Raw genomic sequence first — 57,671 nt, forward strand, 5'->3', positions numbered from 1 at the left:
CTCAAATAAACTTCGAGTCATTTCTACCATCAATCAATGAAAATAATTTCGATCGATCAACCAGTAAAAATCCACACAAGTTGTTCTTCATAAGTTCTTAATGATCTATCTCGCTCTTCGTCAGAGACAAGAAACAACAAGATAATCTCAACAACTCAGCGCTTCGCGCTTCGTTCGTCTCAACATATCTCGTTGGTATGCGGCGTATTCTATACAGTTTCACCATCCGCACAACCCCCTATCTATCAAAATACCTGAAAAATGGAACCGACTGTTCGTTTTTTAAACCAAAATGCTATTTTTCTCACTTTTTAAGTCTTTTCATACTTTTTTCTTATGTATAAATACAAATCCGACATCACCATCACCTCTATAAAAAACAAAAAACCAACTAAAGCCAGTTTTTTCTTTCAATGAATAAATCCATGAATTAGTTAGCTTGTTCAGTTAACCATGACATAAATTTTTGACGTTCGACCTTATTCGCACCCTTCCAAAGCTGAATCAGTTGCTGATCTGCTGTATTGGTAGAATAAATTGATACGCTCGAATTTAAGCTCGCTGGTGAAGCAACCCCTGAAATAACTGCTGCCTGTGTATAAACGGGTGCTGGCTGATTAGCTGGTGTAGATTTCTTTTGGGTTAAGTCTGTAGCTTTTGCAAAGACACCTTGTCCCAACCAAGGTTTTTGTTCTGTGTTTGCACCCGTTTGTTGCACCAGTAGTTGTTTATTTTTATCCACCAAAGCAATGATAGGTTGTTCAGCATATTTTTTTGCAGCTTCAAAACTTGCGGGTGCATTGACTAAATCTAATCGGTAATTTTCACCATCTTTTAGCGAGGGGGTTTTTAGCGTTACTACACCAGACTTAACAATGTCGTGCTCACCATTCAGATGTTCAAAATATTGGGTGTAACGCACACTAATACTACTTTCACCTGCATCGACTTTATATTGGTTATTTGCCGAACGAAACAATCCTGTATTAACTTCCTGATCATTTACCGCAACAATTTTGATTTCTTCAGGGGCTGTAATCGTGACTGCTGAAAATGCAACACCACTAATCATGAATGCAGCTGCTGCAAAAGTTAATCTTAAAGCCATTCTGCTTTCTCTTCTTTGATTGTTAAAATTGAGTTGCACTATGCAATGTATAAATGACGATTTTATGACAAACACATTTTCAATACACCAGCATTTTCAAGAGTTTGTTGAGATAAACTTTGCAACTTCGTAGATATAAATATTAAATTTTTTCGAGCCATAAAAAAGAGCGTTAAATAACGCTCTGCATAATTTTAAATTAACCACAATTTAGTCAAATTTCTTAAACCGCTCTTTATCATCCATAAATGTTTTTTCTCCCGCAGAGGCTTCAATTGAACCAAATACCAATTGAGCACGTAATTTCCAGTTTTTAGGAATATCAAAAGTCTTTGCAACTTCCTCATCAATTACCGGATGATAGTGCTGTAATGAAGCACCTATATGGTGTTCTGCCAATGCTGTCCATACCGCAAACTGGGCAATAGCCGTGGAATGTTCTGACCATGCGGGGAAATGATCAGCATATAAAGCAAATTGTTCTTGCAAAGACTTTACAACATCTTGATCTTCAAAAAATAAAACGGTGCCATAACCTGCTGCAAAACTATTAATTTTTGTATCGGTCTTTTCAAAAGCATCTACTGGCACCATTTTACGGAGTGTTTCACGCACAATATTCCAAAATTTGCTATGTGATCCACCGTATAGAGTAACAATACGTGATGTCTGCGAATTAAAAGCAGATGGACTATTGCGTACCGCATCTTTAATAATTTCTTCGATTTTATCTTGTGCCAAGGGAACATTTTTACCAATTGAGTAAATGCTACGGCGTTGTTTAATTTGCTCTAGAAATGACATGATTTAATTCCCTCTGATTTTTGTTAAACATTATTAGGATGGATTAATCTTAGTTTAATTCTAGTATGAGTACATGACTAAAAAGTGACATTGTGTTTTATTTATAGAACAATTTTATGAAATATTTGGAATTTCATGCTGACTTTAAAAATATAAAAGCACCGCTATTAGGTGCTTTTTTTGTACATAGTATCGATTAGACTAATATTCTAAATCGATCAGCTTCCTGCAAATCTATTTTGGGCTCGGCGTCTTGCTCAATTGACCCAAACACCAGTTGTGCTCGAAGCAACCACGATGCGTCTATATTAAAATAGTCTGTAACTGCTAAATCTATACTCGGATTATAGTGTTGCAGGCAAGCTCCGATCCCCGAATCAGCCAAGGCCGTCCATACTGCATATTGTGCCATGCCTGAAGTCTGTTCTGACCAGACTGGAAAATCACCCGCATTAAAAGGGATTTTCTTTTTTAATCGCTGAATGGTTTGCTGATCCTCATAAAAAAGAACCGTACCAAAACCTGCGGCACACTGATCAATCTTCATTTCTGTACCGGCAAAAACATGCGCTGCAACCAATTTGCGTTGTACTTCTTTGACAATGTCCCAAAATTTTTCATGAGAATCACCAAATAACACCACAATACGTGAACTTTGTGAATTCAAGGCAGATGGACAACTTCGTACCGCTTCCTGAATGAGTTCTGCCAAATAAGCTTGACTATAATGAACCTTTTTCCCGAGCACATAGATGCTACGACGTTTCTTCAAATGATCAACAAAAGTTAATTGGTGTATTTCTTCAGCAGCTCTTTTCTTAAGCTTAAAATCTTTGGTAATATCTGCCGTCAGGACATGACCAATTTTTTCTAACAATGCCACAGCAGTACTCCCCAATACAAATGCCCAAGCTTTTAATCTCCTTTTATTCTAATCGTTTCCACAGGACTCCTTTAAATAAGTTATTTTTATGTGTTGTTTTTTAAATCAAACAATTAGCCTAAAAACAACAAACTCCGCACTTGGCGGAGTTTATGTGAAATATCAAGCATTTTACTTTTCAGTTTCAAATAATGCTGCAACAAAAGATTTGGCCGAGAACGGACGTAAATCGTCGATTTTTTCACCCACCCCAATAAAACGAATGGGTACATGGGAACGGCTGGCAATATTAAACAGCACGCCACCCTTGGCCGTACCATCAAGCTTGGTAATGGTAAGTCCGGTTAGACCAACGGCTTCATCAAACATTTCGACTTGATTAATGGCATTTTGACCTGTACCCGCGTCCACCACCAACATAATTTCATGCGGTGCAGTGGCATCAATTTTTTGCATCACGCGCTTAACTTTGGTGAGTTCTTGCATCAAGTGGCTTTTATTATGTAAACGTCCCGCAGTATCTGCAATAAGAACATCCACACCTTTGGCACGCGCACTTTCAAAGGCATCAAAAATTACCGAGGCAGAATCTGCCCCATGACCTTGTGATACTACTGCAATATTATTACGATCACCCCAAATTTGAAGCTGTTCTGTTGCTGCAGCACGGAAGGTATCGCCTGCTGCCAACATCACTTTCTTGCCTTCACCTTGCAAGCGTTTTGCCAGTTTACCAATGGTTGTGGTTTTACCAACACCGTTGACGCCTACTACCAAAATAACGAACGGCGCTTTATTTGGGTCAATGTGTAAAGGTTTGACACGTGGAGCAAGGATCGCCACCAACTCTTCTTGCAAAGCTTTATACAAGGAATGCGAATAGATCAAATCACCACGTGTGGTACGCTCGGTTAAATTGGCAATAATGGTTTTCGTTGCCTCAACACCAATATCTGCAACCAGTAATTGCTCTTCCACTTCCTCTAATAATTCATCATCGATTTCTTTACCACCGATCAGAATATTTACCATGCCATCAGCAAGATTTTTACGGGTTTTGCTTAAGCCGACTTTCATGCGGCTAAAAAAACCGCTCCTTGATGCTTCATCTTGCTCAGTTTCTGTGGCTACAGGCGCAGAAACATTTGCTTGTTCTTGTTTTGGAGTTTCAACAATAGGTACATTTACCGCAGGTAAATTCGGTAAAGTGACATCGTCATCTCCGATATCAGCATCAATCAAAAATTTATTTTGCCCATTAGATTGCTGTTGCATGCCGAATCCTTGAAAAGCATTGCGTTGAAAAACAAGGATTCTAGCATAAATTTCCTTTGCAATCCCCAGTAGACGTACAACACACCAAAAACGAACAACTCCGCCTTGCTTTCAAACAGGAATTTCTTAAAAATAGTCATAAATACAATTAATCACTTTGGTAAATATTGTGCCCAAAAGTTACTTCTCACTGTTTCCAAAGCGGTCTTTTTTAAAAAAATACATTTTAGCCATGTGCTTTACCTTACTCTCAGTGCAAAGCGGATGGGTTCATGCAGAGACCCGCAGTGAATTAGCGCGTACTACCTTTGAAACCACGCTTAAAAATGGCTTAAAAGTGATTATTCGTGAAGACCATCGCTCGCCTATGGTGATGACTCAAATTTGGTATGGTGTGGGAAGCAGTGATGAATCAGGTAATTTTTTGGGAATTTCCCATGTTCTAGAACACATGATGTTTAAAGGAACCAATAAAGTTCCGAATGACGAGTTTACCCGCTTAAGTCGGATTTATGGTGGAAGCGTAAATGCCTCAACCTTTACCAATTACACCAACTACTATCAGCTTTACCCGAAAACCTATTTACCAATGTCTTTAGAGCTTGAAGCGGATCGCATGAGCAACCTGCTGTTACGGCAGCAAGATTACGATCCGGAAATCAAAGTAGTCATGGAAGAACGGCGCTTACGTACCGATGACAATCCCAGATCTCTGGCTTTCGAACGATTCAAATGGATTACCTATCCAACCAGCCATTACCGACAACCTGTCATTGGCTACATGAAAAATCTGCAAAATATTCAGCTTGAAGATGTCAAAAAATGGTATCGAGACTGGTATACCCCCAATAATGCCATATTGATTATTGTCGGTGATGTTGATTCTGAAAGTACTTTATTACAAGTCCAAAAATATTTTGCTGACATTCCAGCCAGAAAAACACCACCCAGAAATGACGTATTGGAGTTTGATCGGGTTGGTTATCGCCATATGGAACTCAACTTACCGGTACAAGTACCGAATTTATATATGGCATGGAATGTCCGCTCACTGGTGACCGCAAAGAATCCGCAAGATGCTTATGCACTCACTATTATTAAAAATGTATTAGATAGCGGTATTTCCTCACGACTCCAAGAACGACTGATCCGCAACAAGAAAATTTTGACCGCAATCAGTGTTTCGTATGACCCCTATAGTCGTGGAGACAGCTTACTCAGTATTTCCGCATTACCTGTCGACGGTGTGAGTTTACAAGAGGCTGAAAAAGCCATTCAAAGTGAAATTGATTTATTAAAGACTGAACTGATTAAACCCGAAGAGGTTGAACGTGTGACGGCTAAATTCGTGGCTAATTTAGTCTATAGCCAAGACGATATTGCGGGACAAACCAAAATGATTGGTAACTTGGAAATCAATGGTTTAAGTTTTCGCTTAATGGATGAACTGCCTAAACATTTTGAAACCGTAAGCCCTCAAGATATTCAGCGCGTGGCGAATATGTATTTTACCCGTGACAATCTCAGCACTTTATATCTTTCTCCCGAAAATAAAGCACAATAACGGAATTTTAAATGTTGAAGCTACGCCCTATCGTTTTACTCAGTTCAATGATCTGCGCTCAATATACAATTGCAGATGTAGATGTAGATTTAAATAACATAACTGATGACAATCCAACCCATTTAACCTCAATCCCGCTTCTACAAAGTTTAAAAATTGATAACAAACAACTTCAATTTAATGCCCCCTATGTTCATGAACTGAAAAATCGCTATAAAGTCCGCAGCCTATTTGTAGAATCAAAAGATTTGCCCATGGTTGATATCCAACTGACATTTAATGCAGGTGCAGCACGGGATGAAGAGATCGCTGCAGGTTTGTATGGGGTTGCCAATATGGCAGCAAAGCTGATTGATGAAGGTACAGAAAAATATAATGCCAACGAAATTGCCAGTGCTTTTGAAAGAGTGGGTGCTCAATTTAGTGCCCAGGCTTATCGGGATATGTTCGTTGTAAAATTAAGAGTGCTATCGGATCCGAAAAAATTTGAGCCGGCATTAGGCATGATGATGGAAGTTTTAAATCATTCCACTTTTAAAAAATCGAGTATTAATTTGGTGTTAAGCAATACCCAAGTCGGTCAAAAGCAGATTCAGGAAAGTCCGAGCCGGATGATGAATGTTCAGTTTTATCGTGCTTTGTATGGGAAGCATCCTTACGCAGAACCGATTACCGGAACACAACGCAGCATCAGTAAAATCACCCCAGTACAATTAAAACAATTTAGTGATCAATTTCTGGTGGCTCAAAATCTGAATATTGCCATTACCGGTCAACTTACTCCTAAAGAAGCACTACAGCTTTCTGAACGTATTGCAGGTAATTTAAAACAGGGGCAAAAAGCCAAGCCGCTGGCTCAGCCACTCGACAAATCAAGTTTTGATATTCGTCACCTTACTTTTAATTCTAGCCAAGCACATGTAACTATGGGGCATTTGGGCACCACACGTTTTGATCCAGACCGTTTAGCTTTAGAAGTTGCCAATCAAATGTTTGGTGGTAGTGGCTTCAATTCTGTATTGATGAAAGAGCTACGGGTTAAACGTGGATACACTTATGGAGCTTATAGCTCCTTTTCATTTAGCCAAGTTCCGGGTACTTTTAGTTTCAGTTATTCAACCCGACAAGACCAACTGCTCGACAGCATACAAGTTGCTCATCAGGCTTTAGTCAATTTTGTAAAATATCCGATTGATCAAAAACAGCTGGAAGAAACCAAAGCAGGCATGTTACGAGCTTTTCCAAATAATTATAGTAGCAATGCCAATATTAATGCCCAGTTAGGCTCAATAGGTTTTTATAATCAGGCATCTAGTTATCTAAATGATTATCCAAAATTATTAGAGAAAATGACCGCCCAAGATATCCAAGATGCAATCCGCAAGCATCTGCATCCCGAACGCTTGACCATCATTGTAGTCAATGAAAAACTCGATAAACCAGCCTTAGAAGCCGCCCTTAATCAAAATCTACTTCCAGATGCACCTAAGCTTTCAGCACCTTCCATCGAACAGATTCCTAACACAATTATTGCTCCAGCTGCAAAGGGGGTAATTGATGCGCCCGTGTCATTTCCAACTGATGCGCCTGCATCAATTTAAAGTATTGAGCATAAGGGACCTGGGGCTGCTGCATCAGGTGCAACGCCATTTCTTGGGTATCAGGATAATTGGCTTGGGAGGAAAGTTTCACAATATTTTCAAATTGTGAAACTGAAATTGGTCGATGCAGGGCAATAAAAGCCAGCGTTAATATAATGGCGATAATAGTAACAATGAGCACGTTATAAACATTTTCCAGCTTTATTTCAGATTTTAATTGAATAATTTTTTGTATAGCAATATGCATAACCTACCTCGAACTTCAGGTAGTGTATGGCGCAGTAAAAATAAGTACAAGCAGATTTGCTCAATTCCCAAGCACTTGTGGCAGAAATTGAGCAATCATCAATTGTTTATCCTATTACGTTTCTAATCACGGCAAAGTAAAGTACCAACGCAATAATCCCTAAAACAAGTGCAATAGCAAAAACCCCAACCCCTCTTTCCGAATCTGCTGGATGCAGTTCATCATCATCCGCAATGCGTATTAACTCACCATTATAAACGTCATAAAACTGTTCACGTTGTTGGGGATCCAACTGACGGGTAAAATCATAAACTCTTTTGCGCTGAGCTAAACAAAAGTCACCTAAGTGAATTTCTTGATGAAAAACGGCTTCATCTAAATTTTTGCGATGCTGATGTGCCAGCTCAACAATTTGATCGGCTGTAGGAGGCAAATCAAAATTCATACCATCTAATGTTTTTGTCATGTTATTCTCCTTATATTTACGAACTTCCGTATATCCATATTAATAAAAAATCATTTTGCGCATTGTTTAATCATGTAAACTTGAATTTATAACAACGACCCACATATATTGTTTGACAATTTAAGTTGAATGTAATATTACTTTAACAAAAGCTGGTTAAAGTAATATCAAGACAAACTTAAAAGTCTTAATCTTAGCAATCATAATTACAATAAGGAGTTTAATATGATTCAACAACTCTCTCATCAAGACTTAGAACATGCATATGCAGATGCAGTAAATACGATTCAATCACAAATGAATTTTGCAGACGCAGTTCAAAAATTGGAAGATGTCGCTCGTGCTGGGCATGGTAAAGCTGCATTATTTCTAGCAGAACTTTATTATCAAGGTTTCCGTGTAGAACGAGACTCGTTAAAAGCCCAATATTGGCAAAATTTAGCCACCATGCAAGCTTAATAAAACGTCACTAAGGTGGCGTTTTTTAATGCCTATTATTTTTAAATATATATTTTCTTACATTGTTTCTCAAAGCTTACACAGAACTTTCATTTAAATTTCCTACAATAGCGTCTTAAGTCACTTGATGCTTTTGGTATGAATCAAATTAAATCTTTACACCTTATTCCTAAAGACTTGTTCTTTAAAATTACACTTTTAAAGTCAATGATGTATTGCGGTGTACTTTGGGGTTTATATCACCAACAAGGCTGGGCAATGATGTCTGACCATGAAGACTATATATTTCCTTTTTGGCTTAACAATGTTCAAGCGCATAAATACGCTGAATTACATTGGCCCGACTATACACCGCGTAAAATTACACCTCAGGATTTTCAAGAATCATTGCTGCCGACATTAACGCGCTTAAAAGTCACCCCTGCTTTATGTAATTCTTCCAGTCGAAAATTTAAATTAACCACTCAACAAATGCGTCATTTGTTTTTTTCTGAATCTTTGCAACCTGCTTAAACAGTTGTGCAAAGAGTTAAAGCAAAAAACATAGAGATGTAAAATTTTATTTATGAACTGAAAAGTATTTGCATTTTTCTGATTTCGCGCTAAGTTTAATGTCAAATAACAAACAATAAAGGATGACAGTAAATGACCAATGTAGCACAAGTTATTCAGGACAAAATGGAACAAACCATCTTTACGATCAGTCCAGAAGCAACGGTATTTGAAGCAATTTCACTTATGGCAGAAAAAGGCATTGGGGCGGTTGTGGTCACTGACCAAGATAAGGTGGTCGGCATTCTTTCTGAGCGTGATTACACACGCAAGGTTATGTTGATGGAACGTACCTCTAAAGAAACTGCGGTCAGTGAAATTATGACTGCAAAAGTATTAACAGTGACCAAATCAACCAGTGTGGAAGCTTGCTTAGATCTTATGACAGACCGCCATTTGCGTCATCTTCCTGTGGTTGAAAATGACAAACTGATCGGCTTGATTTCAATTGGTGACCTGGTTAAAGCCGTCATGGATGATCAGCGCAAACTCATTGATCAGTTACAACAATATATTGCCAGTTAAGCTTTTCATTAAAGAAAGCGAATAAAAAACCTCTCATATTGAGAGGTTTTTTTAATCCATCTAAATCCCCCTTTTATCAAGGGAAATTTATCTTTAGTTCAACCCTAATTTTTCCGCAACATAATCAGCGTCTTTATCACCACGACCAGACAAGTTCACCACGATTTTTACATCTTTCGCCATTTTCGGTGATTCACGGATCGCCCATGCCACTGCATGTGAGCTTTCTAACGCAGGAACAATACCTTCTACACGCGACAAGGTCATAAATGCATCCAAGCATTCCTGATCTGTTGCCGTTGAATATTCCACACGACCCAAATCTTTCAAGAAGCTGTGCTGTGGACCTACACCCGGATAATCCAGACCCGACGCAATTGAATGTACCGGCAATGGCTCACCTTGCTCATCTTCAAGCACATAACAAGCCATCCCATGCAGTTGACTCGGTTTACCCAAAGTCAAGGTTGCTGAATGCATATCGGTATCCAGACCATGTCCTGCAGGTTCAACTCCTACAAGTTTTACATCAGATTCATTTAAGAAGGCTGTAAAAGCACCTATCGCATTTGAGCCACCACCGACACAGGCCACGATATAATCCGGATGTGAACCAAAACGATCTTGGGTTTGAACTTTAATTTCATCGCCAATAATGGACTGAAAGTCACGTACCATTTTCGGGAATGGATGGGGTCCGACGACTGAACCAATGGCATAGATAAAGTTTTTTGGATCTTTTAGATATTCATCAAATGCGCTGTCTACTGCATCTTTTAAGGTTGCAGTGCCGCGTGTGACTGAAATCAGGGTTGCACCCAAAATTTTCATTTTCACGACATTGGGATGTTCTTTTTCAATATCGACTTGGCCCATGTGAATTTCACAGGGAATACCGACCAAAGCACATGCTGTTGCGAGTGCCACACCATGCTGCCCTGCACCGGTTTCTGCAATGACTTTAGTTTTACCCATATATTTGGCAAGTAAAGCCTCGCCAAGGCAATGGTTAATTTTGTGCGCGCCCGTATGGTTTAAATCTTCACGTTTCAAGTAGATTTGTGCACCACCCAATTGATCCGACAAACGCTTGGCATGAAACAATGGACTTGGACGACCGACATAATTGGTAAATAAATCTGCCAGTTCATTTTGAAATTCTGCAGTATGGCGAATTTCTTCATACGCCACATTAATTTCATCCATCGCTTCTTTTAAATGAGGTGGAATAAACTGACCACCGTATTGTCCAAAGAAACCTTGTTCATTTGGCAATGGAATACCATTAATTTGATGAGTCATTTTCCAATTCCTTTATTTGAAAGCAACGCGTTAAGTTTTATTATGCTAGCGAGCTAAATATTTCGTCATATCTTCCACACCTTTCAAGGTCATTGGATACATATGATCTTCAAAAATCTGCTTAATTTGACCAATAGTATGCGTGTAATGCCAATACCGGTCTTCTTCAGGATTGAGCCATGCGGTCTTTTCAAAATGCTGACGTAAACGCTGCAACCACACATTGCCCGCTTCATCATTCATATATTCAACCGAACCACCGGCCGAGCTTAGCTCATAAGGTGCCATACTGGCATCGCCCACCACAATCACACGATAGTCCCGGCCATAGGTATTGAATAAATCCCAAGTATTCATGCGCGTGTTAGAGCGACGGATATTGTCCTTCCACACATAATCGTACAAACAGTTATGGAAATAAAAATACTCTAAAGTTTTAAATTCGGTTTTTGCAGCACTGAATAGTTTTTCACATTGCGCGATGTGTGAATCCATCGATCCGCCGACATCAAACAACATCAGCACTTTAATACGGTTACGACGTTCTGGCACAAGTTGCACATCTAAAATGCCCTGCTTGGCCGTTTCACGAATGGTGCTATTGATATCCAGTTCTTCAGCAGCACCTTGACGGGCAAATTTACGTAAACGGCGGAGTGCCATTTGCATCTGGCGTGTACCTAAAATCTGTTCGTCATCGAGATTTTGGTATTTACGCTGTTCCCAGACTTTGACCGCCGAGCGTTTACGCCCAGGCCCACCAATGCGCACACCTTCAGGATGATCGCCATACGCCCCGAAAGGCGATGTGCCACCCGTGCCGATCATTTTGTTGCCGCCCTGATGCTTCTTGTGCTGTTCACGCAGACGCTCTTCCAGCATCTTCATCAATTCTTCAAGGGAACCGGCTTTTTTAAGCTCTTCGCGCTGCTCTGGTGTCAGATGCTTTTCCAGCAACTCAAGATCAAACCAGTCTTTCGGCAATTTATGCACTTGATTGAGCAAATCATCCAAGTCAAACGTTGAGATACCATCAAAATAATCTTTCATGGCACGGTCAAACTTGTCAAAGAAACGTTCATCTTTAACCATGACAGTTTTTGCCAGTTGATAGAACTCGTCCTGATCTGCAAAAACCAGACCAGACGCAACCGCTTCATTCAGATCAATCAGTTCACGTGTTGAAACAGGTACGCCGTAACGTCGCAAAGTATAAAACAATCGCACAAACATGCGTGTTTCTCCCTTAACGACGTGACATAAAGGCTAAACGTTCAAGCAACTGGACATCTTGCTCGTTTTTAATCAACGCACCATAAAGTGGTGGAATCGCTTTGGATTTATCATGATTGCGCAGAACATCTTCAGGCATGTCATCGGCCATTAGCAGGCTTAACCAGTCAATCAGTTCAGAGGTCGACGGCGGTTTCTTTAATCCCGGAATTTGGCGCAGCTTAAAGAAAACTTGCAAAGCCTCGTTGACTAAGCTTGCTGATACTTGTGGGAAATGCACATCAATAATCTCGCGCATGGTCGCTTCATCAGGAAATTCAATATAATGGAAGAAACAACGGCGCAAGAATGCATCCGGTAATTCTTTCTCATTGTTTGAAGTAATGATCACAATCGGACGTTGGATCGCAGTGATGGTTTCCCCTGTTTCATAAACAAAGAACGACATTTTATCCAGTTCATGCAACAAGTCGTTTGGAAATTCGATGTCTGCTTTATCAATTTCATCAATCAATAACACACAGCGCTCTTCACGAGTGAATGCTTCCCACAATTTCCCAGGTTTAATATAGTTTTTAATATCATAAACACGATCATCGCCCAATTGGCTATCACGCAAGCGTGATACAGCATCGTATTCATATAAGCCTTGCTGTGCTTTGGTGGTTGACTTGATATGCCAGGTAATCAGTTCAAGTCCCAAACTTTCAGCGACTTGTTCTGCAAGTAAAGTTTTACCTGTACCCGGCTCGCCTTTAACCAAAAGCGGTTTTTGCAATGTGCGTGCCGCTTTGACAGCAAGTTTTAAACTATCAGTCGCAATGTACTGATCTGTACCAGAAAATTGTTGAGTATCCACAGACATAATTTAACCTTATTGTTTTACTTAAAGCGGTGAACTATTTTTATTGACTACAAATTTTGCTTTGTTGGCGGTGTATCTTGACCATAAATAGCCAACCACCAGACCAAGTCCCACAACAAATAAGATAAGGGAAGCATTTGACCAGACCAAAGCAGTTTCTTTGGTTAAAATGCCAAATAACAACCCAAAAATTGCCGGGGCGATGGACGCATTATTTCCTTCAGAAACCGTAGGCGTGAGTAAAATCGCAAACCCAATAATCCACGTGATTCCACCCAAAGGTTGAGGCAAGCGTTTTGCAATCGCATACCATGCCCAAAGAATAATCATACTTCCTAATACATAAACCGTGACAGCGATACTGTCTTCAGGAATTGAATCTAGGAGAGAAAGAAAACTATTCATCGTGCAACTCCTGAATCGATTTTAGGCACCGCGTAACCCTTCTGGGGCAGGTTGATTAGGATTAATTAAACCTTCTGGCGGCACTTGAATAAAGAAGCCTTTGGTTTTAATTGAATCAATCACATGCAATACATTTACACGTGCCAATTTACGGCTCTCAGAGATCTCTAAATCCATCACAAAAGTCGCACGACCAAATGCAATACGCATCGGTTCAGGCAAAACCTCAAGCGGACTTGCTGCTTCAGCTTCGTTTTCAGTTGGCTCAGGACGGGCAATGTAAATATACATTTCATCTTTTTTGCTGGATTTGAAAATTGAACAATGCATAGTGGAAACAGTACTCATAAAACTTGGCTTAAGCATACAGCAAAAAAAAGACCGATACATTAGTGATTATTAACGCATCAGTCTTGATTTTGTATAAACGATAATTCTTTAAGCAATCGGTTTAAAAATCACTCAACCACCTTCATTTGGGTGGACAGATATTGTTCATCCGCATGCAGAACATCAATTAGTGGTTTGGTTAACAGCTCATAGCGCCAACCCAAAAGATAGGCAGGCAAATCCTGTTCGTCATTATGAAAAACCACATGCTGATACAGGGCATTTAGCCATTTCTTACGCATCAATACTTCTTTCGGTACGGTAGTTTCTTCCACTATCGCCTGAATGACGTTATCGACTTTTTCACCAATATCCTTGGAGGAATGACGAATTGGTCGTGCCATACGAAGTGGCCATTCTGCCTGTTGGGGTAAGAAGTTCAATAAATCCAGAATGGTCTTACCATGATCACGCACGATATTTTGACGAATATCTTTAATGCTGGATAACTGGAAATGATTACGTGGATTTTTTTCCACCAAATCAATCATAGTTGAAGTTTTCAGAATAAAACTGCGTGGATAATTCAGCGCTTTCACCATCTGTTCACGCCACACTGCCAGTTGCTGTAACTGCATCAATTGACGGCGTGAATGTCGGTAATTTCCCACATCATGGTAAAGCAAATCCAATGGGGTTTCTTGCCCAATTTCATGAGTCAAATGACGGCAATCTTCAATTGCAAACTCAAGTAAATTTTTCTCGGTTAATTCATGCTGAATTTTATTGGATAAATTCATCAAATAAAGCACATCATTGGCAGCATACGTCAACTGTTCCGGACTAAGCGGACGTGCCAGCCAATCAGATCGTGTCTGATCTTTATCAATATCGACATCAAGTATTTGTTTCAACGCATTTTGATAACTAACTTGCAATCCATGTCCCAGAAAAGACAATCCCACTTGGGTATCAAAAACATTGCTTAGGCTTTTTTGCTGGGCATAGTGATAGATGAGATCGATATCTTCACTACAGGCATGAAAAATATTTTGCTGTGCTTGAAATAATTTTTGCCAAAATGCAGACAAATCCAGACTTGCCCCATCGAGCAAAAAGATTTGACCTGCAACATTAATCTGAAATAAACCTAATTTAGGCCATAAGGTGTCGACTTTAATAAATTCTGTGTCTAATCCATAAATGGAGGTCTGCCCCATCAAATGCAAAATATTATCTAAGTCTTTTTGTTGCTGAATGAAATGAAACATATTACCGAGTCTAAAATCAGATTCTCTTTAAAAGTATATTAACCGATATATAGCATTTAGATATAACAAAATTTATCTTTGTAGAATTTATTACTTTAATTTAAGCATTTCTTTTAAACGAAAATCATTTCTTATATGTTTTTTGTATAAGTTTATATTTCAATGAGCTAAAGGTTACTTAAGTCTGGGTTTACTCTTTAAATGATGAAATAAGCACCTAAGTACTTATTTCATACGCATACGATTATGAACGGCCTGACTTAAAGTATGACTATCGACATATTCAAGTTCTCCCCCTTGAGGAACACCTTGAGCAATTCGGGTCATTTGTACAGGCAAATGCTTGCTCGCTTCAACCAAGTAATGTGCAGTTGCCTGACCTTCTACAGTGGCATTGGTGGCGAGGATCACTTCAGAAACATTGCCTTGACTCAAGCGTTGTATCAGATATGGAATACCAATTTCTTCAGGGCCAATCCCATCCAGTGGCGATAAATGCCCACCCAGCACATGGTATTTACCACGAAAACTGCCACTTTGTTCAATCGCCATCACATCTGCAGGTGATTCCACCACACAGAGCAGCTGATCATCCCGTTCATGGGACAGGCAAATATCACACACTTCATTTTCAGTCAATGAATGACAAACGCTACATTCATGAATATAAGTAGTTGCTTCATTTAAAGCATGTGCCAAGCCCACTGCACCTTCCCGATTTTTCATGATCAGGTGTAATGCCATGCGCTGAGCCGATTTCGGCCCAACACTTGGCAAAATACGTAAAGCTTGCACCAGCTGATCAAATCGATCACTAAACACTCAACGTATTCCTTAGAATAAACCGGAAAGGCCTGGTGGCAAGCCCATACCGGAGTTAGCCGCTTTCATGCGTTCTTCAGAAACCGCTTCAGCTTGACGTGCAGCATCATTCATTGCAGCAGCAATCAAGTCTTCAATCATATCAGGATCGTCTTGAAGAAGTTCAGGACTGATTTCGATACGTTTTACCACGTTACGGCAAGTCATGGTGACTTTCACCAAACCACCGCCAGCCTCAGCATTCACTTCAGTCTGAGCAAGCTCTTCTTTGGCTTTTTTCATGTTGCTTTCAACATCTTTCTGCATGCGCTGGGCTTGCTGCATCAACATATTAATGTTCATAAAATTCTCCGAACAATTATTTTCTAAATCAGTGTTTATAAATTAGATTAAATCTAAACCACGACGAATGTCGCGAATAATATCATCAATATCTTCCAAACCCACAGATACTCGAATTAAACCTTCACGAATACCTGCCGCTTCTTTTGCTTCCGCTGAGAGTTTACCGTGAGTTGTGGTCGCTGGGTGAGTAATTGTCGATTTCGCATCCCCTAAATTACCGGTGATAGAAATAAATTGGGTATTGTCGATGACTTTCCAAGCCCCTTCACGACCACCTTTTACTTCAAACGAAACAATACCGCCAAAACCAGTTTGTTGTTTTGCTGCAAGTTCATGACCTACATGCGAAGTTAAACCAGCGTAATATACTTTTTCAACTTTTTCATGGTTGTTCAAGAATTCAGCCAGCTTTTGTGCACTTGCTGAATGTTCCCGCATACGTAAACGTAAAGTTTCCAGACCTTTCAAAAATATCCATGCATTGAATGGGCTCATTGATGGACCTGTTGTACGTACATAACCAAATACGTCTTCAAGCAGTTTGTGATTACCCACCACAGCACCGCCCAAAGCACGGCCTTGACCATCTAAGTATTTAGTTGCTGAGTAAACCACCAAGTCAGCACCCAATTTAATCGGTTGTTGCAACACGGGAGTACAGAAGCTGTTATCAATAGCCAGTAATGCACCATTGGCATGGGCAAGATCTGCCAAGGCTTGAACATCGGCAACTTCAGCAAGCGGATTGGAAGGTGATTCTACAAACAGTAACTTGGTTTCAGGCTTGATGGCATTTTTCCATGCCGCCAAATCTGTCAAGTCAACAAAATCGACAGTTACACCAAATTTGGCCACGTATTTTTCAAACAAGGATACGGTTGAACCAAACACTGCACGTGAACAGATGACATGATCGCCCAATTTTAAATAGGACATTGCCACAGCCATAATGGCTGCCATACCCGAACTGGTTGCCACAGCACGTTCAGCACCTTCCAGAGCAGCTAAACGTTTTTCGAACATCGCTACAGTCGGATTGGTAAAACGTGAATAAATATTTCCCGGTTCTTGACCCGAAAATTTCGCGGCTGCTTCTGCTGCATTTTCATAAACAAATGAAGATGTCAGAAAAATTGGCTCGCTGTGTTCACCTTCAAAACTGCGTGTATGACCTGTACGGATGGCTAAAGTATCTAATTGGTATTCAATGTCGTCTTGTTGGCTCATCTTTCCTACCCAGTCCTTAGACTGCCGTTGCTAATAATTGCCAACATTTTGAGCGCCTATGGTATTTAAGGTCAAGGTATAATGCACAAATATCGCCTACACTTCGATCAATCCCCTCATATGTTAGTACCTGCAGCAATGATTCAAGTTAAAAATAAAATTGCCAAACAGAAAAGCAAGCTTAAAAACCTGTCGACCAGTTTGTTTAATTCAAAGTCGCTGGTTTTATCGCAAACCACGCCTTATGAAGTCATTGCTGAATATAAACAAACTCGTGTGCGTTATTACGCTTCTCCAGACAAACAATATAAAGAACCGCTGGTCTTTATTGCACCTTTAGCCATCAACATGGCGATTTATGACTTGTACCCTTACCGCTCGCTGGTCAAACATTTTCAAAATAGTGGTTTTGATGTTTATTTAGTCGAATGGGGACAATACCACTATAAAGATCGCTTCCTCAATTTCATGTCATTTATTGATGATGCAATTCCACATTGTATTGAGCAAATTCGCCAACATTCAAACAGCGATGAAATTTCACTGCATGGCTGGAGTATGTCCGGTGTATTCGTCATGCTGTATTGCGCACTGCATAAACCGAATTACGTTAAGAATTTGATTGTACTGGGCAGTCCGGTAGACAGTTATGCCTCGGGCCGTACCGGCAAACTGTTTCAAAAGGTCAATCAACTGATTGCCAAAAATAGAGCTCTGCAAAACAAAATCTTTTCTGAATCTTTACCTAAATATCTGATCCATACTCCGGGATTGCTCAATGCCTTCGGGTTTAAAATTATAGACCCTATAGGATGGATTCAAAGTCAAAAGCAACTGCTGCTTAATCTGGATAACACGCAAATTTTGTATGAACACGCCACCATGGGACATTTCCTCAACCGCATGATTGATTATCCCGGTGGTATCAATCAGGACATGATTTTTAATGTCTGGCTACAAAATCCGCTCAAAAATGGCGTTATCCAATTGCAAGATAACAATATCGAATTAAAGAATATTGAGTGCGCTGTATTGGTGGGTGCGGGTCGTAGCGACCAAATCGTATCTGCCGAGGCGGTTAAGCCTTTAATTGAATTGACAAATAGTCAGGATGTCACGTTTACTCTTATTCCGGGTGGTCATTTAGGGTTGATGTCGAGTCAATCTAGTGCCAATGAATTCTGGCCATTTATGACCACATGGCTAAAACACAGATCAAGCAAAATATAAAGGACACATCATGATTCAGTCAGTTGCATTCATCGGCTTAGGGGCGATGGGTTACCGCATGGCGGCACATTTGCCTCAACATTTCGACACGGTCTATGTATGGAACCGTAATTTCGAAAAAGCTCAACAACATGCAACTGAGTTTGGTACGCAAGCAGTCGAACTGCAACAAGCGGTTCAAGCAGATATTATTTTCTCTTGCTTGCCGACCAGCAAAGAGGTCGAGGATCTGATTGCCAGTATCAAAATTAAATCTGGTGCTGTATGGGTGGATTGTACCAGTGGTGTTCCTGAATCGGCAAAAAAACTGGCAACACAATTAAAAGAACAAGATGTAGATTTCCTTGATGCACCAGTCAGTGGTCAAACCATTGGGGCTGAAAATGCGACCTTAACGGTGATGATTGGCGGAGAAGCGAGCGCTTTTGAAAAGGCGCTACCTGCAATTCAGGCCTTTGGCAAGCTTATTAAACATGTCGGTGGCCCGGGCGCAGGATTTGCAGTTAAAGCTGTAAACAATATGTTATTGGCTGTAAATCTTTGTTCAGTGGCCGAAGGTTTTACTGCCCTTAAAGCACATGGCGTCAACCTGAATGAAGCCTTAGATTGTATTAATGCTTCAAGTGGCAAAAGTGGTGTAACGGAAACTGTGTTGCCGCAGCGTATTTTAAATCGAAGTTTCCCTCTGACCTTTGCCCTGCCGTTATTGGCCAAAGATACCGGAATTGCTTTAGACCTGGTTCGTGAAGCCAGACTTTCTGCGCCAGTGATTGCGCTTACTCAAAGTTTAATTCAGGCTTCCAGTGATTTAGCAGAAAAAGACAGTGACTTTTCAAGCGCTGTAAAAATGTATGAATCATGGAGTAAAATCACCCTTGAGTAATAAATCGCCATTGAATAATGATAACGAAACCTAATATTGTGTTTATGTGTTATACACAATGTTCTTACAGAGGAAACTCTCATGACTAAGTTAAGTGTTGCAATCTTTGCCAGTGTTGCAACTTTTATTGGGGCAAGTGCTTTTGCAGCAACGCCAGAGCAAGAATGTCAAAAATTGAAGAATGACCATGATGTCATTTACGCATCTAAAGGTTTTTGCTTTAAAGACCCTGACGCCAAGGCGAAGTTTGGCAATGATAATTGCTATACAACTAAACCAAAATTTTCAGAAAAAGAGCAACAACGACTTGACGCCATCAAAGATCGTCAGAAAGAATTGAGCTGTAAATAATTACAGTTCAATTCACTTTTAAGGATTAGCCATGCTTTACGATGATCAAAATATTTTTGCACGAATTATTCGCAACGAAATTCCTGCAATTAAAGTCTATGAAGATGATCAAGTCCTCGCTTTTATGGACATCATGCCACAAGCTGAAGGTCACACGCTGGTTATCCCTAAAACCCCTGCGATCACATTACTCGATCTGCCGCCTGAAGCTGCTGCTTATACCATTCAGATTGTGCAAAAAATTGCGCAAGCAATGGAGAAAGCTCTCGAAGTCAAAGGGATTGTACTGATGCAACTTTCAGGCGCATCTGCGGGTCAAACTGTTCCGCATGTACATTTTCACCTTATTCCAAGTTCAGTTCATGAGTTAGGCAAACATGCTTTACACATGGGTGATCAAAAAAAAATCCAAGCCTTGGCTGAAAAAATTAAAGCTGCACTGTAATTTAAAATGAATTCAAAAAAAATGGAGCTTCGGCTCCATTTTTTTATAAATATAGAATAAAAAAGAAATATTTAGTTTAAAGACCCATCTAAACACGTCATCAAACTGTCATTTCTCATTCACTTTTTTGTCACAAAGATTACAGATACTGCATAGCAAGTTGGTGAGCTTCTGTAACTTTTTGTACTTAGGCAAACTAAAAAAAGTGTCAAGTCAGGCAAATGCCATTTAGAACCGTGTTTTGGAGAAATCTCAATGAAAAAATTGCTTCTCGCTGCTGTAGTAGCGGCTATGGGGATGAGTGCAGCACAAGCAGCACCAACTGTATATGGTAAATTGAACGTAAGTGTTGACAGCTATGATAACGGCAAAGATTCAGTAACCGAACTAAACTCAAATGCTTCCCGTATTGGTGTTAAAGGGGAAGAGAAACTGACGGATAAACTCTCTGCTCTTTACCAAGCCGAATGGGAAGTCGATGTCGATGGTGGTGATGATGTCTTTAAAAAACGTAATATATTCGCCGGTTTAAAATGGGCTGATGTCGGTAACTTAAAAGCCGGTATTATGGATACCCCATTTAAAGATGCTGCTGGTGGATATCGTGATGTATTTAATGACTATGCACATGCAGACATTAAAGAAATGATGTACGGCGAAGAGCGTGTAGAAAATGTGATTGGTATTGAAACCGATCCTAAACTGATGGGTGGTTTAGTATTTGCGCTTCAAGCTCAACAAGGCGAGTCGACAAGCGAAACAACTAAATATATTGATGGAGCACGTGACAGCATTGGTGATGGTATCTCTACTTCACTTTCCTATGCCAATAAAGATCTAGGCTTCGAAGGTGTTATTGCAGGCAACTTCAAATCTATAGGTGACTTCGCGGCTGTTGGTATCTCAAATGCTCCGGCTGATGCTATCCGTGTTGGTGGTTCTTTTGACCTGGGTAAAATTGGTGCGACTGGCTTATATCTAGGTGCAATGTGGCAAACTGCTGAAATTTCAGATTACACCAATCTTCAAGCCTTTTCGGTTACACCCGCTTATGCAGGTGACTATAATAAAGTAGAAGAAAATGCATGGTTAATCTCTGCAACTTACAAACTTGCAAATACACCTTGGACATTTAAAGCTCAATATCAACAAGCAGATACTGACTATGCAATACTGGGTGGTGCATCGGGTGACAGTTCTGTAGACCAATGGGGTATTGGTGCAGATTATAAATTAAACAGCCAAACCAAATTATTTGCTAATGCAATTCAACGTGAATGGGATAACTCACCTAAAAAAGGTAATGCTGATGAAAGTGTTTACGGCCTAGGTATGGAAATCAAATTCTAAAATTCGGTCTCTAAAATTTAAAATCATTAACATGAGACTGCCTCGGGGCGGTCTTTTTATTTAAATCATATTCTCATAACCACTTTCATAAATAAAATATCCAATATTTTATTTATCCTTGTTTCTTCTTACTCAGTATTCTTCTCTTTTTAAAATCTGTATTTTAATTAAAATACAAATCAATCTCATTTAATAAATATCTTTTTAGTCAGATTATAAATATTCAACACTACTGTTTTAGTCAACTTTAAATATAATATCTTATTATTTTAGTCGGGATTAAAAACATTATAACAAAGCATTTTAGTCAACTTTAAAATGATAAAAAATTAGTTTATTTTTTAACATTTAATTAATATAAACCATTGTTTTTAATTAAATTAATAATATATTTTTACTTTAATTGTTTAATCTGTTTATTTTTAGTTACTTTTTGTTTAATAATATCCATTATGTTTTTTAAATAGGCTTATTTGCATGAGCTTAATACCCAAAGATTTTAACCAAAAATTAGTTCGCGAGATAACAATCATATTAATAATTAAGATTGCTCTCTTGTTAACGATTAAACATATCTGGTTTGACACCCCTACTATTCCCAAAAATTTTGATTCTCAAGTTGCCGAGCATATTACCGGCAGTCCTTCCCAAATCCAGGAGACACGTTGATGATTTCTGAAAGCGTGGTCGATCTTTCGCGGTTCCAATTTGCAATGACCGCGTTGTATCACTTTATATTTGTACCGCTTACTCTTGGTCTGGCTTTTATTCTTGCCATTATGGAAACCACCTATGTGATTTCCGGTAAAGAAATTTATAGAGACATGACCAAATTCTGGGGCAAACTCTTCGGTATTAACTTCGCTTTAGGAGTGACTACTGGTTTAACCATGGAATTCCAGTTTGGCACAAACTGGGCCTATTATTCTCACTATGTAGGTGACATTTTTGGTGCGCCACTTGCTATTGAAGGCCTGATGGCATTCTTCCTCGAATCAACTTTTATTGGTTTATTCTTCTTCGGCTGGGATCGACTTTCCAAAGTTCAGCATTTAGGCGTGACTTGGCTGGTTGCACTCGGTTCAAACATGTCCGCACTTTGGATTTTAGTTGCCAATGGCTGGATGCAAAACCCTGTCGGTGCAGCATTTAACTTTGAAACTATGCGTATGGAGTTGGTTGATTTCGGCGCACTGATTTTCAACCCGGTGGCTCAGGTTAAATTTGTCCATACGGTATCTTCAGGTTATGTGACTGGGGCAATTTTCGTTCTGGCAATTTCCAGCTTCTACATGCTCAAAAAACGTGACCTGCCTTTTGCACGTCGCTCTTTCGCCATTGCTGCCATCTTTGGTTTAGCCTCTACATTCTCCGTTATTTTACTGGGCGATGAATCAGGTTATGAACTGGGTGATGTACAAAAAACCAAATTAGCTGCAATTGAAGCAGAATGGGAAACTCACCCTGCTCCAGCACCCTTCACCTTGTTTGGTATTCCAAATCAACAAGAACAACGCACTGACTACGCTATTCGCATTCCATATGTGATGGGGATTATTGCGACGCGTTCACTTGATAAAGAAGTGACTGGTCTAAAAGACCTGATGGTTCAACATGAGCTTCGTATCCGCAATGGCATGAATGCGTATGCTGAACTTGAAAAACTTCGTGCAGGCGATCGCTCACCAGCGCTTCTGGCTTCTTTCCAAGAAAACCAAAAAGACCTGGGTTATGGCTTGCTTCTTAAAAAATACACGCCAAATGTCGTTGATGCTTCTGAAGAGCAAATTAAGGCAGCAACCAAGGATACTATTCCTAACGTAACTGCCCTGTTCTTCTCGTTCCGCGCCATGGTGGCTTCAGGTTTCTTAATGCTGCTTTTATTTATCCTTGCAACTTATGCAGTGGCTAAACGCAATGCAGAGAATAAACCTTGGCTACTTAAATTTGCACTTTACGGACTTCCATTGCCGTGGATCGCTACACAAACAGGCTGGTACGTGGCTGAAGGTGGTCGTCAGCCATGGACGATTGGTGAGATTTTACCTACCCACCTGTCTACTTCGAGCTTAAGCACTGGTGATATTTGGGGTTCAATCATTGCGCTTGCAGCGTTCTATACCGTACTTCTGATTATCGAAATGTACTTGATGATTAAGTTTGCTCGCTTAGGTCCAAGTTCTTTACATACTGGTAAATACCATTTTGAAAAAGATGATGCTCAAAACCAGACTGCTGCGGAGGCTCAATCATGATCGAATATGAACTTCTCAAAATTATCTGGTGGGTATTGGTTGGCGTATTGCTGATTGGCTTTGCCCTGACCGATGGCTTCGACATGGGCTCGATGGCAATCATGCCGTTCGTAGGTAAAAATGATGACGAACGTCGTGCGGCTATCAATACTATTGCCCCACACTGGGACGGCAATCAGGTGTGGTTCATTACTGCCGGCGGTGCACTCTTCGCTGCATGGCCTATGGTTTATGCCACAGCCTTTTCTGGCATGTATTGGGCACTGCTTCTGGTTTTGTTCGCCTTATTCTTACGACCTGTGGGTTTTGACTATCGTTCTAAACTAGAAAATACCAAATGGCGTACGTCTTGGGATTGGGGTTTAGCTATCGGTGGTGCTGTCCCAGCCTTGGTCTTTGGTGTGGCGTTCGGCAACATGTTTCTGGGCGTTCCATTTACCCTAGATGAAACTGTGCGATCAACCTACACAGGTAGCTTCTTTGCACTGCTTAATCCATTTGCAGTGATTTGCGGTTTAGTCAGCTTATCAATGCTATGTTCACATGGTGGTGCTTGGTTGATGCTACGTACCGATGGTGCATTACGAAATCGTTCTGCTAAAGCGACGCAAATCATGGGACTTGTTTACCTCATTTGCTTCCTAGGTGCAGGTGCCTGGTTATACTTCGGTGGGATTGAAGGTTATACCTTGGTACAACCATTTGATACCAATGGGGTTGCCAATCCTTTAGCCAAAGAAGTCCTTACCAATAGCAACCATGGCTGGATGAATAACTACTCGACTTACCCAATTACGATGCTTGCACCAATCGCAGGTATTCTTGGCGGCATTATTGTGGTGCTTGCTGCGGGTAAAAATAAGGCAGGTTTCAGCTTCCTCGGTTCGAGTCTTGCAGTTATCGGTTCAATCCTGACTGCCGGTTTTGCACTGTTCCCCTTCTTAATGCCATCTAGTCTTAATCCTGCAATTAGCCTTACCATGTGGGATGCAGTTTCGAGTAAAAATACGCTTACTGTAATGACTGTAGCGGCTGGTATTTTTGTCCCACTCATTTTGATATACACCACTTGGTGTTACTACAAAATGTGGGGTGTGATCACCAATAAACACGTTCAGGATAATTCACACAGCCTTTACTAAGCTTGTGTGCAAGGAGAATAGATATGTGGTATTTCGCTTGGATTCTTGGAATTTTAATGGCGTGTTTTGCCGGTGTACTTAGCGCCCTTTACATTGAACACAATCAAGATTTGGATGAGGAATAGAAAATGACTGAAGTTGCAATAACAACAGAGACTAAAAAGCCGAACAAGTTTGCAATGGCCATTTCATTTTTGTTGGCATTGCCACTTGCAGCCGTTTTATTGATTCATCCAGCAATGATGCTAGATGTAAATGGTGGATACAGTCACAGTAGCATGATGTATATCATGATCGGTATTTCAGGTGGTTTTATTCATGGTGTGGGTTTTATACCAAAGTTCTGGTTATGGAAATGGTTATTTAGCCCATTTCTGGCATGGCCGCTGATGCTTTGGGGTTACTACACCTGGTTACTCGCCTAAACATTGACTGTAAAAAAGCCCTCAATTGAGGGCTTTTTTATTCATTATTTTATAGGTGCATTTCATCAATTATTGCTTTTTTTCAAATGAAATATCCTCTTGCAGCAAAAAACAATCACGGTATTTAGCCTGCAAAATATATATCCATTTTTCGTTACCACTCTGTCTTAAAAGAATTTGTCCAGCTATAGGTGTTAACCCATTTGATTGTTTCATTACATCATTATACTGTTTCTCATTTAGACCAAATCTACTTCTTATCAAAGAATGCTTACCGGTATGAACAATAGAGTTTAAGTGCTTAAGTGCTTAAGTGAATAAAATTTGAATTCTTCAAACTGCAGTTCCCCAAGCCTAATTTCTTCAATATTTTTTCATTTTTAAATAGCTCTGCAATGCTGGTGGTTTAAAATTTCAGAATTTGATTATTTGTCGCACTCAAAAGCAACCAACATGCACGGACAGTAGATTTGATTTGCACACTAAACAATGCAAGTGCTGAAGTACAAAATGCAGTTTCTAAAAGAGTTTTATAGCAATTCCATGTTCTATAGATATTTCACAACACTGATAAACCAAATCAAGTCTTAAGCCACCATCAAGCAACTCTGAACTATCTAATTGTATGTTTAATTCTTTAATCATCATTAATGATTTTTATACCGATTCATTTTCCCCTCTCACAAAAAAGCGAGATGATTATCTCGCTTTAAAATAGTTATTTTGTTTATCGATGGGTATGAATCGACATCACAATACCCATACTCGCCAGCATTGAAATTACAGCCGAACCACCATAACTCATCAGCGGCAAAGGATCACCAGTAACAGGTAAAATACCACTCGCCATTCCCGAGTTTAAAAATACAAAGAAAAAGAACGTCAATCCAATAGTTCCGGCAAATAAACGACCAAAATTATGGAAGCTGTTTAACCCAATCATCAAGCAACGGATAATAATGGCGGAAAAAAGACTGAATAATAAAAACACCCCAATAAAGCCATATTCTTCAGCATAGGCTGACATAATAAAGTCAGTATGATGCTCAGGTAAGTAGCCAAGATGCGACTGCGTCCCTGTCAAATATCCTTTACCGGTTAAACCGCCCGAACCAATGGCAATCTTCGACTGAATAATATTCCAGCCTGCCCCCAATGCATCAGACTCTGGATCAAATAAAGTTAGAATCCGTTTCTTTTGATAAGTTTGTAATAAGAACATCCAGATTAATGGTGCGGCAACTGCCAACGCCGTCAATGCACCTAAAATTAAACGCCATGACATCCCGCAAAGAAATAAAGCAAAAATACCGGGAATAATGAGTCCAATATTCAAGTCAGGTTGCAAAGCCACCAACACAAAAGGAAACATCATTAACATGAGTCCAATGACAATCTGAACAAATGTGGGTGGAAAAGCACGACGAGAAAAAAACCAAGCCATCATTAACGGCATGGCAAATTTCATAATTTCGCTGGGCTGCATACTGCCTATACCAGGGAGGGTGAGCCAACGCTTGGCACCCAAGCGGGTATCACCAATAATCAATACCAGCACCAGCAGCACAATGCCCAATATATAAATATAGGGACTTGCTGCCTGATAGACTTTTGGTGGAATCTGGGCACATAAAAACATGATAATAAAGCCGACACCAAAGCTTGTGGCTTGGCGAATGACCATGCTGCTGTCTTGCATGGTTGCACTATAAACCACCATCAACCCCAGTGCTGAATTCAATAAAAGAAAACAAAGTAGCCAAGGATCTAAATGTAATCTAGCCCATCTGGATGAATCATGCTTAATGCTTCTACCATCACGTAAAGAGTGACGTAAAAAACGATACTGGGATGATGGTATCATTTGAAATATTTGAGTGTTTAAATGCGATAGCAAAGTATAAATTTAAAGCCGGCCAGATAATACATCTGACATCAATTTTATTTTATTTTTGTACTGTTAAAATCAATTTTGCGAGTTCCAAATCATCTGAATAGGTTATTTTGATATTGTCTGACCGACCTTGCACCACTTTTACCGACTCCCCCACATACTCCAAGGCACTGGATTCATCAGTAATGGTGACACCATCTTGCAATGCTTGCTCAATAGCATGTTTTAAAATACCCAACTTTGAAATTTGCGGGGTCTGGGCTTGCCATAAATTATCACGGCTTACAGTTTTATTAATATTATTAGATTTTTCAACAAATTTTAAAGTATCACGCACAGGAATAGCCAAAATCACGCTACAGTCTTCTTGTATTGCAGTATTCACTAAACGATTTAAGCAATCTTGGGTGACACAAGGACGTGCAGCATCATGCACAAAGACAAAATCATCATTGGATGCAATCTGACTTAAATAAGTCAAAGCATTTAGAACAGAATGAACCCGCTCTGCCCCACCAACACAAAAATGAGCTTTATCCGGCTGAGTAAAATTTAATGTTTTCGCCACCGAGTCATCTTCACTGATCGCCAACACATAACCCGACAACGGCAAATCATTCAAACGGCTTACCGTATGCTCTAACACAGTTTGACCTTGAATTATTTGATACTGTTTAAGCTGGGTTTTAGAAAAACGACTTCCAGAACCTGCAGCAGGAATAACCGCCCAAATTTTATGGCGCATTTGCTGTTGAAGCTCCGGTAGCATCTTCATTTGTTCTTAAGTCAACTTTGGCATTTGGATCGATATAAATCGGTTTATAGTGGGTACCAATTGTACTCATTTGCACAAAAGTTTCACGCGGCTTGATCAAACCCAGATCTAAACGTGCATGCTCTTCAATGGCTTCAATCCCATTTTTTAAGTCATAGACTTCGGCAGCCAACACACGATTACGTTCTTTTAATTCCGTATTTGTTGCTGTTTGTTGTTGAATTTTTTGGGCTAATTTTTGATGGTCATGATAACCACCTTCACCAAACCAGAATAAGTACTGAAACCCTGCGATCAAAATGATCGCAAGGCCCAATAATACTTTACTCACAGCGGAGTTAAATATACTTAACATAAATTGCATCAGTCGCTTAGTTCAAACCTTTGAATTCAGCTTTACCGCGATATGCAGCATGAGTCAATTCTTCAATACGAAGCAATTGGTTATATTTCGCAACACGGTCAGAACGGCAAAGTGAACCGGTCTTGATTTGACCCGCTGCTGTACCTACTGCAAGATCCGCAATTGTAGAATCTTCAGTTTCACCTGAACGGTGTGAAATCACAGTAGAGTAACCATTTGCTTTCGCAAGATAGATTGCATCTAAAGTTTCGCTCAAGGTACCGATTTGGTTATATTTGATTAAGATCGAGTTACCGACTTTCTCATTAATACCACGTTGTAAAATCTTAGGATTTGTAACAAACAAATCATCACCAACCAACTGGATTTTATCGCCCAGGATTGAAGTCAGGTAAGACCAGCCTTCCCAATCCGACTCGTCCAAACCATCTTCAATTGAGATAATTGGATATTGCTTAACCAGACCCGCTAAATAGTCAGAGAACTGGTTGCTGGTAAATGCTTTGTTGCCTTCACCTGCAAGAATGTATTGACCATTTTTGTAGAATTCTGAAGAGGCACAGTCCAGCGCAAGCATGATGTCAGAACCTGCCTTGTAGCCAGTTTGACCAATTGCCTCAAGAATTACAGTAATTGCTTCTTCGTTAGAACGAAGGTTTGGTGCAAAACCGCCTTCATCACCTACCGCTGTATTTAAACCCTGTTTCTTTAATACTGATTTTAAAGAATGGAAGATTTCAGCACCCGCACGAAGCGCTTCAGAGAATGAAGTGAAGCCCACAGGCTCAATCATAAACTCTTGAATATCAACGTTGTTGTCTGCATGTGAACCACCATTGATGATGTTCATCATTGGTACAGGCATCGTCAAAATGGTTTGACCACGAAGATCTGCGATGTATTGAAAAAGAGGAATTTTCTTTTCATCAGCAGCAGCTCGAGCAGCAGCCAAAGACACCGCTAAAGTTGCGTTTGCACCTAATTTTTCTTTGTTTTCAGTACCGTCTAAAGCGATCATCGTGTTGTCGATGTCTTTTTGTTCGAATACTGATTTACCAACGAGAGCATCACGGATTAAAGTGTTTACGTTGTTAACCGCAGTTTTAACACCCTTACCTAAATAACGCGCTTTGTCGCCATCACGAAGTTCTAAAGCTTCACGAGAACCAGTTGAAGCACCAGATGGTGCACATGCACGGCCAACCACGCCAGATTCTAAGATTACGTCTGCTTCGATGGTTGGGTTACCACGAGAGTCCAAAATTTCACGTGCACGAATGTCAACGATTTGACTCATGAACAATTCCTCAGTTGATTGAATAACTAGATGCTATCTAAAGCATCAATGAGTATCTAACTTTTTGAATCCTTTAACCAAAGTATCCAATTCTTTTAATTGCGCCAAGAACGGCTCAAGCTGTGACATACGCAGTGCGCATGGACCGTCACATTTGGCATGTTCTGGATCTGGATGTGCTTCTAGGAATAAACCCGCCAAACCAGTTGCCATACCCGCACGCGCAAGCGTAGTGATTTGCGCACGGCGTCCCCCGGCAGAATCTGCACGGCCGCCTGGAGTCTGAAGCGCATGGGTGACATCAAAGAACACTGGGACATCCATTTCTTTCATGATATCGAAGCCCAGCATGTCTACAACCAAGTTGTTATAGCCAAAAGCGGAACCGCGTTCACAAATAATCAGCTTGTCGTTTCCAGCTTCCAGACACTTATGCAAAATATGACGCATTTCATGTGGAGCAAGGAACTGTGCTTTTTTGATGTTGATGATGGCATCGGTTTTTGCTATGGCTTCCACCAGATCAGTCTGACGACTCAAAAATGCAGGAAGCTGAATAATATCCGCCACTTCAGCAACAGGTGCAGCTTGGTAAGGCTCATGTACATCAGTAATGATCGGTACATTGAAATGTTTTTTAATGTCCGCTAACCACTCAAGACCTTTTTCCAGACCGGGGCCACGAAAAGAGTTCAAGCTAGAGCGATTGGCCTTATCAAAACTTGCCTTAAATACATAGGGGATATCTAAACGTGTGCAGATATCAACATAAGTTTCAGCAATTTCAAAAGCTAAGTCTTTAGATTCAAGTACATTCATTCCGCCGAATAATACAAATGGCAAGTGGTTTGCCATTTGTATATCGCCTAAACGTACAATTTCTTGTGGTTTTAATTGCGACATTATTTAAACTTTCCTAGTTATTCCTAGCCCAATATTATTTAGTTTTTTGATACTGTTTTTTAGCAGCATCAATAAAGCTAGCAAATAATGGATGTCCATCACGTGGAGAACTTGTAAATTCCGGATGGAATTGTACAGCAATAAACCAAGGATGTTGAGGAATTTCAACAGTTTCTACTAGATGTTGCACGGGTGAATAACCTGAAATTTTCATGCCATTTTCTTCAAGCACAGGAATATAACGGTTGTTCATTTCGTAGCGGTGACGGTGACGTTCAATAATGTCCGCGCTACCATACACTTTACGTGTTTTTGTACCTTCAATCAGTTCTGATTTTTGAGCACCCAAACGCATGGTGCCACCAAGATCAGATTCAACACTGCGTTGTTGAACTTCGCCGCGCTCATCTAACCATTCCGTGATCAAACCAATGAGTGGTGATTTAGTTGAACGGTTAAATTCGGTAGAGGTTGCATCCGCAATACCGGCAACGTTACGTGCATATTCAATCACTGCAAGTTGCATACCCAGACAAATACCCAAGAATGGCACTTGGTTTTCGCGGGCAAACTGAATCGCTTTCATTTTGCCTTCAGTACCACGTTCACCGAAACCACCCGGAACCAAAATTGCATCAGCATGTCTCAACACTTCATTCACATCTTGGCTTTCAAGTTCTTCTGCATTGACATAATCAATTTGAACTTTAACGCGGTTTTTAACCCCAGCATGTAAAAGCGCTTCATTTACAGATTTATAGGCATCTGGAAGTTCAACGTATTTACCGACCATCGCTACACGGACTGTATATTCAGGATTAAATAATGCTTCAACCACATTATCCCAGTCTGAAAGATCAGCTTCTGGAAGATCGTTATACCCAAAACGTTCACAAATTAAATCGTCAACATTTTGTTCATAGAAAGTACGTGGAATTTGATAAATTGAACGCGCATCTTTACAAACAACCACAGCACGCGCCTGAACGTTAGTGAACAAGGCAATTTTACGGATTGTGTCTGCATCAACATCATATTCTGTACGACAGATCAAAATATCTGGCTGAATACCAATCGACAAAAGCTCTTTTACAGAGTGCTGCGTTGGTTTGGTTTTAAGTTCAGCAGCAGATTTAATATATGGCAACAATGTCAAATGCATCAGCATAGTACGGTTATGACCAAGCTCAACCATTAACTGACGAACAGATTCCATGAATGGGAGAGATTCAATGTCACCTACTGTGCCGCCAATTTCAACAATCGCAACGTCATAGCCTTCACCTGCGCGAAGAACACGTTCTTTAATATTATCCGTAATATGTGGAATAACCTGAACAGTACCACCCAGGTAATCACCACGACGTTCTTTATTGAGTACGTCTTGATAAACACGACCTGAAGTGAAGTTATTCAGTTTGGTCATTTTCGCACGACGCAAGAAACGTTCGTAATAACCCAAATCTAGGTCAGTTTCAGCACCATCCTCTGTGACAAAAACTTCACCATGTTGGAAAGGACTCATTGTCCCTGGATCGACATTAATGTATGGATCCATTTTGACCATGGTTACTTTTAAACCACGGGCTTCTAAAAGTGCAGCAACTGAAGCAGCTGAAATACCTTTACCTAGTGATGAAACTACACCACCAGTCACGAAAATAAAATGGGTCATTGGGTTTCTCGTACAATCGAGCCTAAATCGGCCTGCAATGTTGCGCAATTTTACTTTACTCTGTACCTATAAAGCAAAGTCATTCCGCATCAATTCAAAGAACAATAAACAATTGGCTATTCTATCAGCATTTCCGATAAAAAATTAGAGGTACTAGAGAGGATTTTTATATTCGCATTTGCTGTTATAATGCTGGCATCCTATTAATGCTTTGTTTTGTGCAATTATGAATAAAAAAATTTTGATTTGTGGCGCTATTGCAGCAAGTTTATTATTGACAGCGTGTGTAAAAAAAGAAGCACCGAAGGACGATGAACAAGAAAAAGTTGAGACTACTCAACAAACTGAACAAGTGAATGAACCTGTTCAGTTACAACCATTAGATGCTCCTGAAAATACCCAAGCTGAAACTCCTGAACAGGTTCAAATTGAACGCCAAGAAACTGCGAATACGACGACTGTCATTCGCCGAGAAGTACGTGAAACCCCTCAGCAAACTGCCGCTAATGCAACTCCAAAACCGGAAGCGCCTAAAGCTGTAGCCCCAAAGTCTGAAGCACCTAAAACTGAAGAAAAACCAACTCAGGCGACACCAACTAAATCAAATTCTGCTAATCAGTCTGAAGATGATGCGGTGGCTGCTGCAATTGCTGCTGCAACGCCTGCGCTCGAAAACTAAGTTAAATTTTAGTTTATAGGCAAAAAACCCAGTGAAATCACTGGGTTTTTTAATTAAATCCAAACTCAAGTTAAGACTAAGAAAAATCTCAACATAACTAAAATAGATTACGTGTTTTAGCTGCGGGAATATCGTTCGATCTCAAATCATAATTCATCAATTTCCAACCTCAATCAACAGGATTAATAAAATAAAAATAGACCACAATAAAAATTAAAACCAACACTACAAGTAACAAATAAATATTTATTATATTTAAACTTTTCAAAAATTTAAGCACCCCTGCTTCCTACTGCAAAATTATAATTATTAATCCGAGCAGCACCTTGTTGATTTTTATTCTTACGCACAACTTATTTAAGAGGTTTTAAAGCTAGAATATTAAATATTATATTTGAATTATAAAAAATAAATTTTATTAAAAACTAGTGAGATCAATAAAAAATATATAACAGTTAAAGTTTTTCAATAAATGTTAAAACATGCTGCGATTTACTTGAGTAATATCAATTAAAAATTGCTTTTATTAAAAGTGCTAGCTCTGGCTATCTTTCCAGTCAATTTTCTATTTGCAAAAAACAGTAGTGCAGAAATTTTGCTGAGTGGACTGGTCAGCTATGATCCTTCCATCAAGATTGATATCCTGAATATTGATATCGAGCTTATAGAAAAATACTTGGCTGAATATGCCGAAGTCATAGAGACCATGGCTATTCATGGAAACAAGCTATTTAATCACGCAAAATATTATTATCGCTTGTACCGGCCTACTCAAACTTGGTGGTAGCTTAACAAAAAGAAAACCTGAAGGTGCATTTTTCGCCTCAATTTTATATTTAAATGAAACACGCCACTTTCATTCCTTTATTAAGGGAATGCCTTTACTCAGGCTCTTCACCTTAATGCATATTACAACGGAAATTATCAAACTCATTGAGGTAGCTTAGTTATGTGGAAATTGAAAACTTTTATATTTAGTTCGATACTGCTCCCATGCACCAGTTTTGCCACTGTTGGAGGACCTCAGAATATAGAATTTTTAGGTTACGATGCCAAAGACCAAAAAGTCTATCTACTCAAACACTATGAAGACGGTCGTGGTCGTCTGCCACAACTCTACTATTATCAATTTAAAAACAATAAGCAGCCTGAGAAACTCATTCAGGTCAATTCACTTTATATCCATCCTAAAACCAAGAAAATTGATTATGATCAAGACAGCACTCAATTTAATAAAGATATCTTAAAAATTAAAAAAAGATTAACGCCCTTAATTGCTTTAAATAAAGCATCAACTAAAATTCAAATCGTAAAGAAAACACGCGTACAAAAATCGGTAAACTCTGGGTGGGATGGTTTTATCACCGAATATCAGTATCGTTATAAAGTCGTTACACCGCAATTAAGTAGTCTGCAACATATAGCTAAAGCCTATAAACCCAACTTGAATATTTACCAAGCATTCAAAATTCCGCAACACAATAAAATCGTTGTTGCGGTTAAATACCTTGGGATTCCTTTTGAAACCGGCTATACCATTGAAGATCCAGTTTTACTGACACTTAAAAAATAAAAATCTAAAAAGACCTCAAAAATAAAGCCTCCGAAGAGGCTTTATGACATTTTTGGTAAATTTATGCTGCAGTACGATCTGCAATCGGCACCACTTTGCGTAATTCAGGACCGGTATAATCTGCACTTGGGCGAATAATACGGTTGTCCGCACGCTGCTCCATGACATGCGCAGCCCAACCTGTTACCCGACTCATCACAAAGATTGGCGTGAACAGTTTGGTTGGAATGTCCATAAAATGATATGCAGATGCATGGAAGAAGTCCGCATTACAGAATAATTTTTTCTCACGCCACATCACTTCTTCACAGCGTACAGATACTGGATAAAGTACCGTATCACCTACGTCTTTTGCTAAACGCTCAGACCAGATTTTAATGATGTCATTACGTGGGTCATTGTCTTTGTAGATTGCATGACCAAAGCCCATAATTTTTTCTTTACGCTCAAGCTTGCCAAGCATTTCACGCTCAGCTTCGTCAGCTGATGCCCAGTTCTCAATCATTTCCATTGCTGCTTCATTTGCACCACCATGCAATGGACCACGCAGTGAACCGATTGCACCGGTAATACATGAATGCATATCAGATAATGTTGAAGCGCATACACGTGCCGTAAAGGTTGAAGCGTTAAATTCATGCTCCGCATACAGAATAAGCGATACATTCATCACTTGTTCATGCAACTCATTTGGCTTTTCACCACGAAGTAAATGCAGGAATTGAGCACCGATTGAGTCATCATCCGTATTTTCTTCAATACGCACGCCATCATGGCTAAAACGATACCAGTAACAAATGATGGCGGGCAAAGTCGCTAAAATACGGTCTGCAACATCTTGCTGTTCATCAAAAGATTTTTCTGTTTCCAAGTTACCGAGCATAGAAACACCGGTACGCATCACATCCATTGGATGTGAATCAGCTGGAATACGTTCTAAAACTTCTTTCAATGCTGGTGGAATCGCACGTAAAGATTTTAATTTGGCTTTATAAGCTGCAAGCTGTTCTGCTGTTGGCAATTCACCAAAGAAAATCAGGTAAGCCACTTCTTCAAATTGGCAGTTTTCAGCCAGATCTTGCACATCATAACCACGATAAGTTAAGCCTGCGCCGCTCTTACCCACTGTTGATAGTGCTGTTTTACCTGCTACTTGTCCACGCAATCCCGCGCCTGTGAGTACTTTTCCTTCAGCCATTTTTTTAATTCTCCATCTTCAATCAATTATTTATTTGAACAATTTATCTAATGTGTTTTCAAAGGTATGATAATCAAGGAATTCGTAAAGTTCTTTACGTTGTTGCATCTTGTCCAACACATTAACTTGCGTGCCATTTTCACGAATTGAGCGCATCACTTCCAATGCTGCTTTTTGCATTGCACGTGTTGCAGACAGTGGATAAAGCACCATGCTGATGCCTTGTTCACCCAACTCATCGACGGTGTAATAAGGGGTATCGCCAAATTCGGTAATGTTTGCCAATACCGGAACACCCACTGCATCACAGACGGTGCGATACATGGTAATGTCCGTCATTGCTTCAGCAAAAATAGCATCTGCCCCCGCTTCAACACAGGCACAGGCCCGGTCAATAACCGCCTGCAAACCTTCTTTTTGCAAGGCATCTGTACGTGCCATCACCACAAAGTTTGAGTCAGTTTTGGCATCTACCGCAGCTTTAATACGATCAACCATTTCTTGTTGGGTGACGATTTCCTTATTCGGACGGTGACCACAACGTTTTTGTGCAACCTGGTCTTCAATATGAACTGCGGCAGCACCTGCAGCAATCATTTGTTTAACTGTACGAGCGATATTAAATGCACCGCCCCAACCTGTATCAATATCCACCAACAATGGGGTATCTACACGTTCAGTAATACGACGAACATCTTCAAGAACATTGTCTAAACTGGTCATTCCTAAATCAGGTAAACCATAAGAATAATTGGCAACACCTGCACCAGAGACATAAATAGCTTTATAACCTACTTCCTTCGCCATCATGGCTGCATAGGCATTTACTGTGCCGATAATTTGTAATGGTTTTTCCACTTCCAGTGCTTGTCTAAATCTTAAGCCTGCAGACATTTGTTCTGTCATATTCCTTTCCACAGTTTTCACTTTACTTATCGAAATCCGAGTATATCCATAAACATCTTCATATCTATGGCTATTTAGAATTTATACTCTAAAACTTTAGTCAAATATTCACCAAACACATAGTATTATTTCCATTTTTCATAATTGTGGTTCAACAAGACAAAACCTTTATTTTAAGAAATGTGCGCATATTTTTGCTATCATTGCAAATGTTTTCATTTGTTTGACTATTGATGCTATAAGCCATATGCACGAACTCGCTCAGTTAGAACCCCTAGGTCGCGACATGCCACAAACCAAACGTGGTCATGAACGATGTCTAGCGCTTTTGCTTAGCGCAAATGCGCTATTTCTAGAGAGGGGTTATGATGCGGTGTCTTTAGATGACATCGTCAATCATGCCGGCGGCTCCAAGGCATCGATCTATAAGTTTTTTGGCAATAAAGACGGCTTGTTTACTGCTATTTGTGATTATCGCCGTGAGCAATTTTTTAAAGACATCTGCCTGCCATTTGAACAAGATAGAGACAATTTAAGATGCTACCTGATTAATACCCTGCTTAATTTTCACCATCATTTATTACAGCCAGAAAATGCAGCATTTATGCGACTGGTTTTAGAACGTACCCAGCATAGTTCAGAACTTGCCGAGTATATTCATGAACAAGGTCCGAAACATATTCAAACTGCTATTGCTTGTGCTTTAGAAAAGGCGCATAACACTGGTCTATTAAAATGCGAAAATCCTATTTACTCTGCCCAATTCTATTTTGGTATTTTACGAAATCTAGAATGGCGAGTGTTAATGGGTATTCCAATCCAAGAAAATGATCAGGAAACGCTCAAATACATTCAATATTGCGTCGATCGCTTCTTGGAAGGCCATCAAAAAGTCTAGTTTTTTTGCAATTCGGTCTGCTTATAGTATATTAATCGATTCCCTTTTCACTTAACCAACCAACAACTAATTGTTGTTTTGTTTTCTATTCAGCAATTATTGTGGAGTAACCATGGCTCTACGTCACTTTCTGACCTTACGCGATTTATCGACTTTAGAACTTAACCAAATTTTGCAGCGCGCGATTGAACTTAAACGCAAGCAACATAGCAATGAGGTGTTCCAACCTTTTGTCGGTAAAGTTATGGGCATGATTTTTGAAAAATCGAGTACCCGCACACGTGTTTCGTTCGAAGCAGGTATGAGTCAATTCGGTGGTAGTGCAATTTTCCTCTCTTCTCGCGATACTCAATTGGGTCGTGGTGAGCCGATCGAAGATTCTGCACGTGTGATTTCAAGCATGCTTGATATTATTATGATCCGTACTTTTGGTCATGACATCGTAGAACGCTTTGCTTCTTATTCAAAAGTACCCATCATCAATGCCTTGACTGATGATCATCACCCTTGCCAGCTGCTTGCCGACATGCAAACTTATCTAGAACAGCGTGGTTCTATTGAAGGAAAAACAGTGGCATGGATTGGTGATGGCAACAATATGTGCAACTCTTATATTGAAGCAGCGCATATGTGGGGCTTTAAATTAAAAGTCGCATCCCCTAAAGGCTATGAACCCCAAGAGAGATTCTTGTCTGAATTTGCACACTGCGTAGAATTGGTTGACTCAGCAGAAGATGCAGCTGTTAATGCCAACCTGATCGTGACTGACGTTTGGGCTAGTATGGGCCAGGAAGAAGAGCAGAAAATTCGTGAAAAAGCATTTGCTGATTTTCAGGTAAATGAAAAACTCATGGATTTAGCGCATCCAGATTGCTTGTTCATGCACTGCTTGCCTGCTCACCGTGGTGAAGAAATTTCTGAAAATATGCTTGACCATAAAAATGCCGTAGTGTGGGATGAAGCAGAAAACCGCTTACATGCTCAAAAAGCTTTGGTTGAATTTTTACTCAATGAAAATTTAAAGAAAGACTAATTGATTAAAAAAACCTTATAAAACTAAGCACCTTCGGGTGCTTTTTTTATACTCAAATGAGTATAATAAATCCATAAATTTTATAAGCAATTATAACCATGTCTTTAAAAAAAATCGTTTTATGCCTAAGCAGTTTGCTTTTAATCCATACAGCACAAGCCAAAGCAACAGAACTCGACCAATATCTAGTTAAAAAACAGATAATCGACCAAACTTATAAAATTAAGGACACCAAAGCATTGAATGAAATTTTAAATGTCATCAGTGATGAAGACTCTCGCACCATGCCCTATCAAGTCGATCAAAACACGCTGATTGAACAATTGCGTTTCTATGCCGATCATATAGATCTTCAAGGCATTATTACGACACCTGACTTTGGTCAGTTTGCTGAAGATATAGGGGATAAAAAAGTAAAATACCTGATTAAACAAAATTTAATTCAAAATTGTCATTTATTATTTGAGCATGAATTCCAACGTATAAATCCATATCATGTGGCAATCAAGCTCAGTTCAAATGATAAAAATTATCATTTGAACATTAAAAATACCGAGTGCCAGTTTTAACTGGTCTATCTGATACGTCATCCTGCTAACGTATCAAACCTTGTGGTTGTAAAATAATCATCATTGCCCCTAGCAGGACAACCAATCCACCGCACAGATCCCAACGCGTTAAGATCATCTGATCGACATAACGCAACCACATCAATGCGGTAAAAATATAAATTCCGCCATAAGCTGCGTAAATTCGACCTGAAGCTGCGGGATGCAAGGTCAACAACCATACAAAGACCGCCAAACTTAAAACTGTGGGAAGCCATAACCAGTGCGATTTTCCTTGGTTTAAAATGAGATAAGGAAAATAACAACCCAAAATTTCTGCGATTGCGGTGATAAAAAACAGGCAAAAGGTGATCAACAGCTTGGTAATTTGAATATCCATCAATTCTTATATCGTTTGATTCGCATCTTCTTTCTCTAAAAAAGGTCAAGATGAAAATAAATAGAAAAAAATAACCCGTGCGGACACGGGTTATTTCAACAGTTCAGCTAATTATGCAGGTTCAGCAGTTTGATCTTCAAATACTTCTAGCTTCAAGCCCACCGCTTTACCATCTTCTTTCTTCACCGAAACAGCGACATTACCACCGTGTTCAGCAAGCTCACCAAATAGAATCATTTCAGCAAGCGGTTTCTTCAAATGCTCCTGAATCAAACGTTGCATTGGACGCGCACCCATCAAACGGTCATAGCCATGTTCAGCCATCCATTCACGTGCACTCTGATCGACTTCAAGAATCACTTTCTTATCATCAAGTTGCGCTTGAAGTTCAGTCAGGAATTTATCCACAACATTTTCAATCACGGTGGTTGGTAATGCATTGAACTGAATCACGCCATCTAAACGGTTGCGGAATTCAGGCGAGAATGCTTTTTTCATTGCATCCTTATTGTCATTACTGTTGTCTTGTTCCATAAATCCGATACTCGCGCGAGAAATACTTTCCGCACCAATATTGGTGGTCAAAACAAGGATCACATTACGGAAATCTGACTTGCGACCATTGTTGTCGGTCAATGCGCCATGATCCATAATTTGCAATAACAAATTAAACACATCTGGATGCGCTTTTTCTATTTCATCCAGTAGCAATACGCAATGCGGACTTTTGTGAATCGCATCAGTCAACAAGCCACCCTGATCAAAACCAACATAGCCTGGAGGTGCACCAATTAAACGTGAAACCGCATGACGTTCCATATATTCAGACATATCGAAACGAACCAGTTCCACCCCTAACAGTTTCGCCAACTGTTTAGTGACTTCGGTTTTACCCACCCCAGTAGGACCTGCAAACACAAAGCTACCTACCGGTTTATCAGGTGATTTCAAGCCTGCACGTGATAATTTAATGGCAGAACCAAGCGCTGAAATTGCATCATCCTGACCGAATACCACACGTTTCAGATCACGTTCCAGGTTACTTAATACGGTCTTATCATCTTTCGATACGGTTTTCGGTGGAATACGTGCAATTTTAGAGATGATATCTTCGATATTTTCAACCGTAATCAGAGTATCATCTTGCTCTGCTTTCAAACGGCGCTGTGCACCGGCCTCATCAATCACATCAATGGCTTTATCCGGCAAAAAGCGATCATTAATAAATTTCGCTGATAACTCTACGGCTGCGACCAAAGATTTATCGTCATATTCAACATGATGAAAATCTTCAAATTTAGATTTTAAGCCACGTAAAATATCAATCGTTTCAGAAATAGAGGGCTCATTGATATCAATTTTTTGGAAACGACGTGATAAAGCATGATCCTTTTCAAAAACCTGGCGATATTCTTGAAAAGTCGTTGAACCGATGCAACGTAATGAACCATTCGACAAGGCAGGCTTGATTAAGTTTGATGCATCCATGGTGCTGCCCATACTGGAACCTGCGCCAATAATCATGTGAATTTCATCAATAAACAAAATGGCTTCCGGTTTCTTTTTCAGCGCATTCAACAATTGTTTCAAGCGTTTTTCAAAGTCACCCCGGTATTTGGTACCTGCTACCAGTGCACCAATATCTAAACTATATACTTCTGCATGAGCAAGTGGTTTAGGCGCTTTACCATTCACAATCAACCAAGCCAAACCTTCAGCAATCGAGGTTTTACCTACACCCGGATCACCCACAAGCAAAGGATTATTTTTACGACGGCGACATAAAATCTGTGCGGCACGTTCAATTTCTTTTTCACGCCCAATTAAAGGATCTGTTTTCCCTTTTTGAGCTTCGATGTTCAAATTAGTGGTATATAAATCGAGTGGGCCTGCATTTGAAGAACTCGAGGTTTCACCATCCAACTCTTCAACTTCTTCTTCGGCTTGCACTTCTTCTTTACGCGTACCGTGAGATAAATACTGAGTTAAAGTTAAACGGTTAATTTGATGGCGTTTAAGCAAGTAGACCGCAAAAGAATCCCGTTCAGAGTACATCGCAACAAGAATATCTGCACCTTCAACAGTTCGATCACCGCCGCTAGACTGCACATGGAAAATCGCCCGTTGCAGAATACGATCGAAACTTTCTGTCGGATGTGGTGCCTGATCGCTATGTTCACCTAATTTAGGGGTATGTTGTTCAACGTATTCTTCAAGTTCTTTACGCAGAACGATAATGTCCGCCCCACACGCTTTAAGCGCATTTACAGCAGAGTCATTATCCAGTAAAGCCAACAATAAATGTTCAACCGTGAGAAACTCATGTCTCTTTTGACGAGCCATGCTTACAGCCAAACGTAAAGATACTTCTAATTGACGACTGAGCATGTAATCCCCTTAATCTTTTGGCTCAATCTGACAAAGCAATGGATGGCCTTGTGACCGAGCGTAATTATTGACTTGGTTCGCTTTGGTTTCCGCAATGTCTCGTGGATAAACGCCTGCAACACCTTTTCCTTCATAATGTACAGTTAGCATTACTTGAGTGGCTTGGTCAAGATTCAAAGCAAAGTATTGTTGTAAAATTTCAATTACAAAGTCCATTGGGGTGTAATCGTCATTCATCAAAACAACTGCATACATGGGTGGACGTTTTAATTCGGGTGGCGCAGTTTGTACCGCGATCTCACCTTCAGATTCGTCTTGCGAGTCATTGCTTAAGCGTGGACTAATATGCCAATCGACATATCCTGATTGATGAAAAGAACTTTTGATGGCATTTAAACAATTTTGACGCTTATTGATTCGCATAGGTTTTAAAATTCACATTTATTGTGCATTTGATTCTGCTTGAGGAATTTCAGAAATAAATGCAGATTGACTCTCAATTGGTTTACCACGGCCCCAACTAAAACGTTTAATCACCGGCGTACTTGTTCCACCCGTTAAACGCACTTCAATGAATTGCGGAGCAAAGCCTTTAGGCATGGTCCAGCGGCCTGTTAAACGCTCGTAATCTTGAAAATTAAAGTTCTTGTCTTCCATGGGAACAACCAGAACCTCTGTGTCCTGAATTAAGCGTAGTTCCACCGTTCCAGAAATACTACGTTTATTCGGACTGACTTGTACCAAATCCAGCTCATATTCATAAGCATTATCCGGTAAAGGCTTAACCCCGACATTCTGAATCGTCAAGCTTAGTCCACCCCGTTGCCCCAATACTTCACGGTAAATAGAACTCAAACCCTCAGCCTGAGCTTTATCTGCACGCGCCTGATTCAGAGCAGCAAATAAGTCATTTGAATTACTCACCGCAACATCGCGTTCCTGTACAGCCAGATTCAAATTTTTATTCAGCGTTTCCAGACTACTCTTTTGCTTTTGCACAACCTCAACCAGCTGTTCAGCATCTGCTTCATAGCCGACAACAGTCAAACCTTGCCGATGCCCAACTGAATAGCCCAGCACGCCACTCCCTACAACCAGAATTGCAGCCCCAATTGCTAAAGGTAAATTCCCCTTAGCAAAAAGCCTTTTACTCAGTGGAGCCTGTTGTGAGGAAGTATTTGATTCAGTGTTCAACATCGTCATCTCTTATTTTGATTCATTCAAAACACACATTTAAATCTAAATCCAAATGTGTGTGAAGCTGAAAAACGTTTTTTATGGTAATAAACCAATACCTGTCAGACCTGCATTTTCAGCAAAACCGAACATCAGGTTCATATTTTGCACAGCCTGACCCGCAGCACCTTTGACTAAATTGTCTTGTACCGATAAAACCACCAGTCTTTTTGGCTGTGGCTTATACAAAGCGATACGAAGCTGGTTTGCACCGCGCACAGAACGTGTTTCAGGTGAACTGTTCGCGGGCATCACATCCACAAATTGCTCACTGGCATAGAACTGTTCATACAAACTTTGTAAGTCTGCTGCATCTCCAGCATCCGTTAAATCGACATAGATGGTGCTGAGCATGCCACGAATCATCGGAACCAAATGCGGGACAAATAAAATGTGATTAAACACATCTTTAAGCCCTGATATATTTTCCAATGCTTCCACAATTTCAGGATGGTGACGGTGACCGGCAACGCCATAAGCCTTAAAGTTGTCGGCATTTTCAGAATAGATCATGCCAAGACTTGCTTTCCGACCTGCACCAGAAACACCTGATTTTGCATCAATAATAATACTTTCAGGTTTTACCAAAGCTTCAGGCTGTTTAAATAATGGTGCAAGACCAAGCTGTACCGTGGTTGGGTAGCAACCCGGGTTACCAATCACCTTGGCCTGTTTAATTTTGTCACGATTCAGTTCTGATAGACCGTAAACTGAATCTTTTAAAATATCTGGGCAGGCATGTTCAAGACCATACCACTTTTCAAACTGTTCTAAGTTTTGCAAACGGAAATCTGCTGCCAAGTCGATGACTTTAGTATTCGCTGCAACTAATTCTGCTGCGTGTTTCATGGCTACACCATGAGGGGTCGCAAAGAACACCACATCGCATTTTTTGAGTTCATCAATGCTTAAATCTGAATATTCAAGATCGGTATGACCGCGCAGGCTTGGGAACATGTCATCGACACGGCGACCTTTTTCGGTACGTGATGTCAGCACATTGACTTGCACATTTGGGTGTCGTAGTAAAAGACGTAACAATTCAACGCCTGTATAACCTGTACCACCGACAATACCAACAGTAATCACGATCCCTACCTCAAATTTAAAGTGTTCATTTCGTAACAGCGTAGTATGACAGGAAGTTTTGCTTTTCTAAACTGTTTTGGCTAGTTGATTAAAGTTTTTAACTTTTAAAACCTAATAGACGTATTTATGTTGTACTCATGAAGATACATCACAGTAATTGATATAGCTCATTTATAAATCGCTCCGGATTTTTCATACAGTCCTCCAGAAAAGGAAGTAAATCAAGTTTGCTCTCACCCACTAAAATCTTTCTATCTGTTGTAGTTCTAAAATTAGACCGCTTTCATAACGTTCCCCAGACATTAAAAAAGCCCAGTTCATTAATGAATAGGGCTTGTCTTAAATATGATGAATTGAGGCTTTTGGGATTATTTAACGGCTAGATTTTCTAAATCTTTAATACTCATTAATTTATAGCCATCTTCCGTCGGGTCACCATCTTCAATATTATTGGTGCACAAGATTCCTTCTACCATACAAAGATGAGTCACTGTTTCATCCCAGCTATCATTATTTAATGTAAATTCCGGATCTTCTTTCCATACATCCTTGCCCGTTTCTTCATCCCACTCAGGCCATTCTTCTCTCTCCCAGTCCCATCCATGCTTAAAGCATGCCTGTTGAGCTTTATCCCAACTCTCTTTGTCTGGTGTTTCAATACAAATTTCCAATTCAATCTCCACAGCGACTTTGGCAAGCTGCCAGTTCACATAATTATGATCACTGCATTGTACTGGGCCGATAACTAAAAAGAATAGACCCTTTCATAAATCATTTTTATTCAGTTCCACATTATAGATTTCAGCAAACAAATTAAATTTTAATCCTAATTTTTTACTTCTGTTGCGGTAACGTGCAGACAGTATTTTAAAAGTTAAGATTTAACTTTATATTCATATCCCTAAAACAATTCATTAAATTTAATAATTAAAATATTCTTCTATGATGAATACCACCAATACGGCATCGGCATCGTTTTTAATAATTTCCGATGCTGTTGAAAATTCACATCATGCTTGTGGACTTCGGCCCAAAAATGCGGACTATGATCAAAGTGCTTGGTATGTGCCAACTCATGTACACAGACATAACGCGTGACATGCTTTGGAAATAACACCAAAGCACTATTCAACATAATGTCATGTTTGGATGTACAACTCCCCCACCGTGTTTTAGGTTGACGAATCGCACATTTAACAAAACTCAAATTACATTCTTGGCTGGTTTGATCTAAACACACAGGTAGATGCTGCTTGGCATACTCAATCACAAACGCTTTTAAATAATGTTCAGGCTGACGGTCACTGATCAAAAGTTTTAAATTTTCATCATCAAAAATAAAACAATGCTTTTGCCTTTGATAAATAATCTGTACAGGTTGACCTAAATTAAACAGCTTTAATTCATTCGGTAAAGTTTTGTCTATCTGAATAATTTTTTCTTGTTGTTGCTGCCAGGTTTGAATGAGCCATTGCTCGGACTGATCAATAAAATTCTGAATTTGTCGTTTCGAGCACAATATCGGTGCAGTTAAACGGATCTGAGTCGGCTCAACACGTAAGCGTAAGTTTTTCGCTCGCGCATGACGGACAATTCTTATTTCTGGCAATTCGTTTAGAGTCATTTTTCTTTTATGTTTTATCTCATAGTGATTTAAATTTCCCTGAGCCTTATTTGAAAAGCAGGCTCAGGGAGAATTTATTAAACAGCAGTACGCTCTTCAATGCCATTATCGGTTGCAACAACAGCAATATCCGCTTTATTAATCGCAAAAATACCGTTACATACCACACCCGGAATATTATTGAGAGTTTTTTCAAGTTCCAGAGCATTCAAGATATTGAAGTTATGCACATCTAAAATCACGTTACCGTTATCGGTCACTACACCTTCACGGTAAACCGGATCACCACCTAGTGAAACAATTTTACGTGCTACCGCAGAACGTGCCATTGGAATGACTTCTACAGGTAATGGAAAGTCATGACCTAATTGTTCAACCCATTTGGAATCATCCACAATACACACGAATTTTTTTGCAATTGAAGCGACAATTTTTTCACGGGTTAATGCAGCACCGCCACCTTTAATCATATGCATATGACGGTCAATTTCATCGGCACCATCAACATAGGCATCTAAACCGCCCACAGAGTTCATGTCGACCACTTCAATGCCTAATTTTTTAAGACGTTGTGCAGTTGCTTCAGAACTTGCCACCGCAGCTTCCAATTGCAGTTCAGGCAACAAATCAATAAGGAAGTTCACAGTACTTCCTGTACCTACACCCAAAATTCCGCCTTTTGGCAAGTGCTTTAAAGCAGCTTTCGCAACAGCTTGTTTCTTTTCATCTTGGGTCGCATACAGACTCATAACTTGGCTCAACTATTTTTTGACATTTGTTGCTGATTAAGCAGCCCAAATGTACAGGGGTTTGTTACAATAAAGGCCTATTTTAAACTGTTAGATGGAAAATTAACATGCTGTCTCGTTTGGTTCGACAAATATTACAAGCAACGGTGTATGACGTTGCAATCGAAACTCCACTCGAAGCAGCGCCACGAATTAGTGAAAAGCTAAACAACAACATTCGCTTTAAACGCGAAGATTTACAACCTGTCTTTTCCTTTAAACTACGCGGTGCGTATAACCGTATTAGTCAATTACCGAAATCTCAGTTGCAACGTGGCGTTATTACGGCTTCAGCAGGTAACCATGCGCAAGGTGTGGCTCTATCTGGTCAAAAACTGGGAATTCGCGCGATTATCGTAATGCCGAAAACCACACCGGATATTAAAGTTCAAGCAGTTAAACGTTTGGGTGGTGAAGTGGTTTTATATGGCGACTCATTTGACGTTGCCAATAAATATGCAATTCAGTGTGCAGAAGAACAAGGCATGACGTTTATTCCGCCTTATGACGATGAACTGGTGATTGCGGGTCAAGGGACTATCGCCAATGAAATTTTACGTCAATGGCGTGATGTTGAATATGTATTCGTTGCTGTAGGCGGTGGCGGTTTAATTGCCGGTGTTGCTGCATACTTGGGCGATGTTGCACCGCATGTCAAAGTCATTCCTGTGGAATACGATGAATCCGCTTGTTTAAAAGCGGCCTTTGAAGCCAATGAACGTGTGATTCTGCCCTCTGTCGGTTTATTTGCCGATGGTACGGCGGTTGCTCAAATTGGAGCAAAACCGTTTGACGTGATTCGCCTGCAAAAATCAGACAACTCAGGTCCAATTGTTGAGCGTGACGTGGTCTTGGTCAACACAGATGAAATCTGTGCAGCCATTAAAGATACCTATGATGAATGCCGTAGTATTGTTGAACCTTCTGGCGCAATGGCACTCGCAGGAATCAAAAAATATGTGGCTGAACATGGCCTAGAAAATAAAAATATGGTGTCGATTGTATGTGGCGCCAACATGAACTTTGACCGGTTACGTTATATTGCTGAACGTACCGAACTCGGTGAATGTAAAGAAGCCATTTTTGCAGTGACCATTCCAGAAGAAAAAGGTTCGTTCCTGAATTTCTGCCGCGCTCTGCAAGGCCGCAACATTACTGAATTCAACTATCGCGCTAGTAGTTCTAGTGCTGCTCAAGTGTTTGTCGGTATCAGCTTAAAAGGCGGTGAAAAGGAACGTCACGATATTTATGACCTCCTAACCACACAATATGATGTGGATGACTTGTCTGATGATGAAGTGGCAAAACTGCATATTCGTTATTTGGTCGGTGGTCATGCGGATATCGAAAATGAACGCCTATTCCGTGTCGAGTTCCCGGAACGTCCAGGTGCATTACTGACTTTCTTGGAACGTCTGGGTCCAACGCATAACATTACCCTGTTCCACTATCGTAACCACGGCGCAGCAGAAGGACGTGTACTGGTTGGCATGGAAGCAAGCGATGCGAAACAAAATCCGGATGGTTTAATTGAAACATTGGAAAATATCACTTATCCATATGCTGAAATCACCAATAACCTGGGTTATCAGCGTTTCTTAAAATAAGACTCACACATCAAAAAAGAGCTATTCAAGAGTAAAAAAGTGAATGGCTCTTTTTTATTTTTTGTTTATATGAATGTGCTTTAAAAAAGCATTTATTCTCATCGACCTACTCATTTCTGTAAATTTTTTTAAACTCAACAGCATTAAAGATGTCTGTCTTCTTTTTTGGGGTTTTCCAGTGTTGCACCAGCAAAAATTATCCCTGTCATATCTTAAAAATCATTTTTATCGTTGATTATAACTCGCTATAAAAAACGATCTAAGCCAATAAAATAATACAGATTGATATTGTCTGCATTTAACTATGCCCTGTTAGAAATAAACCTTTGTTAGATATAGTTTTGTAAGCCTGATAGCTGAATGAATAATAACATTATAAAATGAGTGCAGAATTACATACCCGTCATGAATAAAATCCACAGAAAATGGGTTAAGGAATACTTCGAATGGCATTATTTGCAGTCATTGGCTTAGGCAGTTTTGGAGCCACCGTTGCAACCCAATTGGTGAGCTTAAATCACGATGTGATTGGGATCGACAGCAATAAAAAATATGTTGAAAATATTTCTGATCAGCTCACCCATGCTGTTATTGCCGATGCAACCGATGAACATGTTCTGCGGGAACTGAATATTCAAAGCTGTGAAGCCGTTGTGGTGGCTATTGGCGAGGACATTGAGGCCAGTATTTTATGTGTCTTGCATCTAAAAAATCTGGGAATGAACAAGATTTGGGCCAAGGCGAAATCCAAAGCCCATCACATGATTCTGACCCATCTGGGCGTGAATAAAATCATTCATCCAGAAGAAGATATGGGAACCCGTATTGCCCAGTCTTTAAGCTACCCTATGGTCAGTCGTTATATGGGTTTAGAAGACAATCACTTTATCGTTAAAATTGAAATTAAAGCCAGTCTCCAAGGTGAATCATTTAACCATTTAATGGGTCACGCTTCGGAAATTAAAACCCTTTTATTTAAACGTGGCACGGAAATTTTATATAACATTGATCCTGATTTAATTCTGCAAGAAGGTGATATCTTGGTGGTTGAAGGTGAACTTGAACCCCTACGAAAACTGTCTGCCCGGTTTAAATAAAATATGAATCAGCCGCAAAATATAAACCATAATACCGTCAATCTGAGTCCTCCCAGCTTACTGGCCTTGGGGTTCTTAAGTTTTATATGTGCAGGTACCTTATTGCTTAAACTTCCCATTTCACATCATGGGGAATTAAGCTGGATCAACGCCCTGTTTACTTCCACCTCTGCGGTGACTATTACCGGACTTTCTGTAGTCAATGTCGGAGAGGCCTATACCACTTTTGGCCAAGTCGTGATCATGCTTTTACTACAGATTGGTGGCTTGGGTTTTATGACGTTTGCCATCCTTGCCGCACTCAGTCTGTCTTCCAATATCCGGTTAAAACAGCAAGTAATGGCACAGGAAACGATTGGTCAAACCAGTCTAGCCAAAGTCTCTTTCACCATTAAAGGCGTACTTTTATATTCCTTATTTTTTGAAGCCGTCGGTACGGTTATTCTTACCGTTGCCTGGATGCAGGAATATGACTTTCCACGTGCCTTTTTTTATGCGGCTTTTTATAGTGTTTCTGCGTTTAATAATGGCGGCTTTTCGCTTTTTCCGAATAGTTTGATGAGTTTTGCAGACCATTACCTCATTACCTTTACCATCAGTATGCTTTACATTATTGGGGGGATTGGTTTTGTGGTACTCATGGATATTAAACGTGCCCATCGTTGGAAAAAGTTAAGTACCAATAGCAAACTTATCCTCTCCACGATTGCAGGATTAAACTTGGCGGCTTTTATTATCATTTGGGTATTAGAAGCCAGCAATCCGCTGACACTGTCCAGCATGAGCCTCGGTGATCAGGCCTTGAATGCCTGGTTCCATGCCACTGTACCGCGTTCATCAGGGTTTAACAGCATGGATATGTCCAGCATGACCGACGCTTCCACATTGGTCACCATGGTCTTGATGTTTATTGGTGGAGGTTCCTTAAGTACTGCAGGGGGCATTAAAGTCGGTACCTTTATTATTGTAGTTTTAAGTGTGATCACCTTCTTACGCCGTTCGGAAGAATTAAGGGTATTTAATCATTCTGTTTCAAAAGTGACTTCATTTAAAGCTTTTGCAGTCTTGTCTATCACGGCAATTTTGATATTTTTAGGATTATTTACACTTCTTATTCTGGAGCCAAGCAAGGATTTTCTGGATTTACTCTTTGAAGCCGTTTCAGCCGCCTGTACAGTCGGTTTATCGCGCGGTATCACCAGTGAGCTTCAACCTGCCAGCTTGCTTGCTCTAATCTTACTCATGTTTGCAGGGCGTTTAGGACCGCTGACTTTAGCCTACCTAATTGCTACCCCAAAGAAGAGTCGTTTAAAACATCCTCCGGCAGATATTCAAATTGGTTAATGGCTCTTAATTTTCGATATAAAAAAAACCACTCGCTCGAGTGGTCTTTTTATGAGGCTTGAATAGGTTTTAGTACCAGTTCATCAATGACACACCTAAGCCCACATAGGTAGCACGGTGGTTATAATCAATCAGACTTTCACCATAACCATCAAACAACTGAAAATAGCCACGTAACTTGCCTTTAATCGGGAATGCCCAATCAAATTGCGCAGCACCATGGGAATCATCACCGCCTTTAAGCGAGTGACGCAGCATGAGTGAAAACTCATGCTCATTTTTGCGATAGAAGGCAGTTAAATCACCACGTCCCATGTAGTTTTTAATGTCAGGATTGTTATCGTCTTTGGCATCTTCTTCAATACGATACCAAGGACGTACCATCACGGCAAAGTTTTCGCGCTCAAAACCAAGGTTGAGCATCACCCGGTTCCAGCTCCGTGATAAAGGATCTGCACGACCATTAGACTGGTGATTAAAAGTTAAGCCCAGTAAACGTGCATTTAATCCTAATATTTCATAATTGGTGCGGAAAATCAGGCTGGCTTCAGGTTCATAGTTGCTTTCACGAAAAGGACGAGATTCTTCGGCATTATAGACCTGCCAGCGCGATGATTGCGTATACCCCACCCAAATATCACCATTATCACCAAACAGGTTTTCAACCGCTTTAGTTTTTAATGATAACTGGAATTTTGCTTCTAGGGATTTCAGAATTTGGTCATTCCCCACTTGTACCGTATTATTTTCATTCGGACTGGAAGGACGTTCATTTTTATTAGAAGTCCAAAAGCCTGGCATGAGATAAACTGGCTGATGTGCACGAATATTCCACGTACCGAGTTTACTATCGGGAGACAACTCCCAACGCTTATCCAGCAAAGATCGATTTGGATCTATTTTAGGACCTTCAACAGAAAAAATGCTATTGACCCCGTGACTGATTTTTTCTTTAACTGTTTCAGGTTCAGTCGATTTAGGTGCAATTTCATTTGCCGCTTGGCGTTCAGAAAGCAGCGGTGTTTTCTCATCCTCGGGGATTTTAAACAAAGTATCGTAACAAGCTAAGCGATCGGCATTGGATTCCAATGCCGAACAGGCTTCAGGGCTTGCTGGTGTAATTGTAGATTCGGGACTTACTGCATTTACATTCGTCACATACAATGAACTGAGCATGATCATGCTCAGTTGCAAAGTAGTGCGTTCAAGTTTTTTGAACGCCATAGGGTGTTACCTCAGTTTATTCTTTTAGTTTACTTGTTTGATCTCAAAACCGAGTTCAATCAAAGTATCACGTTTCGCAACGGGTGCAACCACAGCTTTTACTGGTTTTTGCTGAACGAGATATTGTTCTGCAACGCGTTTTAAATCATCCAAAGTCACTGCAAGCAAACGTGCACGCAATTGTTTTCGAACTGCCGGCGTACGTGCATGCAATAAAGCGTAGCAAGCACTAATGGCTTCACCTGCAGGAGAACCAGGTTTATCCATGCTCGCAACCAAGCCTAAAATTGCTTCTTCAAGCTGATGCGATAGATGCTCGGTATTCAATAGCCAGTCAATACTTGCTTCAAAGTCTTTAAATGTTTCTGCTAAGCGCGGATCACGATAGCTATAAAAACGGAACGAACAGGCATTGCCGTCATAACTCGCCCCCCCCCCATAAGCGCCACCTTTTTCACGAATCGCACTATGCAAGAAGCCATTACGCAAATATGCGGCCAACACCATTAAAGCTGCTGCATCAGGATGGGAGACTTCTACCGCAGGATAAGCTGAAGCACAGAATTGAACATTGGCCTGAATTAACCAGGCTTCGTCTTTATTGCTATTTTCCGTGAAAACTGTCGTTAATTCTACAGGTGTTTGATCAACGGCTAGCTTGTCCCAAATATCTTGAATTTCTTCAATCAAACGATCTGACTGATGCTCTTCACATACCAGCAAGAACTGTTTTGGTGCTTGTAAAAGTAGACGATGAATGGCTTTTAATTCCGCAATCAAAGCATCATATGCAGTTTCATCATTTTCAATTTTAGCCACCAGTTCAGTCAACCAGTTCAACGCACCCAAGCCTGTATTTTGATAATCGCGCTGTGCCAAAGCGCTGCAATTACGTGATGCAATTTGCATTGCATAACTGTGACCTGAACCTGAAACACGTGATTGCCAACGGGTTTTACGTTGTTGCAATAATTCAATAATACGGTCTTTTTCATCGAAACGCAGTTGTTCAAATGCCAACTTCAATATGCGGATCGCTTCAAAGTTATTCACCAACGATTTGGTGGTCAAAGTCAGCCACGCGCTGATTTTGTTTTTATCATCCACTTTTGAACGTAAAGATGCACCCATCCCTACACCACCGCTGACCGCAGTTTGCAGTTGCTGAAGCTCAAGATAATCGTATTCGCCGGCACCAACTTCACCTAGCAAAACCGACAATAAGCTAAAATATGGTGACTGTACCACTTCATCCGGGATTTTAACTGTCACTTGCTGATAGTAAATACCATTGGTACCGGCATGGTACAAATTCAAAGGCATATCGTGATTATTACTGATAATTTCACGCAATTGACCCTGTACAATATGCAGATCAGCAGGCACATCTTCCAGCCCGACTTTCGGCAACAAGTTCATGTCATCAGGCGTGTCTTGACGAACTTTTAATGCTTCAGTTTGCTTGATAATTTCAGCTTTTTGCTCATCAGTCAGTTTGGCACCAATTTCAGCTAGACGTGCTTTCTCTGCTTCTGCCTCTTTCGCAGATTTAGTTGCATCAGGTACCAAAGTCATTTGCACACGATGGGTATTATCAAGCAAATATTGTTGAATCAAATTTGACAACCACATTGGATCTTTGAGCTCTTCTTTGACTTGCTCAATTGCAGTATCCACATCCCAGACATCAATCGGGTCACTGTGGTGAATCACACTGCCTAAACCATTTAGAATCAGGCTTAAACCATATGGCATACCGTCGCCATTGATTTCACGCTGATGCAATTCAATCTGATGCAAAATAGCATCGACCATTGCAGAATCAACCGGCTTAGAGGCCACCTCTTGCAAAATCTTAAACACACCGTCTTTAAATTCTTGCGCATGTTCAGGATTTGAACCTTGCACGCCACAGAAGAAGGTCATTTCAAAATTAGAATCATCTACGCCCATAAGTGGACCGGTAGATTGTGCGTAATCACAGGTTTCAAGGTAATGAAGCAAGGGCGAAGCGGAATCTTCCAGTAAAATCCCTTCAACCAGACGCATGCCTAAGCGCAGTTTAATATCACTGGCTTCAGGTAATAACCATGAAATCACGTGATAGGTCTTATCTTTTAAATCTTCAGCATCGACTGCATAAGTTTCTGTGACTTCAACCGGTGCAGTTAAACGTGTTTCAGGGGTTGAATGTAGCGTTTGACCTTTCTCAAATTTAGATAAGGCCAAAGTTTCAAATTGTTCTTGCAAGTGATAGGCAGATTCATTGCCAAAGGTCATAAATACCGCATTACTTGGATGGTAATGTGATTTGTAGAAATTGACTAACTCTGAGTAAGTTAAGTCCGGAATATCTTTAGGATCACCGCCTGAATTGTAATGATAGGTGGTTTTCGGAAATAAATGATGCGCCAATTGATGATACAGCTGATCTGAAGGAGAACTCATGGCTCCTTTCATTTCATTAAAGACCACACCTTTATATACCGGCTGACCATCTTCCAACTCAATACGAATACCTTCTTGAGCAAAATCCAGTTCGTTTAAATTTGCGGCAAAAGCAGCATCCAAATACACTTCCAATAAGTTTTGAAAGTCTTTTTTGTTTTGCGTTGCAAATGGATAAGCTGTCCAGTCGGCTGAAGTAAACGCATTCATAAAGGTATTTAATGAACGGCGAATCATCAGGAAGAACGGGTCACGCACAGGAAATTTTTCAGAACCGCATAATACGGTATGTTCTAAAATGTGTGCCTCACCCTTTGAATCCATCGGTTGAGTACGGAACGCCACCAGAAAGACATTTTCGTCCAGATCACTGGCAAGGTGATAATGCGTTGCACCGGTCACTTTATGTTTATATTCAGACACAAAAACGTCTAAGGCCTCAACATGGTGTTGACGTATCAACTGAAACGCAGGATGAACAGTTTGAGTAATGGTTTCAGTGACATCTACAGTCATGTGATCTCCTCATGTATACATATTTATAAGATGTTGTGATTATACCTGAATCTTCAACTATATGGATTCGTACAGTTACGAATTTCCTAGCATTTAAGTCCAGTTTCAACGTCCTTCTTTTTTAATCAAAATCAGCGCTATTTTCAATGCAAAAAATAGCAACTGATTGCTATTTTTTTAAAGCAGATCGAAAAATATGTTTATTTTTTTAAAACCGGTTTCGAAGTGACACTATTGCTCAAATAAATACACAATAAAATGGCTATAAAGATTACCGCTGACGCTGTGAATCGGCTTAAATCCAGACCACCCGAAGCGATCGGTTTATCCAGAAAATCTCCCACCACTGCACCTAGCGGACGAGTTAAAACAAATGCGCTCCAAAACAACAAGGTCCGTGACACATGGGTATAGAGATAAAGCACCAAAATTAACAAGATAAGACCAACAAAAAGGATAATACCACCGCTATAACCCAGTCCCATGGTATCTGCCGACCAATCCCCTAAAGCCGTACCCAGAGTTTGGGAAAAGGTAATGGTGATCCAATAGAAAATTTCCGCCCGTGGATAATTCACCGTATGCGGTGAAATACTGCCTTCAACTTTATACCAGCTCAATAAAGACAAGCAGACCAAACCTAGCAATATGCTACTTCCACCGACATAGCCAATTCCCAATGAGCGATCGACAAAATCTGCCAGAGTCGTACCGACAGTAGTGCTAGCAATAATAGTCAGCCAGTACAAATAAGGTCGGTAAGTTTTAGCACTGATTTGAAAAAACAGTAAAGTGATAAAGACTGCCGCGAAAATAAAGGTACTAATCAGGTATCCCAAATTGAGAGACATGGATACTGCATCGCCACCCGTTTCACCAAAAGTAGTGGCAAAAATTTTAGTGACCCAGAAAAGCGCAGTGATTTGCGGAACTTTAGAAATATGAGCTGCAATATTTTGTTGTTGATTCATCAGTCTGACTCAAAAGGTCTTTGCTGATATTTTCAACTGATACACTTAACCCAGCATTAAAATTTAAAGCTATTTTTTGCTTTTATGGAATCGACTTAAAACAATTAAACACTCATCCATGAAATTTAAGCGCAAGCCAATATCATAAGGCTGATGAGCCTATTCAAACCCAGCAGCATCATGATCAAGTCTAATCACGACTAGAGCAAATACTTGAAATAACTATAATTCGGATGATTTTCAACAAACACATAATTTTGTTTCTGATAAAAATTTGCGGCAGATTTTGTGTCTGTATTTAGGCAAAGTGCAGAAAAATTTGCACGGGCATTTTTTTCCAAATGCTGTAAAAGCTGTTTGCCCACACCATGCTTACGGTATTTCGGCAATACATAAAAACGACGTACTCGCCCAATACGGGCATCAATTTCGTTTTCATTCCATTGCTGGTTTAAACCGCCACAAGCGATTAGTTTCTCATCATCATAAACACAAAGAAGAAATTCACCCGGTTGATCAAACCTGTTTTTGCCACTTTCATACTCTTCAATCAATTGATCAATAAGCTGAAATCCTTCTTTCTGAGCTTGCTTGGCTAATTCTGTGATTTGTGCAGGTAATTGTTCAGCTTTAGCTATCGTGATATTCATCGAAACTTCCTAATCCTTTCCTATAGTGCATTTTGTACGAGCATCAGTCATATATTGAATTTTATTCATCAATCTACAGCAATCCTAAGCATTGGTGTAAACTTAGCGTTTTATTTTGAAATGTGAATGAAAGACATGACAACTGTTGATCTTTTTGCAATTGGTAATGCATTAATCGACCAAGAATTTAAAGTCTCTGACGATTTCCTGATTCAACAAAATTTGCAAAAAGGCACTATGCAGTTGACTGATGGTGAAACACAAGCAAATTTATATAATAATTTAAAAGAAACGCAAGTATACAAAGGTCAGGCATCAGGCGGATCTGCTGCAAATACCACCGTTGCGTTTAGTGCTTTAGGAAGTAAAGCATTTTATGGCTGCCGTGTCGGTAATGATGAACTCGGTCGCACCTACTTAAAAGGTTTAAATGAAGCCGGTATTCAAACCACTGAAAAGTCAGTGAGTGAAGGTGTGACAGGGACTTGTATGGTTCTTGTCAGCCCGGATTCAGAACGCACCATGCACACTTTCCTGGGTATTACTGCAGAACTTGGTGAAGCACAAATCAATTTTGAGCCCTTAAAAACTGCAAAATGGCTGTATATTGAAGGTTATTTGTCGACCAGCGATACTGCACGCCAAGCGGTTAAACACGCACGTGAAATTGCTAAAGCGTATGGGGTAAAAATTGCTTTAACTTTATCTGATCCAGCGATGGTGCAATATGCACGTCAAGGTTTGGATGAATTGATTGATGATGGCGTAGATTTATTGCTTTGCAATTATCATGAAGCCTTAATGTATACGGAAACTGATTCTATTGAAGCTGCATTAGCTAAATTGCAGCAAAAAAGCAAATACACTGTCATTACATTATCTGCAGAGGGGGCTTTAATTTCTAATTCAGAGCAAACCCTTAAAGTTCCAGGTCGTGCTGTAACCGCGGTCGATACCAATGGTGCCGGAGATGCCTTTGCAGGGGCTTTCCTTTATGCATTAAATGCAGGTTTAAGTCTTAAAGTTGCTGCTGAATTGGCAATCCTGATTTCAAGTGAAGTCGTTTCACAATTTGGGCCGCGCCTAAGTGTAGAAAATTACAAAGAATTATTAAACAACTTCCAAAAGGAATGTGCATAATGATTAAAATTGCGATGACGGAAGAAATTCCTGAACGTGAA

61 protein-coding genes and 3 pseudogenes (1 of these 64 running past the window's edge) are annotated in these 57,671 nt (G+C 40.0%); 26 read left to right on the top strand and 38 right to left on the bottom strand.

What is annotated here, in order from left to right; translation table 11 throughout:
- Positions 1-430: 430 nt before the first annotated feature.
- From E0H80_RS13780 to ftsY, 4 genes are all read right to left on the bottom strand, one after another.
- Positions 431-1,108, bottom strand: a complete 678-nt coding sequence (locus E0H80_RS13780) for a DUF2057 family protein (protein WP_131366716.1) — start codon at positions 1,106-1,108, stop codon at positions 431-433.
- A 210-nt stretch (positions 1,109-1,318) separates the two neighbouring features.
- On the bottom strand, positions 1,319-1,912 hold the full coding sequence (locus E0H80_RS13785) for a nitroreductase family protein (protein ID WP_131366717.1): 594 nt from the start codon (positions 1,910-1,912) through the stop codon (positions 1,319-1,321).
- Positions 1,913-2,108: 196 nt separating this feature from the next.
- Complete coding sequence (locus tag E0H80_RS13790) at positions 2,109-2,795, bottom strand: nitroreductase family protein (RefSeq protein WP_131366718.1); 687 nt, start codon at positions 2,793-2,795, stop codon at positions 2,109-2,111.
- A 171-nt stretch (positions 2,796-2,966) separates the two neighbouring features.
- Positions 2,967-4,070: a signal recognition particle-docking protein FtsY gene (ftsY, locus tag E0H80_RS13795; RefSeq protein ID WP_131366720.1), complete on the bottom strand. Its 1,104-nt coding sequence runs from the start codon at positions 4,068-4,070 to the stop codon at positions 2,967-2,969.
- Between the two features lie 232 nt (positions 4,071-4,302).
- Here ftsY and E0H80_RS13800 point away from each other — a divergent pair, with 232 nt between their 5' ends.
- Together E0H80_RS13800 and E0H80_RS13805 are read left to right on the top strand one after the other, a co-directional pair.
- Positions 4,303-5,634 carry a M16 family metallopeptidase gene (locus E0H80_RS13800; RefSeq protein WP_228260000.1) on the top strand — a complete coding sequence of 444 codons (1,332 nt, stop codon included), beginning with the start codon at positions 4,303-4,305 and terminating at the stop codon, positions 5,632-5,634.
- A 47-nt stretch (positions 5,635-5,681) separates the two neighbouring features.
- Positions 5,682-7,235, top strand: a complete 1,554-nt coding sequence (locus E0H80_RS13805) for a M16 family metallopeptidase (protein ID WP_416224600.1) — start codon at positions 5,682-5,684, stop codon at positions 7,233-7,235.
- Here E0H80_RS13805 and E0H80_RS13810 read toward each other — a convergent pair.
- Both E0H80_RS13810 and E0H80_RS13815 read right to left on the bottom strand, forming a co-directional pair.
- Positions 7,162-7,482 (bottom strand): hypothetical protein, encoded by a 321-nt coding sequence (locus E0H80_RS13810; RefSeq protein ID WP_131366726.1) that lies wholly within the window; start codon positions 7,480-7,482, stop codon positions 7,162-7,164. The genes E0H80_RS13805 and E0H80_RS13810 overlap by 74 nt on opposite strands.
- 106 nt (positions 7,483-7,588) lie before the next feature.
- Positions 7,589-7,948, bottom strand: a complete 360-nt coding sequence (locus E0H80_RS13815; RefSeq protein WP_067865880.1) for a hypothetical protein — start codon at positions 7,946-7,948, stop codon at positions 7,589-7,591.
- Positions 7,949-8,173: 225 nt separating this feature from the next.
- On the opposite strand from E0H80_RS13815, the gene E0H80_RS13820 reads away from it, so the two are divergent.
- The 3 genes from E0H80_RS13820 (at position 8,174) to E0H80_RS13830 (ending at position 9,484) form a co-directional block, all read left to right on the top strand.
- A complete protein-coding gene (locus E0H80_RS13820) occupies positions 8,174-8,407 on the top strand; it encodes a hypothetical protein (RefSeq protein WP_067865878.1) in 234 nt (77 codons plus the stop codon).
- Between the two features lie 138 nt (positions 8,408-8,545).
- A complete protein-coding gene (locus tag E0H80_RS13825) occupies positions 8,546-8,920 on the top strand; it encodes a DUF2750 domain-containing protein (protein WP_131366728.1) in 375 nt (124 codons plus the stop codon).
- Positions 8,921-9,052: 132 nt separating this feature from the next.
- Positions 9,053-9,484 (top strand): CBS domain-containing protein, encoded by a 432-nt coding sequence (locus tag E0H80_RS13830; protein ID WP_131366730.1) that lies wholly within the window; start codon positions 9,053-9,055, stop codon positions 9,482-9,484.
- Between the two features lie 93 nt (positions 9,485-9,577).
- Here E0H80_RS13830 and trpB read toward each other — a convergent pair whose 3' ends face one another.
- The 9 genes from trpB to E0H80_RS13875 form a co-directional block, all read right to left on the bottom strand.
- Positions 9,578-10,786 (bottom strand): tryptophan synthase subunit beta, encoded by a 1,209-nt coding sequence (gene trpB, locus E0H80_RS13835; RefSeq protein WP_131366732.1) that lies wholly within the window; start codon positions 10,784-10,786, stop codon positions 9,578-9,580.
- Between the two features lie 45 nt (positions 10,787-10,831).
- Complete coding sequence (locus E0H80_RS13840) at positions 10,832-12,019, bottom strand: vWA domain-containing protein (protein WP_131366734.1); 1,188 nt, start codon at positions 12,017-12,019, stop codon at positions 10,832-10,834.
- A 13-nt stretch (positions 12,020-12,032) separates the two neighbouring features.
- The gene (locus E0H80_RS13845; RefSeq protein ID WP_131366736.1) at positions 12,033-12,884 is read right to left on the bottom strand and encodes an AAA family ATPase; all 852 of its coding nucleotides are present in this window, start codon (positions 12,882-12,884) and stop codon (positions 12,033-12,035) included.
- Between the two features lie 21 nt (positions 12,885-12,905).
- Complete coding sequence (locus E0H80_RS13850; RefSeq protein ID WP_067865861.1) at positions 12,906-13,289, bottom strand: hypothetical protein; 384 nt, start codon at positions 13,287-13,289, stop codon at positions 12,906-12,908.
- A gap of 21 nt (positions 13,290-13,310) precedes the next feature.
- Positions 13,311-13,619 (bottom strand): YcgL domain-containing protein, encoded by a 309-nt coding sequence (locus E0H80_RS13855; RefSeq protein WP_131366871.1) that lies wholly within the window; start codon positions 13,617-13,619, stop codon positions 13,311-13,313.
- A gap of 128 nt (positions 13,620-13,747) precedes the next feature.
- Positions 13,748-14,890 carry a ribonuclease D gene (locus E0H80_RS13860; protein ID WP_131366738.1) on the bottom strand — a complete coding sequence of 381 codons (1,143 nt, stop codon included), beginning with the start codon at positions 14,888-14,890 and terminating at the stop codon, positions 13,748-13,750.
- Between the two features lie 225 nt (positions 14,891-15,115).
- On the bottom strand, positions 15,116-15,712 hold the full coding sequence (recR, locus tag E0H80_RS13865; RefSeq protein ID WP_067865852.1) for a recombination mediator RecR: 597 nt from the start codon (positions 15,710-15,712) through the stop codon (positions 15,116-15,118).
- 12 nt (positions 15,713-15,724) lie between these two features.
- Complete coding sequence (locus tag E0H80_RS13870; RefSeq protein WP_067865849.1) at positions 15,725-16,054, bottom strand: YbaB/EbfC family nucleoid-associated protein; 330 nt, start codon at positions 16,052-16,054, stop codon at positions 15,725-15,727.
- A 42-nt stretch (positions 16,055-16,096) separates the two neighbouring features.
- Positions 16,097-17,284, bottom strand: coding sequence for an O-succinylhomoserine sulfhydrylase (locus E0H80_RS13875; RefSeq protein ID WP_131366741.1), 1,188 nt, complete (start codon positions 17,282-17,284; stop codon positions 16,097-16,099).
- Positions 17,285-17,422: 138 nt separating this feature from the next.
- On the opposite strand from E0H80_RS13875, the gene E0H80_RS13880 reads away from it, so the two are divergent.
- From E0H80_RS13880 to E0H80_RS13925, 10 genes are all read left to right on the top strand, one after another.
- Positions 17,423-18,514, top strand: coding sequence for an alpha/beta fold hydrolase (locus tag E0H80_RS13880; RefSeq protein WP_131366873.1), 1,092 nt, complete (start codon positions 17,423-17,425; stop codon positions 18,512-18,514).
- 10 nt (positions 18,515-18,524) lie between these two features.
- On the top strand, positions 18,525-19,397 hold the full coding sequence (locus E0H80_RS13885) for an NAD(P)-dependent oxidoreductase (protein ID WP_131366743.1): 873 nt from the start codon (positions 18,525-18,527) through the stop codon (positions 19,395-19,397).
- A gap of 81 nt (positions 19,398-19,478) precedes the next feature.
- The gene (locus E0H80_RS13890; RefSeq protein WP_131366745.1) at positions 19,479-19,748 is read left to right on the top strand and encodes a YARHG domain-containing protein; all 270 of its coding nucleotides are present in this window, start codon (positions 19,479-19,481) and stop codon (positions 19,746-19,748) included.
- A 31-nt stretch (positions 19,749-19,779) separates the two neighbouring features.
- Entirely contained in the window at positions 19,780-20,193 is a 414-nt protein-coding gene (locus E0H80_RS13895) for an HIT family protein (protein WP_131366747.1), read from the top strand.
- A gap of 255 nt (positions 20,194-20,448) precedes the next feature.
- On the top strand, positions 20,449-21,543 hold the full coding sequence (locus E0H80_RS13900; RefSeq protein ID WP_131366749.1) for a porin: 1,095 nt from the start codon (positions 20,449-20,451) through the stop codon (positions 21,541-21,543).
- Between the two features lie 477 nt (positions 21,544-22,020).
- On the top strand, positions 22,021-22,212 hold the full coding sequence (gene cydP, locus E0H80_RS13905) for a cytochrome oxidase putative small subunit CydP (protein ID WP_131366751.1): 192 nt from the start codon (positions 22,021-22,023) through the stop codon (positions 22,210-22,212).
- Entirely contained in the window at positions 22,212-23,798 is a 1,587-nt protein-coding gene (locus tag E0H80_RS13910; RefSeq protein ID WP_131366754.1) for a cytochrome ubiquinol oxidase subunit I, read from the top strand. The genes cydP and E0H80_RS13910 overlap by 1 nt, the downstream gene beginning before the upstream one ends.
- The gene (gene cydB, locus E0H80_RS13915; RefSeq protein ID WP_131366757.1) at positions 23,795-24,940 is read left to right on the top strand and encodes a cytochrome d ubiquinol oxidase subunit II; all 1,146 of its coding nucleotides are present in this window, start codon (positions 23,795-23,797) and stop codon (positions 24,938-24,940) included. The genes E0H80_RS13910 and cydB overlap by 4 nt, the downstream gene beginning before the upstream one ends.
- Positions 24,941-24,963: 23 nt before the next feature.
- Positions 24,964-25,065: a cytochrome bd-I oxidase subunit CydX gene (cydX, locus tag E0H80_RS13920; protein ID WP_004651833.1), complete on the top strand. Its 102-nt coding sequence runs from the start codon at positions 24,964-24,966 to the stop codon at positions 25,063-25,065.
- A gap of 3 nt (positions 25,066-25,068) precedes the next feature.
- Positions 25,069-25,365 carry a cyd operon YbgE family protein gene (locus E0H80_RS13925; RefSeq protein ID WP_131366759.1) on the top strand — a complete coding sequence of 99 codons (297 nt, stop codon included), beginning with the start codon at positions 25,069-25,071 and terminating at the stop codon, positions 25,363-25,365.
- A 69-nt stretch (positions 25,366-25,434) separates the two neighbouring features.
- Here E0H80_RS13925 and E0H80_RS16900 read toward each other — a convergent pair.
- The 8 genes and pseudogenes from E0H80_RS16900 to E0H80_RS13960 form a co-directional block, all read right to left on the bottom strand.
- Positions 25,435-25,659: pseudogene (locus E0H80_RS16900) on the bottom strand (DUF6988 family protein); the annotation flags it as partial.
- A 112-nt stretch (positions 25,660-25,771) separates the two neighbouring features.
- Positions 25,772-25,846, bottom strand: a complete 75-nt coding sequence (locus E0H80_RS17150) for a hypothetical protein (protein ID WP_416224601.1) — start codon at positions 25,844-25,846, stop codon at positions 25,772-25,774.
- Between the two features lie 246 nt (positions 25,847-26,092).
- Positions 26,093-27,229, bottom strand: a complete 1,137-nt coding sequence (rodA, locus tag E0H80_RS13935; RefSeq protein ID WP_131366761.1) for a rod shape-determining protein RodA — start codon at positions 27,227-27,229, stop codon at positions 26,093-26,095.
- 82 nt (positions 27,230-27,311) lie between these two features.
- Positions 27,312-28,004: a 2-C-methyl-D-erythritol 4-phosphate cytidylyltransferase gene (gene ispD, locus E0H80_RS13940; protein ID WP_416224596.1), complete on the bottom strand. Its 693-nt coding sequence runs from the start codon at positions 28,002-28,004 to the stop codon at positions 27,312-27,314.
- Positions 27,994-28,389: a cell division protein FtsB gene (gene ftsB, locus E0H80_RS13945; RefSeq protein WP_067866602.1), complete on the bottom strand. Its 396-nt coding sequence runs from the start codon at positions 28,387-28,389 to the stop codon at positions 27,994-27,996. The genes ispD and ftsB overlap by 11 nt, the downstream gene beginning before the upstream one ends.
- A gap of 16 nt (positions 28,390-28,405) precedes the next feature.
- Entirely contained in the window at positions 28,406-29,695 is a 1,290-nt protein-coding gene (gene eno, locus E0H80_RS13950) for a phosphopyruvate hydratase (RefSeq protein WP_067865813.1), read from the bottom strand.
- A 45-nt stretch (positions 29,696-29,740) separates the two neighbouring features.
- Complete coding sequence (gene kdsA / locus E0H80_RS13955; protein WP_067865810.1) at positions 29,741-30,598, bottom strand: 3-deoxy-8-phosphooctulonate synthase; 858 nt, start codon at positions 30,596-30,598, stop codon at positions 29,741-29,743.
- Positions 30,599-30,632: 34 nt separating this feature from the next.
- A complete protein-coding gene (locus E0H80_RS13960; protein ID WP_131366763.1) occupies positions 30,633-32,273 on the bottom strand; it encodes a CTP synthase in 1,641 nt (546 codons plus the stop codon).
- Positions 32,274-32,499: 226 nt separating this feature from the next.
- Between E0H80_RS13960 and E0H80_RS13965 the strand changes: the two genes are divergently transcribed.
- The 3 genes and pseudogenes from E0H80_RS13965 to E0H80_RS13975 all read left to right on the top strand — a co-directional run bounded on the left by E0H80_RS13965 (position 32,500) and on the right by E0H80_RS13975 (position 34,525).
- Positions 32,500-32,952 (top strand): internalin, encoded by a 453-nt coding sequence (locus E0H80_RS13965; RefSeq protein ID WP_131366765.1) that lies wholly within the window; start codon positions 32,500-32,502, stop codon positions 32,950-32,952.
- A 516-nt stretch (positions 32,953-33,468) separates the two neighbouring features.
- Positions 33,469-33,899 (top strand): annotated as a pseudogene (locus E0H80_RS13970) (CinA family protein).
- A 2-nt stretch (positions 33,900-33,901) separates the two neighbouring features.
- On the top strand, positions 33,902-34,525 hold the full coding sequence (locus E0H80_RS13975) for an aminotransferase (RefSeq protein ID WP_131366768.1): 624 nt from the start codon (positions 33,902-33,904) through the stop codon (positions 34,523-34,525).
- Between the two features lie 61 nt (positions 34,526-34,586).
- On the opposite strand, the gene prpC is transcribed toward E0H80_RS13975, so the two are convergent.
- The gene (gene prpC / locus E0H80_RS13980) at positions 34,587-35,723 is read right to left on the bottom strand and encodes a 2-methylcitrate synthase (RefSeq protein WP_131366770.1); all 1,137 of its coding nucleotides are present in this window, start codon (positions 35,721-35,723) and stop codon (positions 34,587-34,589) included.
- 30 nt (positions 35,724-35,753) lie between these two features.
- Entirely contained in the window at positions 35,754-36,629 is an 876-nt protein-coding gene (gene prpB, locus E0H80_RS13985) for a methylisocitrate lyase (protein WP_067865795.1), read from the bottom strand.
- A 247-nt stretch (positions 36,630-36,876) separates the two neighbouring features.
- Here prpB and E0H80_RS13990 point away from each other — a divergent pair, with 247 nt between their 5' ends.
- From E0H80_RS13990 to E0H80_RS14000, 3 genes are all read left to right on the top strand, one after another.
- A complete protein-coding gene (locus E0H80_RS13990; RefSeq protein ID WP_131366772.1) occupies positions 36,877-37,527 on the top strand; it encodes a TetR/AcrR family transcriptional regulator in 651 nt (216 codons plus the stop codon).
- A gap of 112 nt (positions 37,528-37,639) precedes the next feature.
- A complete protein-coding gene (gene argF / locus E0H80_RS13995; protein ID WP_131366774.1) occupies positions 37,640-38,560 on the top strand; it encodes an ornithine carbamoyltransferase in 921 nt (306 codons plus the stop codon).
- A 98-nt stretch (positions 38,561-38,658) separates the two neighbouring features.
- Positions 38,659-39,129 carry a hypothetical protein gene (locus tag E0H80_RS14000; protein WP_131366776.1) on the top strand — a complete coding sequence of 157 codons (471 nt, stop codon included), beginning with the start codon at positions 38,659-38,661 and terminating at the stop codon, positions 39,127-39,129.
- A gap of 25 nt (positions 39,130-39,154) precedes the next feature.
- On the opposite strand, the gene E0H80_RS14005 is transcribed toward E0H80_RS14000, so the two are convergent.
- The 9 genes and pseudogenes from E0H80_RS14005 to rpiA all read right to left on the bottom strand — a co-directional run bounded on the left by E0H80_RS14005 (position 39,155) and on the right by rpiA (position 46,594).
- Positions 39,155-39,508 carry a YnfA family protein gene (locus E0H80_RS14005; RefSeq protein WP_131366778.1) on the bottom strand — a complete coding sequence of 118 codons (354 nt, stop codon included), beginning with the start codon at positions 39,506-39,508 and terminating at the stop codon, positions 39,155-39,157.
- A gap of 111 nt (positions 39,509-39,619) precedes the next feature.
- Complete coding sequence (gene clpA / locus E0H80_RS14010; RefSeq protein WP_131366780.1) at positions 39,620-41,896, bottom strand: ATP-dependent Clp protease ATP-binding subunit ClpA; 2,277 nt, start codon at positions 41,894-41,896, stop codon at positions 39,620-39,622.
- A 9-nt stretch (positions 41,897-41,905) separates the two neighbouring features.
- The gene (gene clpS / locus E0H80_RS14015; RefSeq protein ID WP_067865775.1) at positions 41,906-42,319 is read right to left on the bottom strand and encodes an ATP-dependent Clp protease adapter ClpS; all 414 of its coding nucleotides are present in this window, start codon (positions 42,317-42,319) and stop codon (positions 41,906-41,908) included.
- A gap of 18 nt (positions 42,320-42,337) precedes the next feature.
- Positions 42,338-43,099: a DUF6776 family protein gene (locus E0H80_RS14020; RefSeq protein WP_416224597.1), complete on the bottom strand. Its 762-nt coding sequence runs from the start codon at positions 43,097-43,099 to the stop codon at positions 42,338-42,340.
- Between the two features lie 72 nt (positions 43,100-43,171).
- A complete protein-coding gene (argC, locus tag E0H80_RS14025; RefSeq protein WP_131366784.1) occupies positions 43,172-44,221 on the bottom strand; it encodes an N-acetyl-gamma-glutamyl-phosphate reductase in 1,050 nt (349 codons plus the stop codon).
- A 368-nt stretch (positions 44,222-44,589) separates the two neighbouring features.
- Positions 44,590-44,931 carry a hypothetical protein gene (locus E0H80_RS14030; RefSeq protein WP_131366786.1) on the bottom strand — a complete coding sequence of 114 codons (342 nt, stop codon included), beginning with the start codon at positions 44,929-44,931 and terminating at the stop codon, positions 44,590-44,592.
- Positions 44,932-44,985: 54 nt separating this feature from the next.
- Positions 44,986-45,093, bottom strand: a pseudogene (locus E0H80_RS14035) (IS5/IS1182 family transposase); the annotation flags it as partial.
- Between the two features lie 68 nt (positions 45,094-45,161).
- Positions 45,162-45,845 carry a M48 family metallopeptidase gene (locus E0H80_RS14040; RefSeq protein WP_131366788.1) on the bottom strand — a complete coding sequence of 228 codons (684 nt, stop codon included), beginning with the start codon at positions 45,843-45,845 and terminating at the stop codon, positions 45,162-45,164.
- 77 nt (positions 45,846-45,922) lie between these two features.
- On the bottom strand, positions 45,923-46,594 hold the full coding sequence (gene rpiA / locus E0H80_RS14045; protein WP_131366790.1) for a ribose-5-phosphate isomerase RpiA: 672 nt from the start codon (positions 46,592-46,594) through the stop codon (positions 45,923-45,925).
- A gap of 107 nt (positions 46,595-46,701) precedes the next feature.
- Between rpiA and ilvA the strand changes: the two genes are divergently transcribed.
- The 3 genes from ilvA to E0H80_RS14060 all read left to right on the top strand — a co-directional run bounded on the left by ilvA (position 46,702) and on the right by E0H80_RS14060 (position 50,681).
- Entirely contained in the window at positions 46,702-48,240 is a 1,539-nt protein-coding gene (gene ilvA / locus E0H80_RS14050) for a threonine ammonia-lyase, biosynthetic (protein ID WP_131366792.1), read from the top strand.
- A 446-nt stretch (positions 48,241-48,686) separates the two neighbouring features.
- On the top strand, positions 48,687-49,337 hold the full coding sequence (locus E0H80_RS14055; protein WP_067865759.1) for a potassium channel family protein: 651 nt from the start codon (positions 48,687-48,689) through the stop codon (positions 49,335-49,337).
- Positions 49,338-49,340: 3 nt separating this feature from the next.
- On the top strand, positions 49,341-50,681 hold the full coding sequence (locus E0H80_RS14060; protein WP_131366794.1) for a TrkH family potassium uptake protein: 1,341 nt from the start codon (positions 49,341-49,343) through the stop codon (positions 50,679-50,681).
- Positions 50,682-50,750: 69 nt separating this feature from the next.
- On the opposite strand, the gene E0H80_RS14065 is transcribed toward E0H80_RS14060, so the two are convergent.
- The 4 genes from E0H80_RS14065 to E0H80_RS14080 all read right to left on the bottom strand — a co-directional run bounded on the left by E0H80_RS14065 (position 50,751) and on the right by E0H80_RS14080 (position 56,490).
- Positions 50,751-51,905: a phospholipase A gene (locus E0H80_RS14065; protein WP_131366796.1), complete on the bottom strand. Its 1,155-nt coding sequence runs from the start codon at positions 51,903-51,905 to the stop codon at positions 50,751-50,753.
- A gap of 24 nt (positions 51,906-51,929) precedes the next feature.
- Positions 51,930-54,869: an insulinase family protein gene (locus E0H80_RS14070; RefSeq protein ID WP_131366798.1), complete on the bottom strand. Its 2,940-nt coding sequence runs from the start codon at positions 54,867-54,869 to the stop codon at positions 51,930-51,932.
- A gap of 200 nt (positions 54,870-55,069) precedes the next feature.
- Positions 55,070-55,840 carry a hypothetical protein gene (locus E0H80_RS14075; RefSeq protein ID WP_131366800.1) on the bottom strand — a complete coding sequence of 257 codons (771 nt, stop codon included), beginning with the start codon at positions 55,838-55,840 and terminating at the stop codon, positions 55,070-55,072.
- A gap of 200 nt (positions 55,841-56,040) precedes the next feature.
- A complete protein-coding gene (locus E0H80_RS14080) occupies positions 56,041-56,490 on the bottom strand; it encodes a GNAT family N-acetyltransferase (RefSeq protein ID WP_067865742.1) in 450 nt (149 codons plus the stop codon).
- 135 nt (positions 56,491-56,625) lie between these two features.
- Between E0H80_RS14080 and E0H80_RS14085 the strand changes: the two genes are divergently transcribed.
- Both E0H80_RS14085 and E0H80_RS14090 read left to right on the top strand, forming a co-directional pair.
- Positions 56,626-57,630 carry an adenosine kinase gene (locus E0H80_RS14085; RefSeq protein WP_131366877.1) on the top strand — a complete coding sequence of 335 codons (1,005 nt, stop codon included), beginning with the start codon at positions 56,626-56,628 and terminating at the stop codon, positions 57,628-57,630.
- A gap of 14 nt (positions 57,631-57,644) precedes the next feature.
- Positions 57,645-57,671, top strand: partial view of a Rieske (2Fe-2S) protein gene (locus E0H80_RS14090; RefSeq protein WP_171255367.1) — the 5' end (the start) only. It continues 285 nt past the right edge of the window; 27 of the gene's 312 nt are visible here — the first part of the coding sequence; it begins with the start codon at positions 57,645-57,647; the stop codon falls past the right edge of the window.

Source organism: Acinetobacter sp. ANC 4779, assembly GCF_004331055.1.
Classification (GTDB): Bacteria; Pseudomonadota; Gammaproteobacteria; order Pseudomonadales; family Moraxellaceae; genus Acinetobacter.

Excerpts from the sequence above, each read along its gene's own strand:
- E0H80_RS13780 (WP_131366716.1), bottom strand. The coding sequence starts at position 1,108 with ATGGCTTTAAGATTAACTTTTGCAGCAGCTGCATTCATGATTAGTGGT.
- E0H80_RS13785 (WP_131366717.1), bottom strand. The coding sequence starts at position 1,912 with ATGTCATTTCTAGAGCAAATTAAACAACGCCGTAGCATTTACTCAATT.
- ftsY (WP_131366720.1), bottom strand. The coding sequence starts at position 4,070 with ATGCAACAGCAATCTAATGGGCAAAATAAATTTTTGATTGATGCTGAT.
- E0H80_RS13800 (WP_228260000.1), top strand. The coding sequence starts at position 4,303 with ATGTGCTTTACCTTACTCTCAGTGCAAAGCGGATGGGTTCATGCAGAG.
- E0H80_RS13805 (WP_416224600.1), top strand. The coding sequence starts at position 5,682 with ATGATCTGCGCTCAATATACAATTGCAGATGTAGATGTAGATTTAAAT.
- E0H80_RS13810 (WP_131366726.1), bottom strand. The coding sequence starts at position 7,482 with ATGCATATTGCTATACAAAAAATTATTCAATTAAAATCTGAAATAAAG.
- E0H80_RS13815 (WP_067865880.1), bottom strand. The coding sequence starts at position 7,948 with ATGACAAAAACATTAGATGGTATGAATTTTGATTTGCCTCCTACAGCC.
- E0H80_RS13820 (WP_067865878.1), top strand. The coding sequence starts at position 8,174 with ATGATTCAACAACTCTCTCATCAAGACTTAGAACATGCATATGCAGAT.
- E0H80_RS13825 (WP_131366728.1), top strand. The coding sequence starts at position 8,546 with ATGAATCAAATTAAATCTTTACACCTTATTCCTAAAGACTTGTTCTTT.
- E0H80_RS13830 (WP_131366730.1), top strand. The coding sequence starts at position 9,053 with ATGACCAATGTAGCACAAGTTATTCAGGACAAAATGGAACAAACCATC.
- trpB (WP_131366732.1), bottom strand. The coding sequence starts at position 10,786 with ATGACTCATCAAATTAATGGTATTCCATTGCCAAATGAACAAGGTTTC.
- E0H80_RS13840 (WP_131366734.1), bottom strand. The coding sequence starts at position 12,019 with ATGTTTGTGCGATTGTTTTATACTTTGCGACGTTACGGCGTACCTGTT.
- E0H80_RS13845 (WP_131366736.1), bottom strand. The coding sequence starts at position 12,884 with ATGTCTGTGGATACTCAACAATTTTCTGGTACAGATCAGTACATTGCG.
- E0H80_RS13850 (WP_067865861.1), bottom strand. The coding sequence starts at position 13,289 with ATGAATAGTTTTCTTTCTCTCCTAGATTCAATTCCTGAAGACAGTATC.
- E0H80_RS13855 (WP_131366871.1), bottom strand. The coding sequence starts at position 13,619 with ATGCATTGTTCAATTTTCAAATCCAGCAAAAAAGATGAAATGTATATT.
- E0H80_RS13860 (WP_131366738.1), bottom strand. The coding sequence starts at position 14,890 with ATGTTTCATTTCATTCAGCAACAAAAAGACTTAGATAATATTTTGCAT.
- E0H80_RS13870 (WP_067865849.1), bottom strand. The coding sequence starts at position 16,054 with ATGAACATTAATATGTTGATGCAGCAAGCCCAGCGCATGCAGAAAGAT.
- E0H80_RS13875 (WP_131366741.1), bottom strand. The coding sequence starts at position 17,284 with ATGAGCCAACAAGACGACATTGAATACCAATTAGATACTTTAGCCATC.
- E0H80_RS13880 (WP_131366873.1), top strand. The coding sequence starts at position 17,423 with ATGATTCAAGTTAAAAATAAAATTGCCAAACAGAAAAGCAAGCTTAAA.
- E0H80_RS13885 (WP_131366743.1), top strand. The coding sequence starts at position 18,525 with ATGATTCAGTCAGTTGCATTCATCGGCTTAGGGGCGATGGGTTACCGC.
- E0H80_RS13890 (WP_131366745.1), top strand. The coding sequence starts at position 19,479 with ATGACTAAGTTAAGTGTTGCAATCTTTGCCAGTGTTGCAACTTTTATT.
- E0H80_RS13895 (WP_131366747.1), top strand. The coding sequence starts at position 19,780 with ATGCTTTACGATGATCAAAATATTTTTGCACGAATTATTCGCAACGAA.
- E0H80_RS13900 (WP_131366749.1), top strand. The coding sequence starts at position 20,449 with ATGAAAAAATTGCTTCTCGCTGCTGTAGTAGCGGCTATGGGGATGAGT.
- cydP (WP_131366751.1), top strand. The coding sequence starts at position 22,021 with ATGAGCTTAATACCCAAAGATTTTAACCAAAAATTAGTTCGCGAGATA.
- E0H80_RS13910 (WP_131366754.1), top strand. The coding sequence starts at position 22,212 with ATGATTTCTGAAAGCGTGGTCGATCTTTCGCGGTTCCAATTTGCAATG.
- cydB (WP_131366757.1), top strand. The coding sequence starts at position 23,795 with ATGATCGAATATGAACTTCTCAAAATTATCTGGTGGGTATTGGTTGGC.
- cydX (WP_004651833.1), top strand. The coding sequence starts at position 24,964 with ATGTGGTATTTCGCTTGGATTCTTGGAATTTTAATGGCGTGTTTTGCC.
- E0H80_RS13925 (WP_131366759.1), top strand. The coding sequence starts at position 25,069 with ATGACTGAAGTTGCAATAACAACAGAGACTAAAAAGCCGAACAAGTTT.
- rodA (WP_131366761.1), bottom strand. The coding sequence starts at position 27,229 with ATGATACCATCATCCCAGTATCGTTTTTTACGTCACTCTTTACGTGAT.
- ispD (WP_416224596.1), bottom strand. The coding sequence starts at position 28,004 with ATGCGCCATAAAATTTGGGCGGTTATTCCTGCTGCAGGTTCTGGAAGT.
- ftsB (WP_067866602.1), bottom strand. The coding sequence starts at position 28,389 with ATGTTAAGTATATTTAACTCCGCTGTGAGTAAAGTATTATTGGGCCTT.
- eno (WP_067865813.1), bottom strand. The coding sequence starts at position 29,695 with ATGAGTCAAATCGTTGACATTCGTGCACGTGAAATTTTGGACTCTCGT.
- kdsA (WP_067865810.1), bottom strand. The coding sequence starts at position 30,598 with ATGTCGCAATTAAAACCACAAGAAATTGTACGTTTAGGCGATATACAA.
- E0H80_RS13960 (WP_131366763.1), bottom strand. The coding sequence starts at position 32,273 with ATGACCCATTTTATTTTCGTGACTGGTGGTGTAGTTTCATCACTAGGT.
- E0H80_RS13965 (WP_131366765.1), top strand. The coding sequence starts at position 32,500 with ATGAATAAAAAAATTTTGATTTGTGGCGCTATTGCAGCAAGTTTATTA.
- E0H80_RS13975 (WP_131366768.1), top strand. The coding sequence starts at position 33,902 with ATGTGGAAATTGAAAACTTTTATATTTAGTTCGATACTGCTCCCATGC.
- prpC (WP_131366770.1), bottom strand. The coding sequence starts at position 35,723 with ATGGCTGAAGGAAAAGTACTCACAGGCGCGGGATTGCGTGGACAAGTA.
- prpB (WP_067865795.1), bottom strand. The coding sequence starts at position 36,629 with ATGACAGAACAAATGTCTGCAGGCTTAAGATTTAGACAAGCACTGGAA.
- E0H80_RS13990 (WP_131366772.1), top strand. The coding sequence starts at position 36,877 with ATGCACGAACTCGCTCAGTTAGAACCCCTAGGTCGCGACATGCCACAA.
- argF (WP_131366774.1), top strand. The coding sequence starts at position 37,640 with ATGGCTCTACGTCACTTTCTGACCTTACGCGATTTATCGACTTTAGAA.
- E0H80_RS14000 (WP_131366776.1), top strand. The coding sequence starts at position 38,659 with ATGTCTTTAAAAAAAATCGTTTTATGCCTAAGCAGTTTGCTTTTAATC.
- E0H80_RS14005 (WP_131366778.1), bottom strand. The coding sequence starts at position 39,508 with ATGGATATTCAAATTACCAAGCTGTTGATCACCTTTTGCCTGTTTTTT.
- clpA (WP_131366780.1), bottom strand. The coding sequence starts at position 41,896 with ATGCTCAGTCGTCAATTAGAAGTATCTTTACGTTTGGCTGTAAGCATG.
- clpS (WP_067865775.1), bottom strand. The coding sequence starts at position 42,319 with ATGCGAATCAATAAGCGTCAAAATTGTTTAAATGCCATCAAAAGTTCT.
- E0H80_RS14020 (WP_416224597.1), bottom strand. The coding sequence starts at position 43,099 with ATGACGATGTTGAACACTGAATCAAATACTTCCTCACAACAGGCTCCA.
- E0H80_RS14040 (WP_131366788.1), bottom strand. The coding sequence starts at position 45,845 with ATGACTCTAAACGAATTGCCAGAAATAAGAATTGTCCGTCATGCGCGA.
- rpiA (WP_131366790.1), bottom strand. The coding sequence starts at position 46,594 with ATGAGTCTGTATGCGACCCAAGATGAAAAGAAACAAGCTGTTGCGAAA.
- ilvA (WP_131366792.1), top strand. The coding sequence starts at position 46,702 with ATGCTGTCTCGTTTGGTTCGACAAATATTACAAGCAACGGTGTATGAC.
- E0H80_RS14055 (WP_067865759.1), top strand. The coding sequence starts at position 48,687 with ATGGCATTATTTGCAGTCATTGGCTTAGGCAGTTTTGGAGCCACCGTT.
- E0H80_RS14060 (WP_131366794.1), top strand. The coding sequence starts at position 49,341 with ATGAATCAGCCGCAAAATATAAACCATAATACCGTCAATCTGAGTCCT.
- E0H80_RS14065 (WP_131366796.1), bottom strand. The coding sequence starts at position 51,905 with ATGGCGTTCAAAAAACTTGAACGCACTACTTTGCAACTGAGCATGATC.
- E0H80_RS14070 (WP_131366798.1), bottom strand. The coding sequence starts at position 54,869 with ATGACTGTAGATGTCACTGAAACCATTACTCAAACTGTTCATCCTGCG.
- E0H80_RS14075 (WP_131366800.1), bottom strand. The coding sequence starts at position 55,840 with ATGAATCAACAACAAAATATTGCAGCTCATATTTCTAAAGTTCCGCAA.
- E0H80_RS14080 (WP_067865742.1), bottom strand. The coding sequence starts at position 56,490 with ATGAATATCACGATAGCTAAAGCTGAACAATTACCTGCACAAATCACA.
- E0H80_RS14085 (WP_131366877.1), top strand. The coding sequence starts at position 56,626 with ATGACAACTGTTGATCTTTTTGCAATTGGTAATGCATTAATCGACCAA.